A 56,074-nucleotide genomic window follows, 5' to 3' on the forward strand; every position below is an offset into this window, starting at 1 on the left:
TGCATCGGTATTGCCTTCCGCTGACAGGACCGCCCGCATGCGGGTGAATTCCGCGCCGCCGCCGTCGCCCTCCGAAGACGAAATGAAAGCGGGCAGGACATAGGCCCGGAGAATCGCCATCAGCCGCTCATCCGGATGGCTGATCCGTTGCGCCTCGCCCAGAAGCTCGCGCCGACGGGCATTCATCGGCTCGGTGTGGTGCTGGTAGATTTCACGCAGAAGATTGGCCTTCGAGCCGAAATGATAGGTGAGACTGCCGACATTGGCGCCGGCCGCCTTGGCGATCTCGCGCAGGGAAACAGCGTTGTAGCCGCTGGCCGCGAACAGCGTGACGGCATTTCGCAAGAGGACGTCGCGGATGCTGGGACGCATGCAATTGCTCGTTTGACCTTATAATTTGTACATTTGTACAAATTGGCGGCAAACGTCAACCGGATTCGCGATTGCGGCGTGCAAAGCCTTAATTTGGAATTTCGGACTAAAAATCGCTCGCCAGTGCAAGGCAGCTTCAAACCGTCACTTAAAAGCAGGATCGGGGGAATTTCGAAGTTTCCCCGAACAATCGCCGAGCGGCGGTTACTCTTCCTGGAACAGGTTGATCTGCTGCTGGACGAAATCCTTCGGCGCTTCGAGACCGAGATGCCGCCAGGCATTCGCGGTCAGCACACGGCCACGCGGCGTGCGCTGGATGAAGCCCTGCTGGATCAGATAGGGCTCGATGATGTCCTCGATGGCGTCGCGCGGCTCCGACAGCCCGGCCGCGATGGTCTCGATCCCGACTGGGCCTCCACCGAAATTCATCGCGATCATCGACAAATAGCGCCGGTCGAGCGCATCGAGGCCGAGCGCATCGACCTCCAGCCGCGACAGCGCCTCGTCGGCGATCTTGCGGGTGACGAGTTCGGCGCCGGCGACGGTGGCGAAATCGCGCACCCGCCTCAGCAGCCGGCCGGCGATGCGCGGCGTGCCGCGCGCCCGCCGCGCGATCTCCGAAGCCCCATCGTCGCTGAGCGGCAGGCTGAGGATGCGCGCGCCGCGCCGCACGATCAGTTCCAGCTCCTCGACCGTGTAGAAATTCAGCCGCACGGGAATGCCGAAGCGGTCGCGCAGCGGATTGGTGATCAGACCGAGCCGCGTTGTCGCCGCAACCAGCGTAAACCGGGCAAGGTCGATCTTGACCGAACGCGCCGCCGGTCCTTCGCCGATGATCAGGTCGAGCTGGTAGTCCTCCATCGCCGGATAGAGGATTTCCTCGACCGCCGGACTGAGCCGATGGATCTCGTCGATGAACAGCACATCGCGTTCTTCGAGATTGGTCAAAAGCGCCGCCAAGTCGCCGGCCTTGGCGATGACCGGGCCGGAGGTGGAGCGGAAGTTGACGCCCATCTCGCGCGCCATGATCTGCGCCAGCGTCGTCTTGCCCAAGCCGGGGGGACCGACGAACAGCACATGGTCCAGCGCCTCGCCTCGGCCCTTTGCCGCCTCGACGAAGACTTTCAGATTGGCCCGCGCCGCCGCCTGGCCGACGAATTCGTCAAGCGTCTGCGGCCGCAATGTCTGGTCGGCATCCTCGCCGCGCTGTTCGGGCGTGAGAAGGCGGGGGGAAAGGCTCATGCCTCCCTCCTTGCATGGGTGTCAGCCATGAGCAAGCACGGCGTCACCGCGCCAGCTCCTTCAAGCCGAAACGGATGAGCTTGGCCGAATCCGCACCCTCCCCGGCCGTCTTCATCGCGGCGGCGATGGCATTGGCGGCGATGTCGCGCGAATAGCCGAGGTTGACCAGCGCCGATACGGCGTCGGTGATCGGCGCCGGAGCCACCCCTTCGCCCAGTTCCTGCTTCAACCCGATGGTGCCGGACGCGGAACCGGCAAAAGCCGGCGCCTTGTTCTTCAGCTCGGTGACGATGCGTTCGGCCACCTTCTTGCCGACGCCCGGCGCCCTGGAGACCATGGCGATGTCGCGCAGTGCGATGGCGTTGGCGAGATCAGCGGGCGCCATGGTGGAGAGGATCGCCAGAGCCACCTTGGCCCCGACGCCCTGAACATTGTTCATCAGCAGCCGGAACCACTCTCGTTCCAGTCCCGACTGGAACCCGTAGAGCCGGATCATGTCCTCGCGCACATAGGTCTCGATGAACAGCACGACAGCCTCGCCGGGAGCCGGGAGCGTGGCGAGCGTCCGGGCCGAGCAATAGGCGACGTAACCAACGCCATGCACGTCGACGACGCAGTAATCCTCGTCGATCTCGTCCACCGTACCCTTGAGCTTGCCGATCATCGACGAATGTCCTGACAGATGGATTTCACTGCGCTATCCCGCCAGCGCCAGCCGGTAGGCAGCGCTTTGCCGATGGTGTGCGTGGCAGATGGCGATGGCAAGTGCGTCGGCGGCATCATCCGTGTCGAACGTGGCCTTCGGCATCAGCACCCGCACCATCATGTGGATCTGCTTCTTGTCGCCGTGGCCCACGCCGATCACCGCCTTCTTCACCGCGTTCGGCGCGTATTCTGCGACCAGCAGCCCGGCGCGCGCAGGCACCAGCATGGCAATACCGCGCGCCTGGCCGAGCTTGAGCGTGGCGGCGGCATCCTTGTTGACGAAAGTCTGTTCGACCGCGGCCTCATGCGGCATGGCCTGGTGCAACACCTCGGCCAGCCCGTCATGCAATTGGCAAAGCCGTGCCGCCAGCGATGCCTTGTCGTCGGAACGAACCGTGCCGGCCGCGACGAAGCGCAGGGAATTGCCGAGCGTCTCGACAACGCCCCATCCGGTCCGCCTCAGCCCCGGGTCGATACCGATGATGCGAATCGTTTCCGCCATTTTCACACTCTATCCGCCCGGCACAGCCATGCCAGTAAAATGTGAACAAAGCAGAAACGTATCGGCGATCAGCCCCGCCCGAAAGCAGTGTTGAGCAGCATGATCTGGTCCGAGACCGGATTGCCGCGGTGGCCGGCGCGCGGCGGCGTCGTCACCGCTCCCGAGCCGTAGACCTCCTCGTCCATGCGTCGCACCAGCGACTGCAGCCGCAGCGAGCGGTTGACCAGGTCGAGGAAGTCCTTTGGCAGTTCGTTCCAGCCGGCGGCTTCGTCATGCGCCGAGGCTGTATCGAGCCGGACCTTGGATTTTTCGGAGGCAACCTGATCGCGGGTCATTTCACCGGAATTGGCAGCTCGTTGCAGCAGCAGCCAGGATGCGATCTGCATCAGGCGGGTGGTAAGCCGCATGGATTCCGCTGCATAGAGCGTCGCCCCCAGCCGCGAAAGCTTCTTGGCCTCGACGCGGCCCTGCCCGTCGAGATATTCCGCCGCCTCTTCGACCAGCCCCATGCCCTCATTGTAGAGCGGCTTGAAGGATTGGGAAAAGACCCGGCGTTCTGCCAGCTTGACCGTCTTTCCGTTGTCCCTCGAGGCTTCGTTCATGTCTGCGTCCTGCGCCTTATAGAGCCGGCTGATTCGTTAGCCGCACCGTGAGGCCCGGCAAAATAGAAGATAGGCCGGGAAAATGCGCTCCGTTGTCCACGAAGGCAAGGACATGTTTAACAAAGGGTTAACGGCGCTTTTGCGGCAGGCGCAAAGCCTGTGGACCAGACAAAAAAAGAGCCGCGGATAAGGCGGCTCTCAGGAGTTAAACAGGGAGGCGTCAAACAAAGTGGCTCCAACCACTCGGTAAGAATCCAGATAACTGGATAGCCGTAGTAATCGGCTGTAAAGCTTAATGAGTGCTTAACACCCGGCGATTTTTTTGACCTAACGCCTGCTTCTGTGCCGTATCAGGACAGATCGAACCGCGGTCTAGCCGGCATTCCGGCTCGGCCGCCACAGCGCCGGCAAGGCGATGAAGGCGAAGAGAAGCATCGCCGCATAGAAGCCGAGCGAGGAGATCGCCACCAGCGGCTCGATCGCCTCGTTGCCGCCGAGCAGCAGGAACAGCCCGATCAGCAGGCCGATGCCGCTGACCGCCGTCAGCCAGAAATGCACCTTGGCGAGCAGCGTGGCGCTCATCGCCGGAAACAGATGATAGAAGAAGGCGAACACCGCCGACATCAGCCAGCCTGCCACCATGGTGTGGGCATGAACCGGCATTTGCGAATGGTCCTGCGAAATGGACATGTGCAGGCCGAGCGCCATGCCGCACAGCGCATAGACCACCGCCAGCGTGAAGAAGTTTCTTGCCACCCCTTGCATAATTTATCTCCCTTGCCTTTTCCCTTCGGGGAATGGGTTAGCCAGCCGCCAATGCGGCTGTGCCTCGAGCTTCGGGAGCGCCTGAGCGCAAATCATGGAAGAATGTGCCGCGCCAGCGCCCCCACGCTATCGGCAATGTAACTGATAGCAGGATTGCACGTCCAAAGCGCTAGGGCCGCGCCCAATTCCATGGATTTTTTTTGGCCTGCGCTGCCACGACGGGAGCCAGCCACGCACACCGCTACAGCAGCCCGAGAACACCGTCCCAAAGGAGCTTTCCGCCCGCCAGCGCGACCGTCGCATAGGTGAATGGATAGAACAGTTCCGGCCGCATGCGCCGCACCAGCCACGCGCCAGCCAATGTCGCCAGCGGCGCCAGCGGCATCAGCACCAGCGAAGCGGTGAGATTGGTGGAATCGAACTGGCCAAGCGCGAAATAGGGCAGCAGCTTGATCGCATTGGTGGCGGCGAAGAAGAGCGCCGTCGTGCCTGACAGGATTTTCGGATCGAGCCGCAACGGCAGCGTATAGATCTGGAAGGGTGGGCCGCCGACATGCGCCACGAACGAGGTGAAGCCGGAGACCGAACCCCAGAAAGCGGCGGCGAGCCGGTTCGGCGGCGCGGCATGGGTCGAGCCGTGACGAAATCGAAGATAGATCCAACGGAGCACGAAGATCATCGCCACCGTACCGACGATCAGCCTTATCGCCTCCTCCGTCACCATCGCGGCCGTCAGCCAGCCGAGGCCGATTCCCAGCAGCGAGCCCGGCAGCATGTCCATCAATGTTTTGCGGTCGTAGACGCCCCACCAGCTCCACACCGCCGCCACGTCCATCAGGCACAGGATCGGCAGCAGGATGGCGGCGGCCTGTACCGGCGGCATGGCGAGCGCCATCAGCGGCACGCCGACGAACCCGGCGGCGCCGCCGAAACCGCCCTTCGACAGCCCGACAAGGATCACTGAGGGGATGGCCGCGGCGTAGAACAGCGGATCGGCAAGCAGACCTGTCATGACACTATCGAAGGCTGGAAGGGACGCAGCACCGGGATAACCCAGAAAGCAGCGCGCCGCGATAGGAAATTGCGCCCGCTGATGCCATTCCTCCGCTGGCAGCGACAGCGGCTTGCCTACCGGGCCGGTCCTGTGGCCTCCAAAGGCGGAGGCCGCCGGTGGATAGGCTTCGCCTTGACGATGGCGGTGCTGGTCTCGGCCTTGTCGGCGATATGGTCAAGGATGCCGTCGAGCTGGCCGATCGAGCGGACATAAAGCCTTGCGACGAAACAGTCGTCGCCCGTCACCTTGTCGCATTCGCCGAATTCGGGCGTCTCTTCGATCAGCTTCTGGACAATATGCAGCTTTCCCGGCAGCGGGCGGATGCGAACGATTGCCTCGAGAGTATAGCCGAGCGCCTGCGGATCGACGTCTATCGTAAACGCGCGCACCACGCCGCGTTCCTCCAGCCGGCGCAGCCGCTCCGATACGCTTGGCGACGACAGGCCGACGCGTTGCGCCAGTTCCTTGAGCGAGGTTCGTGAATCCAAGATCAGGATTTCAACGAGGCGACGGTCGAGATCGTCAAGCATCTTTCATCCTTATGAAAAAATCTACGTTAGCCTTACTTTATTAAATGAAAAAGGGGTTCTGGCTTTTATAAAGCATATAAAACTCCTTCAGTGCATGGGAAAATCAGCCTGTTCTTCAGGGGAAGCGTCATGAACAGCACAGCGCGCGGCACAATCGAGATGACGGCTGCGATGGGCATTCTCGGCACCATCGGATGGTTCGTGGTCATGTCCGGCCAGCCAGCCATGGACGTGGTGTTCTGGCGTTGCGCATTCGGCGCGCTGACGCTGCTCGTCATCTGCGCCGCGCTCGGTCTTTTTCGCGGCACGTTGTCCGTACGCACATTGGCGATAGCGGCGCTCGGCGGCGTCGCCATCGTCGTGAACTGGCTGCTGCTGTTCAGCGCCTTCCCGCGCGCCTCGATCTCGATCGCCACGGCGGTCTACAACACCCAGCCCTTCATGCTGGTCGCATTCGGCGCGATCTTCTTCTCCGAACGGCTGACGCTGGCCAAGCTGACCTGGCTTGCCGTCTCCTTTGTCGGCATGCTGCTGATCGTGCGCACGGCGCCCGATGTCAGCTTCGTCGGCACCGATTACTTCATCGGCATCGCCATGGCGCTGGCCGCCGCCTTCTTCTGGGCCGTGGCGGCCGTCGTCACCAAGACGCTCAAGGGCACGCCGCCGCATCTGATCGCGCTGATCCAGGTCTGCGTCGGCGTCGTCATGCTGGCGCCCTTCGCCAATTTCTCCGCCCTTCCGACGGATGCATGGAGCTGGACCATGCTGGTGACGCTGGGCGTCGTCCACACCGGGCTGATGTACATATTGATGTACGGCGCCATCCAGAAGCTGCCGACCTCTCTGCAAGGGTCGCTTTCTTTCATCTATCCTGTGGTGGCCATCCTGGTCGACGTGCTGGCCTTCGGCCACCGGCTTCATCCGGCGCAGGTTGTCGGCGCGGCGGCCATATTGATCGCGGCGGCCGGAATGAACCTGGGCTGGTCGCCGTGGAAAACGCAAGCGCCAGCGGCCCGGACGGCGAAGTAACCGTCACCTCCACATTGATGTCGGCGCCCGCACGCTTTATTCGGAAGCCGCGCGCCAATGCGTCAATCCGGAGGCAAGATGACCGACATTCTTTTCCGACGTGCGACAGAAGCGGATGTCCCGGCAATCGTCGCCATGCTGGCCGACGATGCGCTGGGCAAAGCGCGCGAGGACTTGTCCGAGCCGCTTGCCGAAAGTTATCGCACGGCTTTCGCCACCATCGATAGCGACCCGCATCAGTTGCTCGCGGTCATGGAAGAAGGTGGCCGCATCGTCGGCACCTTGCAGATCAGTTTTCTTGCCGGCTTGTCCCGCAAGGGCGCCACGCGCGGCCAGATCGAGGCCGTGCGCGTGGCTGCCGACCGGCGCGGCGCGCGGCTCGGCGAGAAACTGATCGAATGGGCCGTGGACCAGTGCCGCGAGCGTGGCTGCCAGGTCGTTCAGCTGACCACTGACAAGAGCCGCATCGACGCGCATCGCTTCTATGACCGATTGGGCTTCACAGCCAGCCACATCGGCTACAAGCTCAATCTTTGAGCCCACGGTCGCGAGCGTGCCGACCGGCGAACCATGATCCGCCGCCTGTTCATCGCCGTCCCTTTCGTCTATGCCGCAATCCAACCATCTTCGCCTCGCATAGGCGGAACCCGGGATTGAATGCCGATGAATGACGCAACACCTCTGAACCGCTGCCGTATCGTCCTGATCGCGCCCCCCGGCGCGGCAGCCGAACAGGTTGTTGCCGCGCTCGGCGGCGGCGATGTCGCATCGCTTATCTTGCCGCAATACGAGGCCGACGAGGCTTCCTTCCAGGCGTTCGCCGAAACGGTGACCCCGGCCGCGCAGGCGGCGGGCGTGGCGGTGATCATCGCCGGCGACACGCGCATCGCCGGGCGCATCCACGCCGACGGCATCCATGTCGAGACAAGCAAGGCTGAGCTGGCCGAGACGATCGAAAAATTCCAGGACAAGATGATGGTTGGCGCCGGCGGCGCCAAAACCCGCGACGACGCACTGGAGCTGGGTGAAGAGCGGCCGGACTACATCTTCTTCGGCCGCTTCGGCTACGACAACAAGCCCGAGCCGCACAGCCGCAATCTGTCGCTCGGCCGGTGGTGGGCCGAGGTGATCGAAATCCCTTGCATCGTGTTGGCCGGCTCCGACCTCTCCTCCGTCGAGGCGGTCGCGGCGACCGGCGCCGAGTTCGTGGCGCTCTCCTCGGCGGTTTTCGCCGAGGGTGTAAACCCGGCTGAAGCAATTGCCCACGCCAATGCGCTGCTGGAAGAGCACGCGCCGCGCTTCGAGAACTGACCCGTGCCGGCACCACGCATCCTGCCGCTCGCGGCCATGATCGCCATGGCATGGTCGGCGCAGGCATTCGGTCAGGAAAAACCGGCGACGGCAAAGCCCGAGGCGGTGAAGGCAGCGCCGGCCCAGCCTCAAGCGTCCAAACCTGCGGCAGAAACCAAGACGGACAAGCCGATCGAAAAAACGCTGCCGCAGCCGGCGACTACCGTCGAACCGCCACCGCTGCCTTCCGCCGACGTCATCAATCCCGAGCGCTTCGGCGCCAAGCCTGCGGATGCCGCCTATGGCGCCTTCCAGCGCGGCCTCTACAGGACGGCGTACAATCTCGCTTTGCCGCGCGCCCAGAACGGCGATCCCGCAGCGGCGACGTTGCTGGCCGAAATCACCTCGCGCGGCCTCGGCGTGCCGCTCAACTTCCCCGAAGCGGCCAAGTGGTACGCGCAGGCGGCCGAGCGCGGCGTGCCGGAAGCGCAGTTCCAGTATGCGCTGATGCTGATCGAAGGCCGCTATGTGAAGAAGGACGAGAAAGGCGCCTTTGCGCTGATGCAGGCCGCCGCCGAAGCGGGCAACCGGCTTGCCCAGTTCAACTTCGCGCAGCTCCTCGTCCAGCAGGACGCCGGCGATGACGGGCTGGCGAAGGCCGTCCCATATTACGAGCGCGCTGCCGCCACCGGTCTTGCCGACGCGCAATATGCCATGGCGCAGATCTACGCCAACGGGGTCGGCGGCAAGAAGCAGGATGATGCCCGGGCACGCCGCTTGCTGGAACAGGCCGCACGGCAGAACTACGACACGGCTCAGCTCGACCTCGCCCAGTGGATGGTGGACGGACGCGGCGGCAAACGTGACCTGGCGGGCGGCTTCGGCTGGATGAAGCGGGCCGCCGACGGCGGCAATGTCGCCGCCCGCAATCGCCTGGCGAAATTCTACATGGCCGGCATCGGCGTCGAGCCTGACGCCAATCTGGCCGCCGCCTGGTACATCGTCGCCCGCAGGGCGGGGTTGATTGACCAGGACATGGAGGATTTCCTCCGCGGCCTGACCACGGAAGAAATCAAGAAGGCGCTGCAGCAGGCGAACCGCCTGCCCTGAAGCAGGCCACCTGCCCTTCACGCCGCCATCGCCCGCCGCCTTCTTGCCTCCCGAAGCGATTTGTGGTCTTGGGGGCCGAAGCCCCCTTGGGGGCACCAGCATCCGGACCCAGCGCAATCATGGCCAAGATCAACGGCAACGAAATCCGGCCCGGCAATGTCATCGAACATGATGGCGGCCTGTGGGTCGCGGTGAAGACCAATTCGGTCAAGCCGGGCAAGGGCGGCGCCTACAATCAGGTCGAGTTGAAGAACCTCATCAACGGCACCAAGCTCAACGAGCGTTTCCGCTCGGCCGAGACGGTCGAGCGCGTCCATCTCGACATGAAGGATTTCTCCTTCCTCTACGAACAGGGCGACTCCCTCGTCTTCATGGACACCGAGAGCTACGAGCAGCTCGAATTGCAGAAGGATTTCGTCGGCGACCGCGCCGCCTTCCTGCAGGACGGCATGATGGTGACGGTACAGCTCTACGAAGAAACGCCGATCGGCATATCGCTGCCGGATCAGGTCACGCTGACCATCACCGAGGCTGACCCTGTGGTAAAGGGCCAGACGGCCGCTTCGTCCTACAAGCCGGCCATCCTCGAAAACGGCATCCGCGTGCTGGTGCCGCCCTTCATCGAGGCTGGCGAACGCATCCTCGTCGACACCAACGAAATCATTTATCTGCGCCGCGCCGATTGAGCGGCGTAAAACCGGAAGATTGATCCCATGGCCCGCTCAGCTCTCCTCAACGTCATGGTTCAGGCCGCGATGAAAGCCGGCCGCTCGCTGTCGCGCGATTTCGGCGAGGTGCAGAACTTGCAGGTCTCGCTCAAGGGACCCGGCGACTATGTCAGCCAGGCCGACCGCAAGGCCGAGGAAATCATCTTCACCGAACTGTCCAAGGCGCGTCCCGGCTATGCCTTCCTGATGGAGGAACGCGGCACGGTCGACGGCGACGACGACCAGCACCGCTGGATCGTCGACCCGCTCGACGGCACCACCAATTTCCTGCACGGCATTCCGCTTTTCGCGGTTTCCATCGCCCTCGAGCGCCAGGGCCAGATCGTCGCCGGCGTCATCTACAATCCGGCCATGGACGAGCTTTACACCGCCGAGCGCGGCGGCGGCGCCTTCATGAACGATCGGCGGCTGCGCGTCGCCGCCCGCTCCAAGCTGACCGATTCGGTCATCGGCTGCGGCGTTCCGCATCTCGGCCGTGGCCATCACGGCAATTTCCTCGTCGAGCTGCGCAACGTCATGGCCGAAGTCTCCGGCGTCCGCCGCATGGGCGCGGCGTCGCTCGACCTCGCCTATGTGGCCGCGGGCCGCCTCGACGGCTTTTGGGAAAACAATCTCTCGGCCTGGGACATCGCAGCCGGCCTGCTGCTGATCCGCGAAGCCGGCGGCTTCGTCTCCGATCTTTCCGGCGGCCAGAACATGCTGGACGACGGCTCCGTCGCCGCCGGCAATGAAGTCATCCACCGGGCGCTGCTGAAGACGATCGCCAAGCCGCTCAAGGGATAGGTTGCCGTAAGCATCGCGTCATACCGTCGCAAATCCGAAACAAGGCTCTGGCATGTAGCCTGCATGTCCCCCAGATTATGGGCAGACAGGCCGCTTCGATGACCCGGACCGAAACACCGACCGAACTCCATATTCCCTTCAGGGGACGCTGGCACTATTCGCGCGCCGAGCTGATCGCCGATGGCATCGTCCATGCGGTCGGCATCGTGCTGGCCATCGCAGCCGGCTCGGCGCTGCTCGCGCTTGCCGCTTTCCACACCGGGCCGGGCGAATACATCGCAGCCGTATTCTACGTCGTCTCGCTGCTCACCGTGCTGTCGGTGTCGCTGGCCTACAATCTATGGCCCGTGCAGTCACCGGCGAAGTGGATCCTGCGCCGCTTCGACCATTCCGCCATTTATCTGCTGATCGCAGCGACCTACACGCCGTTCCTGGCGCAGCTGGACAATTCGCCCCTCGCCCGCTGGATGATCGGCGCGGTCTGGATCGCAGCCGCCTTCGGCATGGCGATCAAGATTTTCCTGCCCGGCCGCTTCGATCGGCTCGCCGTCGTTTTCTACCTCGCCATCGGCTGGAGCGGCGTCGTGCTCGCCGAGCCGCTGATCGCCACGCTGCCCAACACCTCGCTGGCGCTGATCGTTGCCGGCGGCATCGTCTATTCTTCCGGCGTGATCTTCTACGCCTGGAAAGGCCTGCGCTTCCACACCGCGCTGTGGCACGGCTTCGTCGTCGGTGCCGCCGGCCTGCATCTGGCGGCGCTCGCAGACTGTCTGGTGGTCAGCCGTCTTTAGACCTCTCTCTGGCTAGCAATGGGAACTAACGGCCGGCTGGCGGCGCCAAGCGCCTTCCAATTTGGTCACATTTCCGCTTACAGTCGCAGACAAGCGTGATCGATCATAGCTGGCAGCGCAGACGGGACACCGATGACTTTTCTCAAATCGTTCGCACTGGGCAAGCGTTCCGATGTGCTGAATTACGATCCCCACAAACTGTCCAGCCCGCAGGTCTTCCTGCTCACCATGGTCGTGTTCCTGGCGATTGTCGCCTTCATCGCCGCCATTCTGACCCGGCAGATTTCGGGTGCCTTCGTCACCAATCCGGGGCTGAACGGCCTGATCGTCGGCGTGCTTCTGGTTGGCATCCTGCTGGCCTTCGTCCAGGTGGGCAGGCTTTTCCGCGAGGTCCATTGGGTCAACTCTTTCCGTGCCGGCTCCGAGGTAACCGAACCCGTGCTGCTCGCGCCGATGAAGGCGATGCTCGGCCGGTCCTCCTCCATGGCCTTCTCCACCAGTTCGATGCGCACGATGCTGGATTCCATCGCCACTCGTCTCGACGAAAGCCGCGACACCTCGCGCTATTTGGTCGGCCTGCTCGTCTTTCTCGGCCTGCTCGGCACTTTCTGGGGACTGCTGACGACCATTGGTTCCATCGGTGAGACCATCCAGGCGCTCGACCCCGGCAGCGGCGACGCAGCCGCCGTGCTCGATGCCCTGAAGCAGGGCCTCGCCGCACCGCTTGCAGGCATGGGAACGGCCTTCTCGTCCTCGCTCTTTGGCCTCTCCGGATCGCTTGTGCTCGGCTTCCTCGACCTGCAGGCCGGGCGCGCGCAGACGCGCTTCTATACCGAGCTTGAAAACTGGCTGTCTTCCGTCACAGACTTGTCTTCCGACATCGTCGTCACCGACCCGGCCAAAGCCGATTCCGTTGATGAAATCCGCGTCCTTTCGGAGCGCTTGCGCAGCATCCAGGAAAATGGCGGCTCCAATCCGCGTGTCGCCACCGCCATGGCGAGCCTCGCCGACGGCATCTCCGGTCTGGTCAAGAACATGCGCTCCGAACAGCAGATCATGCGCGACTGGGTGGAGGCGCAGTCCGACGAGCAGAAGGCCATGCGCAACACGCTGGAAAAAATCGCCGACGCGCTGAAGAAGCCGGGAGTGCACTGACTTGGCCCTAGCCCGGGCGCGCCGCGCCGACCGCAGGATCGACTACTGGCCGGGCTTCGTCGACGCGCTGTCGACCCTGCTTCTGGCAATCATGTTCATGCTTTCGGTCTTCGTGCTGGCGCAGTTCCTGCTCAGCCGCGAGATTTCCGGCAAGGACGAGGTGCTGTCGCGGCTGAATTCCCAGATAAACGAGCTGACACAGCTCCTCGCGCTGGAAAAATCCAACAGCCAGGACGCCCAGGATTCGCTCGCCAATCTGCAGGCCTCCCTGTCGGCGACAGAAGCCGAGAAAAGCCGGCTGGAACAGTTGTTGTCGCAAGGCGCCGGCGCGGGCGATGCCGCCAATGCGCGTGCTACCGAGCTTTCCGGCGAACTCGACACGCAGCGTCAGGTCAGCCAGCGCGCATTGAGCCAGGTCGAACTCCTCAACCAGCAGATCGCCGCGCTGCGCAAGCAGATCGCCGCGCTCGAGGATGCGCTGGATGTCTCCGAAACGCGCGACCGCGAATCCAACACCAAGATCGCCGATCTCGGCCGCCGCCTGAATGTCGCGCTGGCGCAGCGCGTGCAGGAACTCAACCGCTACCGCTCGGATTTCTTTGGCCGCCTGCGCGAAATCCTCGCCGATCGCGAAAATATTCGCATCGTCGGCGATCGTTTCGTCTTCCAGTCGGAAGTGCTGTTCCCGGTCGGCTCCGAGGAGATCAACGACGCCGGCCAGGTCGAGATGAAGAAGCTCGCCGACGCCATCATCGAGCTGCAGAAGGAAATCCCGCCCGAGATCAATTGGGTGCTGCGCGTCGACGGCCATACCGACGACCGGCCGCTTTCGGGCAGCGGACGCTATCGCGACAATTGGGAGCTTTCGACCGCGCGTTCGACCTCGGTGGTGAAGTTCCTGATCGCCAACGGGGTGCCGGCGAACCGTCTGGTGGCAGCCGGCTTCGGCGAATTCCAGCCGCTCGACACCGCCGGCACCGACGAGGCCCGCACCAAGAACCGTCGCATCGAGCTCAAGCTGACGGAACGCTGACCTGTTCCGCCGCGTCGTCATCTGGCACAGGACGCCGGATGGCTTCTCAGACGCTGTCGGCTTCAACTTTCCTTGAGCTCCGCGTGAACTAAGCCGTTGATTCAGCACGCCCTAGAGCGCTCACGACGAACCGGCAAGAGCGCCAAGAATTATCTTTTTTTAATTACCCTTCGCGCGACGGCGCTCCTACTGTTTGCATGCGGGCCGAGAACCGCCGGCGGTACATGCCTCCGCGACTCGACGGAACCGGACGGTCCGCAATATCGGACTGTCGGCACAGCGATGCCGGCAGTCCCTAGATCAGGAGACGCAATCATGCGCTCTTTCACTCCCAGGATGTTTGCAATTTCGATCCTTGTCGCCGCCGTGCCCCTGACCGGAGCCTATGCCTCGTCCTACAATGTCGGCGAAACGCCGGCTGTGCAGTTGCAGGGACCACGGCTCCAGGCCGTTCTCGGCCAGCTTCAGAGTGCCGTCGACGGGGTCAAGGCGGAACGCAGCGACAGGACGCTATCGGCAGCGCAAGCCGGAATGATGGAAAAACAGGCGGCAGGCATTCGCATGACGGCCGAGCGTGACGCCGCGCAAAATCACGGCCGGGTTCCGACCGCGCAGTATCACGACATCCTGCGCAAGATCGGCAACATCGCGCCGACCGTCGAAAATCTCGACGAACACGGCTGACCGCTTCCGGCAGGAAGGGACGTCGATCCTCCGGGGCTTCGGCTCCGGGGGATTTTCACCATCCCAGCCACAGCGCAGCCAGCGCCAGGACGGCCGGAACAGCCTGCACATAAAGGATCTTGCGGCCCACGGTTGCGGCCCCATAGAGGCCGGCCACCAGTACGCACAGCAGAAAGAAAGTTTTCACCGGAAAGCCTGCTGCGCCGAGATAGAGACCCCAGATCAACCCGGCTGCCAGAAAGCCGTTGTAAAGCCCCTGATTGGCGGCCAGCACCTTCGACGCCGCCGCGAATTCGGGCGTCAGCCTGAAGGTTCGGTGCCCGGTGGGCGTGTCCCACAGCACCATCTCCAGATAGACGATGTAGATGTGGATGAGGGCCACCAGCCCGACCAGAATGTTGCCGATCATCGTTTCCCCCGCTCATTCCCGCGAAGCCGCGCCTTGCGACATCCGCGCAGGATACGCCGCCGCCGCGATGACGCATAGGCAGCAAAAGTGGTTGCCACTCCTGGCGGCTTGCTGTCTTTTCACGCGCGACGGCGGCACGATCGCCAAGTTTACAGCACAAGGAAAAACCATGTCGTTCCAGAAACTCGATGAACTCGGCCACAAGCTCGAAGCGCTGGAACACGCGATGGCGATCCTCGGCGCCGACGAGGCGACCCATATGGCGGTTGGCGGCGGCGAGAAGCGCGCCGAGGCTATGGCGACCCTTGCCGGCATGTATCACCGCCAGGCGACCGCGCCGGAAATCGGCGACTGGATCGGCGCCGCCGAAAGTGAAGCGCTGAACGAGATGCAGGCGGCGGCTGTGCGCGAATTCAGGCGCCAGTACACCAACATGACCTGCCTGCCCACGGAGTTCGTCGAGCGTCAAACCAATGCACGCCTGCGCTCGGAGCAGCTTTGGCGCGACCTGCGCGCCAAGAACGATTGGACGGGCTTCCTGCCGGCCCTTCAAGGCATCGTCACGCTGGTGCGCGAGGAGGCGGCGTTGCGCGCCCAGGCGCTTGACCTTGCCCCTTACGACGCACTGATGGAACAATACGACCCCGGCAACCGCACCGCGGATATCACCCCGGTCTTTGCCGAGTTGAAGACCTTCCTCAAGGACTTCGTGCCGGAAGCTTTGGCGGCCCAGGAGCAGCGGCTGGCCAAGCGGCCGCTCAAGCCGCTTTCGGGTATTTACCCGATCGACAGACAGCGCGAACTCGGCCTGGCGATGATGGCCGCCGTCGGCTTCGATTTCAGTCATGGCAGCCTGTCGGTCTCGCATCATCCCTTCTGCGGCGGCGTGCCGAGCGACGTCCGCATCACCACGCGCTACAAGACGACCGACTTCCTCTCCGCGCTGATGGGCGTGCTGCACGAGACCGGCCACGCGCTGTATGAGCAGAACCTGCCGCGGGACTGGTCGCACTGGCCGCTCAGCCGCGCTCGCGGCATGGCCGTACACGAAAGCCAGAGCCTGTTTGTGGAAAAGCAGCTCGGCCGCAACCCGGCCTTCTGGCGCTGGGCGCTGCCGGTGGTGGAAAAGCACCTGGGCGAAGACTGGTCGATGGACGACATCCTGCCGCATGTGCATCAGGTGGAACGCGGCCTGATCCGTGTCGATGCCGACGAGGTCACCTACCCGCTGCACGTCATCCTGCGCTTCGAACTGGAGCAGGATCTCGTTTCCGGCGCATTGGACGTGGCCGACCTGCCGGAAGCCTGGGACGCCAAGATGCGCGACTATCTCGGTCTCTCCACCATCGACAACCCCGCCGACGGCCCGATGCAGGACGTGCACTGGCCGGGCGGCGCGTTCGGCTATTTCCCCTCCTACACACTGGGCGCCATGATGGCGGCGCAGCAATGGGCTGCATTGACGAAAGCACACAGCTCCGCCGAGGCCGATCTCGAAAAAGGGGATTTCACCGCGGTCAACGACTGGCGTCGCGACCATATCTGGTCGCAGGCCTCACGCTGGTCCACTCCCGAATTGATGCAACGCGCCACCGGCGAAAAGCTCAACGCAGCCCATTTCATCGCGCATCTGCGGGAGCGCTATGGGCGGGAGTGATCACAGGCGCAAATATAGACGTCAACGAGACTCTACTTTGCCTTGCAAACTAAACGGCATTTTTCTAGCAATAAGTGAGACGTGAACAATAGGGAAACAGGTCAGGCGATGCGGCGCACAGTTGTTTGGCAGCTTATCGGATTGATCCTTGTTGTATCCGTTTCCTGGCCGGCCGCGGCTGGTCCCCAAATTCACAAGGGGACGGCGGCTGATTGGGTCGAATTTGTTCCTCTCCCCAGCGCCGATCCCGCTTTGGCAGGCCAAATCCGGAATGGTCAATCCAACCTTTTGTCTGATTTTCAGACGAGGGCGAAGCCCGATGGATATGAGGTGTTTGACCGGGTATGCCTATAAGATCGTCGACCGGACCGGCCTTGAACGCGGCGCCTCGATCAGTGTCGAGTTCGATCCGGCCACCCAGGACATCACTTTCAACGAGTTGAAAGTGATCCGCGACGGCGTTGTCATCGATCATCTGACGGACGTTACCTTCGATGTCTTCCGCCGGGAAAAGGACGCCGAAAAAGGTGTTTTTGACGGGTGGCTGACGGCCTACGCCAACATCGATGATGTTCGAATCGGCGATATTGTCGACTATTCCAAGACAACCGTCAGAAAGCCGTTGGTCGGACGCGACCTGATGTTCCGGGTTTTTGACTTGGCTTGGTATGAGCCGGTCGCCCTGATCCGCGAAAAAATTATCTGGCCAGAGGAAAAACCGCTTACCATTCGCCGGACTGGAACGGACATTCAGCCGGAAATCCAGACCCGAGACGGACTGACCTCTTACCTATGGCAGGCTGCCAATCCGAAGCCGGAGCGTCGGGAGGACAATGTTCCTCCTGATGCTCTCCCGTATCAGTTCGTTTCCGTCTCTTCCACCGCGCGATGGCAGGACATCGCTGATGCGGTACTGCCCTATTATCGCCTGGACCAGCCTTTGCCCGCGGAGTTCGCAGCGAAGTTGGATGCCATAGCCACCAGCAATCCCTCGTCCGAAGACAAGATGATCGAGGCGATGCGTTTGGTACAGGATTCAATTCGTTATGTGAGCCTGTCTATTGGCCAAGGATCCTACGTGCCGCGCAATCCGACCGCCGTGGTAACCAGCGGCTTTGGCGACTGTAAGGACAAGGCCCTGCTCCTGGCCACGAGCCTGCGCCGGCTAGGCATTGAAGCCGTGACCGCGCTTACGGATATCGACGAGGGGGTCGCTCTGCCAAGCACCCTTCCGTCGCTCCGAGCCTTTGATCATGTCATCGTCAAGGCCAGCGTAGGCGATCGCGTGTACTGGCTCGACGCCACCAACTATCTGCAGGGTGGCAAAGCGGAAAACCTTGTTGCTCCGGGCTATTATTATGCCTTGCCCATTCTTCCGGGGGGTACAGGCATCGAGAGGATCGAACAGGGTATTCTCATACAGCCCACGACTTTTGTGAGCGAACTGTTCCTTTTCCCTAAACTTCCCGATCAACCGCTGCGGCTCAAGGTGGAGACGGTCTATCATGACGCCGATGCCGACAAGATGCGCTACAAACTGATTTCGCAATCTCAAGCAAAGGTCGCTGACGATTATCTGCAATACTATAACCGCCAATATCCGGGGATGAAGGCCGTCGAACCTCTCGTGACCAAGGACGATCGAGATGGAAACGTCATCGTCACCAACGAGTCTTACGAACTTGCGCCGGACGATCTTCACAAAAACGCTCTTGCCGAAAATTTTCCGCTCAAGGCGGATATTGGTCTGGGTTTCTTACCGGAACCGAGCAGTGTCGACCGGCAAAGTCCGGTTTGGCTCGGATTGAAAAGGTTCAACCGGCATAAAATCACGGTCAAGAACCTGAAGGCCCGGTTCGCGCCTCCCGAAGACATGCACGACATCATCACGCCGTACATGGCTTTCCGTCTCAGTTGGTCCAGCACACCGACGGAATTTGAATTGGATTGGATCCTGAACACGCTCAGCGACCGCGCGCCGGTTGCCGATCTGAGCGCATATCTGAAAGCCTTGAAGGACATCTCCTACAACGCATCGTTGAGCTACAATTTCGCCTATGCGCAGGCCGAGGCCAATTAGGCGAAGCCGATCCCCGAAGAGCGAGCCCCTACTCCGCCGCCCCCATGAAGGCGTCCGCGCCGGTCTCGAACTGCAGCTTGGCCAGTCGCGCATAGATGCCGCCCTTGGCGACGAGGCTCTTGTGGGTGCCTTCCTCGACGATACGGCCGCCGTCCATCACCAGGATCCGGTCGGCCTTCAGCACCGTAGCGAGCCGATGCGCGATCACCAGCGTGGTGCGGCCGCGCATCAGATGTTCCAGCGCCGCCTGCACCAGCGTCTCGCTCTCGGCGTCGAGCGAGGACGTCGCCTCGTCCAGCAACAGGATCGGCGCGTCGCGCAAAATGGCGCGGGCAATGGCGATGCGCTGCCGCTGGCCGCCTGATAGCGTGACGCCGCGTTCGCCGAGTTGCGTGTCGTAGCCGTCCCTCAGCTTCGTGATGAATGGATCGGCAAGCGCCGCCGTCGCCGCTGCCTCGATCTCGGCACCGGAGGCGCCCGGCCTGCCGAAGCCTATATTGTCGCGCGCGCTGGCGGCGAACACGGTCACATCCTGCGGCACGATGGCGATCCGTTGCCTAAGCGCTGCCGGATCGGCCTCGCGCGCTTCGATACCGTCGATCGCTATCGACCCCGTTTCGGGGTCGTAGAAGCGCAGGATCAGCGAAAAGACCGTGCTCTTGCCGGCGCCCGAGGGACCGACGATCGCCACCGTCTCCCCGGGCTTGACCGCAAAGGTCAGCCCGTGAACAGCGGCGCGGTCCGGTCGCGCCGGATAGGAGAAGGACACGTTGTCGAAGGCAATGGCGCCCCGCGCCGTCGCCGGCAGCGGCTTGGGGTTCGGGGGCGCACCGATGGCCGGTCTTTCGGCGAGGATTTCAGTCAGGCGTTCAGCCGCGCCCGCGGCCTGCGAAAGTTCGCCCCACACTTCAGACAGCGCGCCCAGCGCCCCGGCGGCGAACACCGCATAGAGCAGGAACTGTCCGAGCGTGCCGGGCGACAGCGTGCCGGACAGCACGTCGCGCGAGCCGAACCACAGCACAGCCACGACGGACGAGAAAATCATGAAGATGGCAAAGAATGTCAGCAACGCGCGCGCAAGCACGGATGAGCGCGCCGCGTTGAAAGCCGCTTCCACCGCCGCCGCGAACCGCCCCGTCACGAGCTTTTCGTTGGTGAAGGCCTGCAGCGTGCGCACCGCGCCGATCTGCTCGCTGGCATAGGCGGTCGCCTCGGCCAGCGTATCCTGCGCCTGCCGGGATCTGCGCCGCACCGACCGGCCAAACGCGACCAACGGCAGCACGATGATCGGGATTGCCACAATGACAAGGCCGGACAGCTTGGCGCTCGTCACCACCATCATGGCGACGGCGCCAAGGCCGAGGATGATGTTGCGCAGCGCCACCGAGGCTGTCGCGCCGACTGCCGATTTCACCTGCGTCGTGTCCGCGGCCAGCCGCGAGACGATCTCGCCGGAATGCGCGGTATCAAAAAAGGCCGGCGACAGCGCCGTGACGTGGGAAAAGACGTCGCGGCGGATGTCGGCGACGACGCGCTCGCCGAGCGTGATGACGAAATAGTAGCGGCCGGCGGACGCCAGCGCCAGCACCGCGGCCATCACCACCAGCATGGTGAAGTAATTGGCGATGAAAGTGGAATCGGCGGAGGAAAACCCGTGGTCGATCATGCGCCGGACGGCAACCGGCAGCGCCAGCGTGGTCAGCGCGGCCAGGACGAGCGAGACGACGGCGCCGGCCACCAGGCCGCGATACCGGCCGATATAGGGAACCAGCCGCCGGAGCGGCGCCGGCGAAGGGCGCCGTCCATCCCCGCTCGCTTGTTCCGCCATGCCCGGTTTCCTGTTCGAATTGGCTTCGGCGCGGCCTTGTGATTCAATTTGGCCTGATGTATAGGCTCGCCGACCGTTTTGGAAGCTGCGGCTCCTGCATAGCTGCGGCTTCTCGTTTTAAAAAGGGGCGCATCGACGCAGGCCGTCAGCCGCACCCCTCAGCAGGACAAGAGCCATGAAGACCGAAATCCATCCCGACTACCATACGATCAAGGTCGTCATGACCGACGGCACCGAGTATATGACGCGCTCGACCTGGGGCAAGGAAGGCGACACGATGAACCTCGACATCGACCCGTCGACCCATCCGGCTTGGACCGGCGGCCAGCAGACGCTGCTCGACCGCGGCGGCCGTCTCTCCAAATTCAAGAACAAGTTCGCCAATCTCGGCATCTGAACGGTTCTTGCCGGCATTAAAAAACCCGCCTTCGAGGCGGGTTTTTTGTTGTTTGTGCGGCAAGGCCGGCAGGATCACTTCTTCTTGTTCTGCCGGTTCTCGATCAGGTCGTCGACCACCGCCGGATCGGCGAGCGTCGAGGTATCGCCCAGCGCGCCGAAATCGTCCTCGGCGATCTTGCGCAGGATGCGGCGCATGATCTTGCCCGAACGCGTCTTCGGCAGGCCCGGCGCGAACTGGATCTTGTCTGGCGCGGCGATGGCGCCGATCTCCTTGCGCACATGCGCGACCAGTTCCTTCCGCAGCTCCTCGGTCGGCTTTTCGCCGGCCATCAGCGTCACATAGCTGTAGATGCCCTGGCCCTTGATGTCGTGGGGATAGCCGACGACCGCGGCCTCCGACACCTTGTCGTGGCTGACCAGCGCCGACTCCACCTCGGCCGTGCCCATGCGGTGGCCGGACACGTTGATGACGTCATCGACGCGGCCGGTGATCCAGTAGTAGCCGTCCTCGTCGCGCCGGCAACCGTCGCCGGTGAAGTACTTGCCCTTGTAGGTAGCGAAATAGGTCTGCACGAAGCGGTCATGGTCGCCATAGACGGTGCGCATCTGGCCCGGCCATGAGTCGACGATGCAGAGATTGCCGTCGGTCGCCCCTTCCAGCACATTGTCCTCATTGTCGACCAGTTGCGGCTTGATGCCGAAGAACGGCCGCGTCGCCGAGCCCGGCTTCAAGTCGGTCGCGCCAGGCAGCGGCGTGATCAGGATGCCGCCGGTCTCCGTCTGCCACCAGGTGTCGACAATCGGCACCCTGGAGTTGCCGACCACCTTGTAATACCACTCCCAGGCTTCCGGGTTGATCGGTTCACCGACCGAGCCCAGCACGCGCAGGCTCTTGCGCGAGGTCTTCTTCACCGGCTCCTCGCCGGCGCCCATCAGCGCGCGGATAGCGGTCGGCGCGGTGTAGAAAATGTTGACCTTGTGCTTGTCGACCACTTCCCAGAACCGCGAGGTCGAGGGGTAATTCGGCACGCCTTCGAACATCAGCGTCGTCGCGCCATTGGCCAGCGGTCCGTAGACGATGTAGCTGTGCCCGGTCACCCAGCCGACATCGGCGGTGCACCAGTAGATATCGCCGTCATGGTAGTCGAAGACGTATTGATGCGTCATCGATGCATAGACGAGATAGCCGCCGGTCGTGTGCAGCACACCCTTCGGCTTGCCGGTCGAGCCTGACGTATAGAGGATGAACAGAGGGTCTTCCGCCTTCATCTTCTCCGGCTTGCAGTCCGGCTTCGCCGCCGCGACCTCATCGTGATACCAGACGTCGCGGCCATCGGCCCAGCCAACCTTGCCGCCGGTGCGGCGCACCACGACGACTGTTTTGACCTTGGTGCCGGCCTTGGCGGCGATCTCCACCGCCCTGTCGGTATTTTCCTTGAGCGGAATGGTCTTGCCGCCACGCAGTCCTTCGTCGGCGGTGATGACGAAGGTCGATTTGCAATCGTCGATGCGCCCGGCCAGCGCGTCGGGCGAAAAGCCGCCAAAGACGATCGAATGGATCGCGCCGATACGCGTGCAGGCGAGCATCGCATAGGCCGCCTCCGGGATCATCGGCATATAGATGGTGACGCGGTCGCCCTTCTTGACGCCGTGCGTCTTCATCACGTTGGCGAGGCGGCAGACATGCTCGTGAAGCTCGTTATAGGTGATTTTCTTGTCGTCGTAGGGGTTGTCGCCTTCCCAGATGATCGCCGTCTGGTTTCCGCGCTTCTTCAGATGACGGTCGATGCAGTTGTAGGAGACGTTGGTCAGCCCGTCCTCGAACCACTTGATCGACACCTTGCCTTTGAAGGACGTGTTCTGAACCTTGGTGTACGGCTTGAACCAGTCGATCCGCTTGCCGTGCTTGCCCCAGAACTTGTCCGGGTTCCTCACGCTTTCGGCATACCACTTCAGGTATGTGTCGTTGTCGATCAAGGCGTTCTTTTTCCACGCCGGCTGCACCCGGTGGACACGGACTTCGGACATTTCTGTGCATTCCTCCCGAATTTCGACGCCGGTTACGCACCGACGGCATCGCGGCCAGAAGCTGCGGATGCCCGGCATTATTATCAATTCTTACCCGGCGGCAACATTAGACGTTGGGGGAGCGTGGCGGGATGACGCACATTGTGGCGTCCAATCGAAGACGTCGGCCGGCCGGATGAAGACGTCGTTCAGAACCGGTTAACCATCCGGGCGCAGACTTCGGATGGGAGGATTGGCACCAGCGCCTGCGAGGCAGACATGCGCGACCATTCCGAACTGGAACTGCTGCTGAAAGGCTACGGCCTGACCACCGCCAGGATCCTATACCACTTCCCCGACCACCCGCATCTGCTGCAGACCTATGTCTGGCAGGACTACGATCTGGCCCCGAAATTCCCGGCTCTGTTCAGCTTCATCGAGTTCTGGAGGACCCGGCTCGAAGGACCGCTGCATTCCATTCAGTACACCCACAGCCGGCTGATCGCGCCGAACGAATGGCGCAAGGTGGACGGCGAACTGGTCCTCCACTGAGGCAGAATTGCCGGCGGCACGACATCTGGCCCACATGAAAGGGGCCGGGCGGGCCTTTCCGATCGCTTCCACAGGCGTGAATGTCTATGGCTAGGGCTTTCCGCCGGCCAGACAGGACCGGCCACACAAGGAGTCATGCCAATGAAGATGAAGCTGCTTGCCGGCGTCGCCATCGCCGCAACCCTGGCGTTCGCGAATTCCGCCTTGGCCGACATCACCATCGGTGTTGTCGCGCCGCTGACTGGGCCGGTCGCCGCCTATGGCGACCAGGTCAAGAATGGCGCCGAGGCCGCCGTCGAGACCATCAACAAGAACGGCGGCGTTCTGGGTGAAAAAATCGTGCTCAAGCTCGCCGACGACGCCGGCGATCCCAAGCAGGGTGTCTCGGCCGCCAACAATCTGGTCGGCGACGGCGTGCATTTCGTCGTCGGTCCGGTCACGTCCGGCGTCGCCATACCGGCCTCGGACGTGTTCGCCGAGAACGGGGTTCTGATGGTGACCCCGACGGCCACCGCGCCGGACCTCACCAGCCGCGGTCTCACCAACGTGCTGCGCACCTGCGGCCGCGACGACCAGCAGGCCGAGGTCGCCGCCAAATACGTGCTCGAGCACATGAAGGACAAGAAAATCGCCGTCGTTCACGACAAGGGCACCTATGGCATGGGTCTCGCCAATGCATTCAAGGCGGCGCTGAACAAGGGCGGTGTCACCGAGGTGCTCTATGAAGGCATCATGCCTGGCGAAAAGGACTATTCAGCCATCGTTGCGAGGCTGAAGAATGACGGCGCTGAAGTCATCTATTTCGGCGGGTACCACCCGGAGGGCGGCCTGATCGCCCGCCAGCTCGCGGATGGCGGCGTCAAGGCGCAGATCATCGGCGGCGAAGGCCTGTCCAACACCGAATACTGGGCGATCGGCAATGAGGCGGCGGCCGGCACGCTGTTCACCAACGCGTCGGATGCGCTGAAGAACCCCGACTCGGCCGAGGCCGTGCAGGTGCTGAAGGCGAAGAACATTCCGGCTGAGGCCTTCACGCTCAACGCCTATGCCGCCGTGCAGGTCATCAAGGCCGGAATCGAGAAGGCCGGCAAGGCCGACGACGCGACCGCCGTCGCCGCCGCGCTGAAAGACGGCCAGCCGGTCGAGACCGCCATCGGCAAATTGACCTACGGCGAGACCGGCGACCTGTCCTCGCCGAGCTTCTCCCTGTTCAAGTGGGAAGACGGCAAGATCGTCCCTGTGGAATGAGTTTTCGCCATGCTATTTGGAAGGCCGGGGCAACGCTCCGGCCTTTTTCGTGGTGCCTTTCCGGAAAGGCTGGCCGTAGCCGGCCTACGTCCGCTCAGGCGGGAACCGCCGCCGGCGCATAGGTGCGGCCGCCGAAAATCGCCGAGCCGACGCGCACACTCGTCGCGCCGAAGGCGATAGCCACCTGATAGTCGCTGGACATGCCCATCGAAAGCTTTTCGACGCCCGCTTCCTTGGCGAGCTTGCCGAGGAGCGCGAAATGCGGTCCAGGATTTTCCTCGGCCGGCGGAATGCACATCAGGCCCTCGATATGCAGGCCATGCTCGTTGCGGCATCGGGCCACGAAAGCCACCGCATCCTTCGGCTCGATGCCCGCTTTCTGCGGTTCGGACCCCGTATTGACCTGCACGTAAAGCCGCGGGGTCCTGCCCTGCTTGCGCGTTTCCTTGGCAATTTCGGCGGCGATCTTTTCACGATCGACCGACTGGATGACATCGAAAAGCTCGACGGCGTCCTTGGTCTTGTTCGACTGCAACGGCCCGAGCAGATGCAGCTCGATGCCCGGATATTGCGCTCTGAGCGCCGGCCACTTGCCCTGCGCCTCCTGCACCTTGTTCTCGCCGAAGATTCGCTGGCCCGCTTCGATGGCCGGCCGGATATCGTCGGGACCGAAGGTCTTGGAAACGGCTACGAGCGAGGCCGAACCGGCTTCGCGCTTTGCTTCGCGCTCGGCGGCTGCGATGTTTGCTTTGACCGCCTCAAGCTGCGAGACCGTATCACTCATCGTATGATCCTTCTGTTTTTGACCCGGCGCTGCGCCCGCATGGTTGACGGGTTCGGCAAAGCATGGTGAAGACCCGGACCGAGCTTTATGAACCGCTGCAGGCGTGTTCCCCAACGTTTTAAGTGAAAAACGTCTCATGGCAACAGAACGATATAATCCGCGCGCATCGGAACCGAAATGGCAAAAGGCCTGGGACGCCGCCAAGCTGTTTGAAACCCGCAACGACGATCCGCGTCCGAAATACTATGTGCTGGAGATGTTCCCCTATCCTTCGGGGCGCATCCATATGGGTCACGTGCGCAACTACACGATGGGCGACGTGGTGGCGCGCTATCGCCGCGCCATGGGCGACAATGTCTTGCACCCGATGGGCTGGGATGCCTTCGGGCTGCCAGCGGAAAACGCCGCGCGTGACAACAAGGTCAACCCGCGCGAATGGACCTACGCCAACATCGCCACCATGAGAGGCCAGTTGAAGACCATGGGTCTGTCGCTGGACTGGGCGCGCGAGTTCGCCACCTGCGATCCGGGCTACTACAAGCACCAGCAGAAAATGTTCCTGGATTTCTGGCGCGCCGGACTGGTGGAGCGCAAGTCGGCCAAGGTCAACTGGGACCCGGAAGACATGACCGTCCTCGCCAACGAGCAGGTCATCGACGGGCGCGGCTGGCGCTCCGGCGCTCCTGTCGAGCAGCGCGACCTGACGCAATGGTTCTTCAAGATCACCTCGATGAGCCAGGATTTGCTGGATGGGCTGGATACGCTCGACCGCTGGCCCGAGAAGGTCAAGCTGATGCAGGCCAACTGGATCGGCCGCTCGGAGGGGTTGCTGATCCGCTGGAAGCTGGACAATCCGCCCGCCGGCGAGAGCGAGCTGGAAGTCTACACGACACGCCCCGACACCATCTTCGGCGCGTCCTTCATGGCCATTGCCGCCGATCATCCGCTGGCGAGGAAGGCGGCTGAGGGAAATCCCGAGCTGGCTTCTTTCATCGAGGACGTGCGCCGGCGCGGCACCTCGGCGGCCGAACTGGAAACCGCCGAGAAACGCGGCTTCGACACCGGCCTGCGCGTCGTGCATCCCTTCGACCCGAGCTGGACGCTGCCCGTCTATGTCGCCAATTTCGTGCTGATGGACTATGGCACCGGCGCCATCTTCGGCTGCCCGTCCGGCGACCAGCGCGACCTCGACTTCGCCAACAAATACGGCTTGCCGGTCGTTCCGGTCGTCATGCCGGAAGGCGCGGACGCCGCGACCTTCCAGGTCACCGACGAGGCCTATACCGACGACGGCGTGATGTTCAATTCGCGCTTCCTCGACGGCATGAAGCCGAAGGCCGCGTTCGAGGAGGTCGCCACGCGGCTGTCCGGCATCAGCATCGGCAACCGCCCGCAGGCCGAGCGCAAGGTGCAGTTTCGCCTGCGCGACTGGCTGATCTCGCGCCAGCGCTACTGGGGCTGTCCGATCCCGGTGATTCACTGCGACGATTGCGGCGCGGTCCCCGTGCCGGATGCCGACCTGCCGGTCCGGCTGCCCGACGACGTGACCTTCGACAAGCCGGGCAACCCGCTGGACCATCATCCGACCTGGAAACACGCCGACTGCCCGAAATGCGGCAAGGCGGCGCGGCGCGACACCGATACGATGGACACCTTCGTCGATTCGTCGTGGTATTTCGCCCGCTTCACCGACCCGTGGAACGAGGCCGCGCCAACGACGCTGTCCTGCGTCGATGGCAAGGGTGGCTGGCTGCCGGTCAACCAGTATATCGGCGGTATCGAGCACGCGATCCTGCACCTGCTCTATTCGCGTTTCTTCACCCGCGCCATGACCGCCACCGGCCATCTGAACGAAGTGAAGGAGCCGTTCCAGGGCCTGTTCACGCAAGGCATGGTGGTGCATGAGACCTACAAGGGACCGAGCGGGTGGGTAAATCCGCGAGAGCTGAAAATCGAGGATATCAACGGAGAGCGTCGCGCGACCCTGCTCGAAACCGGAGCACCGGTCGAGATTGGTCCCATCGAGAAGATGTCGAAGGCTAAAAAAAATGTCGTCGATCCCGACGACATCATGACCAGCTACGGCGCCGACACGGCGCGCTGGTTTATGCTGTCGGATTCGCCGCCCGAGCGGGACGTCTTGTGGACCGAGGCCGGCGTCGAGGGCGCGCACCGTTTCGTCCAGCGCGTCTGGCGTCTTGTGTCGGAAGCCGCCCCTGCTCTGGCCGGGGTGAAGCCCGCTGCCGCGGCTGAAGGCGATGCGGCCGCGGTTTCCAGGCAGGCGCACCGGATTCTCAAAGCCGTCGGTGAAGACATCGGCCGCCTGCACTTCAACAAGGCGGTCGCCCGCATCTACGAACTGACCAACGCGCTGTCGCCCCATGCAGCCAACCTCGGCAAGGCCGATGCCGGCCAAAAGGGCGCCGTCAGGCAGGCTCTGGAGTTCCTCGTCCAGCTGATCGCGCCGATGATGCCGCACCTTGCCGAGGAATGCTGGGCAGAGCTCGGCGGCCGCGGATTGGCCGGCGAGCAGGCATGGCCGGCCTTCGATCCCGCGCTGACGGTGGACGACGAGATCGTGCTGCCTGTACAGATCAACGGCAAGAAGCGCGGCGATTTGACAATTGCCCGCGACGCAGACCAAGGTGCGGTCGAAAAAGCGGTCCTGGCCCTGGATTTCGTCGAGAAGGCGCTGGAGGGCAGGACACCGCGCAAGGTGGTGATCGTCCCGCAAAGGATCGTCAATGTCGTCGTCTGAACCGAGCCGCCCGAAGACCGCGCGGCATTTGCGCAATGCGACCCTGGCCGGAATGTTGGGCCTGCTGGCGCTGGCTTCGGCCTGCACCGTGCGGCCACTCTATTCGAACGCGCCGCTGTTAGCCGGTTCCACCGTCGGCGCCCGCGCCGAACTGGCGTCGATTGCCGTCAAGCCGGTCGATTCCCGCTACGCGCAGCAGGTCCGCAACAATCTCATCTATGGTCTGACTGGCGGCGGCGGCGAACCTGCCAATCCGGTCTATTCGCTTGATCTGGATGTTGTCGAGACCGTCGAATCGGCAGCCGTCATCCAGGTGACCAAGGAGATCGACGAGCCGACCGCCGGCACCGTCACTCTCAAGGCGAACTACAGGCTGGTGGAAATCTCTACCGGCAAGGTCATCGGATCGGGAAGCCGCTCGTTGACGTCCTCCTTCGACAAGTCGAAGCAGGAATTCGCGACGATGCGGGCGCAGATCGACGCCGAGAACCGCGCCGCGCGGGAACTGGCCAGCCTGCTGCAACTGAAGATCGCGCAGGATCTGGCGAAGCGCTCCTAACGCTTCGCCACTCCGTCCGTCTGATCCGAAAACCGTTACCCGATCTTCTGGCCGGTCTTCGCCCAATCCGCGAGGAACTGTTCGAGGCCCTTGTCGGTCAGCGGGTGCTTGACCAGCGCCTTGAGCGTCGCTGGCGGGGCCGTGACGACATCGGCGCCTATCATGGCAGCCTGTTTGACATGATTGACCGTGCGGACCGACGCGACGAGGATTTCGGTGGCGAAATCGTAGTTGTCGTAGATCTGGCGAATTTCCTGGATCAGTTCCATGCCGTCCGCACCGGTGTCATCGACACGGCCGACAAAGGGCGAAATGAACGAAGCACCGGCCTTGGCGGCGAGTAGCGCCTGGTTGGCCGAGAAACACAAGGTCACATTGACCAGGCGATTCATGTCGTTGCGGATCGACTTGCAGGCCTTGAGCCCATCGAGCGTCAGCGGCACCTTGATGCAGACATTGTCAGCGATCTTGGCCAGCACCTCGGCCTCACGCATCATCTGCTTGTATTCCGTTGCCACCACTTCTGCCGAAACCGGACCCTCGACGACCGAGCAGATTTCCTTCGTCACCTCGGTGATCGAGCCGCCCGACTTCAAAATCAGCGACGGATTGGTGGTGACGCCATCGAGCAGGCCGAGATCGTTGAGTTCCTTGATTTCCTTGATGTCGGCGGTATCGGCGAAGAATTTCATGATGGTCTCCTTGGATATTCGCAAGTGCCGGCAGGGCACGCTGCTGGTCGGCCTTTGCTCTAGACCAAAGTCGGGGCAAGGTCACGCGCAATGACGACGCGAGATTCGCCCTTTTCTTCGGCCGCGCCCGTGTTGGTGCCGATGCCGGCGGAACGTCCTTACACCTATGCGGTTCCGGCCGGAATGCGGGTGGTGCCGGGTTCGATCGTGCGCGTGCCGCTCGGACCGCGCCTCGTCGCGGGCATCGTCTGGGATGGCAAGGTCGAGGAACTCGATTCGAAAAGGCTGCGGCCGATCGATCACGTTTTCGACTGCCCTCCCATTTCGGCGTCGATGCGCCGTTTCGTCGACTGGGTGGCGCAATACACGCTTTCCGCCCCCGGTATGGTCGCCCGCATGTTGCTGCGTGCACCGGAGGCCTTCGACCCGGAACCCTGGATCGAAGGCATCCAGCGTACCTTGGCCGAACCCGACAGGATGACGGCGGCGCGGCAGCGCGTGCTCGAGGTGGCGGAAGGCGGCATGGCCTGGACCCGCTCCGGACTGGCGCACGCCGCAGGCGTCTCGTCCACGGTGATCGACGGCCTGCGCGGACAGGGCGTGTTCGAAACGGTGATGATCCCGCCGCGGCCAGTCGTCGCCGCACCCGATCCCGGCTATGCGTTGCCGGATTTGACGCCGGACCAAAGTGAAGCGGCCGAGATCCTTCGAACCGGTGTGGAAGCGGCGGAATTCGGCGTCACCCTGCTCGATGGCGTCACCGGCTCCGGCAAGACCGAAGTCTATTTCGAAGCCATCGCCGCCGCGCTGGAAAAGAGCGGACAGGTTCTGATCCTGCTGCCGGAAATCTCGCTGACCCATGCCTTCCTGGAGCGTTTCCAGGACCGCTTCGGGGCCAAGCCCGCCGAATGGCACTCCGACCTGCCGCCGAGAATGCGTGAAAAGGTCTGGAGGCAAGTGGCGGAAGGCAACGTGCGCGTCGTCGCCGGTGCCCGGTCCGCGCTGTTCCTGCCGTTCCGCGATCTTCGCCTGATCGTCGTCGACGAGGAACACGACCCCGCCTATAAGCAGGAAGACCGCGTCTTCTACAATGCCCGCGACATGGCCGTGGTCCGCGCCCGTATCGGCGGCTTTCCAGCCGTGCTCTCGTCGGCCACGCCATCCGTCGAAAGCCGCGTCAACGCCGAGCGGGGGCGCTACGCGCGCGCCGTCCTTTCCGGCCGCTTCGCCGAGGCGGCGCTTCCCGCGCTCAAGACCATCGACATGCGCCGCGCGCCGCCGGCAAAGGGCGGCTTCCTCTCGCCTCTGCTGCTGGCGCAAATGCGCCAGACGCTGGAAAGAGGCGAGCAGTCACTGCTGTTCCTCAACCGGCGCGGCTATGCGCCGCTGACGCTGTGCCGGGTCTGCGGCCACCGTTTCGGCTGCCCCGTCTGCTCTGCCTGGCTGGTCGAGCACCGCTTTCGCGGACAACTGATTTGCCATCATTGCGGCCATTCGGAAAAGCGCCCGGAAGCCTGCCCCGAGTGCGGCACGTTCGATCATCTGGTCGCCTGCGGTCCAGGCGTCGAGCGCATCGCCGAAGAGGTCGTCGAGCATTTTCCGGAGGCTCGCACCATCGTGTTGTCGTCCGACCTGATGGGCGGCGTGCGCCGCCTGCGGCTGGAACTGGAAGCCATCGCCCAGGGTGAGGCCGATATCGTCATCGGCACCCAGCTTGTCGCCAAGGGCCACAATTTTCCCAACATGACGCTGGTCGGCGTGGTCGACGCCGATCTCGGTCTTGCCAATGGCGATCCGCGCGCCGCCGAACGAACCTTCCAGCTTCTATCGCAGGTGACAGGACGCGCCGGCCGCACCGGCAAGAAAAGCGTCGGCCTGCTGCAGACCTTCCAGCCTGATCATCCGGTCATGCGGGCGATCGTATCGGGCGATGCCGAGAGTTTCTACGAGCGCGAGATCGCCGAACGCGAACGCGCCGCCCTGCCGCCCTTCGGCCGCCTTGCCGGCGTCATCGTCAGCGCCGCGACGAGGGCGGAGGCGGAAGGTCATGCCCGCGGCCTGCGCCGCGCAGCGCCCGAGGCTCCGGATATTTTCGTGCTGGGACCAGCCGAGGCGCCTCTGTCGCTGCTTGGGGGCCGTCATCGCTTCCGCCTGCTTGTGCAGGGCGAGCGCCGCGCCGATATGCAAGGCTTCCTGCGCGCCATGCTGGCGCAGGGACCGAAGATGCGCGGCTCCGTGCGCGTGCAGGTGGATATCGATCCGCAAAGCTTTCTGTGAGAAGTTCGGCCATGAGGAATTCGCGATGAAAACGATTGGCCTGCTTGGCGGCATGAGCTGGGAATCGACTGCCATCTATTACCGCCTGCTCAACGAGATTGTCCGCGACCGCTTGGGCGGGCTGCATTCAGCACAGTTGCTGCTGCATTCCTTTGACTTCGCCGAGATCGCCGAACGCCAGCACGAGGGCGACTGGAAGGGCGCTGCCGCCCTTCTGGTCGAAGCGGCGCGCAAACTGGAGATGGCAGGCGCTGAAGGCCTCATCATCTGCACCAACACCATGCACAAGCTGGCAGACGAGGTACAGGCAGCGATCTCGATTCCCATCGTCCATATCGCCGACGCCACCGGCGAGGCGGTGAAGAAGGCCGGCGTCAAGCGCCCGGCCCTGCTGGCCACCCGCTTCACCATGGAGCAGGATTTCTACAAGGGCCGCCTGGCCGAGCGCTACGGTTTGGAGCCGGTCGTGCCGGACGAAGCCGGGCGCGAGATCGTCCACAAGATCATCTATGACGAGCTTTGCCAGGGTCTGGTCATCGAGGCCTCGAAGGAGGCCTATATCGCCGAAATCAAGCGCATGTGGCTGAACGACAACATCGACGGCGTCATCATGGGCTGCACCGAGATCACCATGCTGATCGGCCAGCGCGATTTCGATATGCCGGTTTTCGATACCACCCGCATCCACGCCGAAGCGGCGGTGGCGTTTATGTTAGGCTGATCCCGGTCATGCGGATACGCCGCGTGGGAAAAGGCTACCCGCGAAGATCGGCAGCTGTGAGCATGTAGGCAGGGCTTTGACGGCCATTTGCATAGGCTTTCATCGCTGCCTTGTGGATAGAGCCTCGCGCGGCATCGAAAGCGGAAAGACAGCGCGCTTCGGCCATGTCGGCATCGCCTCGCGCCCCGCTAAACCCAAGCGCGGCAGCCTCGACGAGGAAACGCACCTCGAACATACCGTCATGACCCGTAAAGCGCACCGCGTTTCTGGTCTCGTCGAAACTGCGGCTGGGATTGGGAAAGCTGAGTGTCATGGCCGTGCCCGTTCTGTGTCCTGGTTGCGTCAGATTGATGTCGGCAGCATGTTGACGCTCGCTGCGCCCGTGGATCGCCAAGACGCTCTGATGGGCGCTCCGCAGTCTCAAAGGCAAATGTCAGGTCTTGCTCTTCCCACGCGGCGCGGTAGCTCCCGAGGTCAGTTTGACTTGACTGCCGAATGCAGTTTCAGCTTTCGGCGGCGCTTTTTCCTGCTTCGGCTTGCGAATTTCCCGATTGCTGTGTTTCTGTCCCTTGGCCATTGCCGAACGTCCTTTCGATGAGGGTTGAATCTTCACCGGCAAGTGGCATCGCCACCAGCTCGAGATTGTCTTGCGTCGTCACCCGCTCGTGACGTTCTTCGTCGCTGCGGATTCGATATTGAAGCGAACCGCCACGCGGCGGCAGTGTGCCCGTAATGTGGAAGATGTCCGCGCCCGCACTGGGCATTCCAAGACCGCCACGCAGCCGCACGACTTGGCCGATGGCGAAAAGATGCACGGCGGCTTCGCGCCGGACAGGACGGAGATTGCTTAGCATGGTGGTCGTGGCGATCATGGTTGTTCCTGGTCCTTTTGCAGGGCGTTTTCGAGAACAGCCGGATCGACGGGCGCTATGTGCCGGGTCAGGCTGTTCGCGGCAATCGCCGGCAGATGAATGAATGTGGCAACGCGTCGCCAGGCAAGATGCGACGCGCCTTCCAGAAGCTCCTCGTCCTGGTTGACAACGTAGTCTCCCGCTGGCTGCAGCGCGTCGAAGCCGTCCAGCGCGAAGGGCGAGGAAAAATGGACGATCTTTTGCGTGGAACGGCTTGTCATGGTTGCGGTCTCCGCGGGATCCCACTCAGCGCTCCCGTGCCGTCCTGTCCGAACACCGCGTCATCCCCGCGCTGGCAGTACATCCGTGCTCAGCGCCGATGATGATGCAAGGTTCGAACGGAGCGGCATGCCGCTCCGGAAAGGCGCAGCATGTGCTTCGAGAATTTGGTGGTGATGGCGGGTCGTAGGTCTCTGACACCGCGAAGCCAATTCGGCCAAATCAACAGACTTACAAATAGATTACAATCGAATTCTTTTCAAGAGAAAATGTCACTCGCGGCAATAAAAACATCAAAATACTTGCCGATGTGAAAATGAAAGGAAAATTTTCGTTCTATTTATTTTAATCGTAATTGACGGCTTCCGGTCGGATTCTCATGAGAAATTTGAACGATATTGTATGTTCCTGCGACCCCGCCGGTTGCTGGGCGTGCCGTGGGAACCGGCTTGCTTGCGCCCGAAAAAGCCCCGGCAGGCAAGGGCAAAGCGGGTCCGAAAAGCTGGTCAGGCGAATTCCAGGCAAAGTCTCGATTGCATCGCCGCCGCGCTTGACTTCCGCGCTCGCGGTCCTTCAATTCCGCAAGCGCAGTTGAGGGGACCGCGATGGAATTTTCCTTTCCGTGGCCGATGAGCCAGGGCGAATGGCTGGCCTGGTCAAGCGCTGTGTTCACGCTGGCGTTGGGACTGCTGCTTTTTCTCGCACCCGGCATCGGCTTTAGGCTGCTCCGGCTGCAGCCCAAAGAAGGAAAGCCGCAAGCGATTGCCGAAGGCCGGGCAAGGATGTCCGGCTTCTATCTCGGCGTCAGCCTCTGCTGCATCCTGCTTGCCCAGCCCTGGCTCTATATGGCGCTGGGTTTCTCATGGGCCTTCACCGCCTTCGGCCGCCTGCTGTCCATGATGTCCGACGGCGCCAACACGCCTTACAATTGGACCGCCCTTGTTCTGGAACTGGTGCTGGCCGCCCTGCCCCTCGCATTCGTCTTCGGCTTTTTGCCCTGAATCGCCGCGGATCGGTCGACCTCCGCACGCGGCATGCGACAATAGTGCCTGAAAACCATTCCCGCCGATGCATTGCGGTCCTAAAAGGGCTGTGCTAGACGGCAATCGACTTTCGGCCGGGGTAGCGGAAGCCGCTCTCCCGTGCTTGGAAAAAAGCAGCAAGGTCAAAGATTTAGCCAGAGTTCGTACTCGCGCCAACAATCTGCGGCCTGTCAGACAAGAGAAAAGACGGTCCGTGGCCCAGTCCTCCTCACCAGTTTCCGGTGTCGCAGAACGCTATGCCAGCTCGCTGTTCGAGCTTGCCCGGCAGGAAAATTCGATCGCCAGGGTCGAGGCCGATCTCGGCCGATTCGAGGCGCTGCTCGATGGCAGCGAAGATCTCCAGCGCCTGATCAAGAGCCCGGTGTTTGCCGCCGAGGATCAGGCCAGGGCAATCGCCGCCATCGTCACCAGGGCAAAGATCGCCGGGCTGGCCGGTAACTTCCTCAAAGTGGTCGCCGCCAACCGCCGCCTTTTCGCCGTGCCTGCCATGATCCGGGCTTTCCGCAGGATCGCCGCCGAGCATCGCGGCGAGGCCGCCGCCGAGGTGACTTCCGCCCACGCGCTGACGCCGGCGCAGGAAACCGAGCTGAAGGCCACACTCAAGAAAGTGGCCGGCAAGGATGTGGCGATTGCTGTCACCGTCGATCCATCCCTGTTGGGTGGCCTGGTGGTGAAGATGGGCTCGCGCCAGATCGATACGTCGCTCAAAACCAAACTCAATTCGCTCAAGCTTGCACTGAAAGAGGTCGGCTGATGGACATCCGCGCCGCGGAAATTTCCGCAATTCTCAAGGACCAGATCAAGAATTTCGGCAAGGAGGCTGAAGTCTCCGAAGTCGGCCAGGTGCTGTCCGTCGGTGACGGCATCGCCCGTGTCTACGGCCTCGACAACGTCCAGGCCGGCGAGATGGTCGAGTTCCCCGGCGGCATCCGCGGCATGGCGCTGAACCTTGAAAGCGACAATGTCGGCGTCGTCATCTTCGGCAACGACCGCGACATCAAGGAAGGCGACACCGTCAAGCGCACCGGCGCTATCGTCGATGCCCCCGTCGGCATGGGCCTGCTCGGCCGCGTCGTCGACGCGCTCGGCAATCCGATCGACGGCAAGGGCCCTATCAAGGCCGAGAAGCGCATGCGCGTCGACGTCAAGGCGCCCGGCATCATTCCGCGCAAGTCGGTCAACGAGCCGATGTCGACCGGCCTCAAGGCCATTGATGCGCTGATCCCGGTCGGCCGCGGCCAGCGCGAGCTGGTCATCGGCGATCGTCAGACCGGCAAGACCGCCATCATCCTCGACACCATGCTCAACCAGAAGTCGGTCCACGACAACGGTCCCGAGAAGGAAAAGCTTTACTGCGTCTACGTCGCCGTCGGCCAGAAGCGCTCGACCGTCGCGCAGTTCGTCAAGGTGCTGGAAGAGCGCGGCGCCCTGGAATATTCGATCATCATCGCCGCCACCGCTTCCGATCCTGCGCCGATGCAGTTCCTGGCGCCGTTCACCGCCTGCACCATGGGCGAATATTTCCGCGACAACGGCATGCACGCGCTGATCAGCTATGACGATCTGTCGAAGCAGGCCGTCGCCTATCGCCAGATGTCGCTGCTGCTGCGCCGCCCGCCGGGCCGCGAAGCCTATCCGGGCGACGTGTTCTACCTGCACTCCCGCCTGCTGGAGCGCGCCGCCAAGCTGAACGACGATTTGGGCGGCGGCTCGCTGACTGCCCTGCCGATCATCGAGACGCAGGCCAACGACGTGTCGGCCTATATCCCGACCAACGTGATTTCGATCACCGACGGGCAGATCTTCCTCGAGACCAACCTGTTCTTCCAGGGCATCCGCCCGGCCGTGAACGTCGGTCTCTCGGTTTCCCGCGTCGGCTCGGCCGCTCAGGTCAAGGCGATGAAGCAGGTTGCCGGCTCGATCAAGGGCGAGCTCGCCCAGTACCGCGAGATGGCCGCCTTCGCGCAGTTCGGTTCCGATCTGGACGCCGCGACGCAGCGCCTGCTGAACCGTGGCGCCCGCCTGACGGAGCTGCTCAAGCAGCCGCAGTTCTCGCCGCTCAAGACCGAGGAACAGGTTGCCGTCATCTTCGCCGGCGTCAATGGCTACCTCGACAAGCTGCCGGTTGCGCAGGTCGGCAAGTTCGAACAGGGCCTGCTGTCGCATATGCGCTCCGCCGGCAAGGAAATCCTCGACGCCATCCGCAAGGAAAAGGCGCTGTCGGACGATCTGCGCGGCAAGCTCAAGGCCGAGATCGACGCCTACGCCAGGACCTTCGCCTGATTTGACGGCGAAACGGACGAAAGACGCAATCGGGTTTGAAGCATGCCTTCGTTAAAAGACCTTCGTAACCGTATCGCCTCGGTCAAGGCGACGCAGAAAATCACCAAGGCGATGCAGATGGTCGCCGCGGCGAAGCTGCGCCGCGCGCAGGAAGCGGCGGAAGCGGCAAGGCCTTATTCCCAACGCATGGGCGCGGTTCTCGCCAACATCACCCAGGCGGTTGGCGGCGGCGGCGATGCGCCGGCGCTGATGACCGGCACCGGCAAGGACGACACCCATCTGCTCGTCGTCTGCACGGCCGAACGAGGTCTGTGCGGCGGTTTCAATTCGCAGATCGCCCGCCTAGCCCGCGAGCAGGCCCGCCGGCTTCTGGCGGACGGCAAGCAGGTGAAAATCCTCTGCGTCGGCAAGAAGGGCTATGACATCCTTAGGCGCGACTATGCCTCGCTGATCATCGACCGCGTCGATCTGCGTGAAGTGAAGACGCTCGGCTTCGTCAACGCCGACGCCATCGCGCGCAAGGTGATCCACCTCTTCAACGAAGGCGCTTTCGACGTCTGCACACTGATCTACTCGCAGTTCAAATCGGTGATCAGCCAGATCCCGACCGCGCAGCAGATCATCCCGGCGGCAGTGCCGGCTGCGAATGGCGAAGTCGCCAGCGACAGCGCCGTCTATGAATATGAGCCGGAGCCGGGCGAAATCCTCTCCGATCTCATCCCGCGCAACATCTCGGTGCAGATCTTCCGCGCCTTGCTGGAAAACGCGGCGGGCGAAATGGGCGCCAAGATGAGCGCCATGGACAATGCGACGCGCAACGCCGGCGACATGATCAACAAGCTGTCGATCACCTACAACCGCCAGCGGCAGGCGCAGATCACCAAGGAACTGATCGAAATCATTTCGGGCGCCGAAGCGCTCTAGCATGATGAAGCGGCGCCGCTTGGCCCGCGCCTCATGTGAGAAACAAAGGACGAGAAAAGGGTAAGGACGATGGCGAAAGCAGCGACCCCAAAAGCGGCAGCACCGGCCAAGGCGGCAGCACCTGTGAAGATGGCCGTCAAGGCCCCCGCCAAGGCAGCCGCGCCGGCTAAGGCCGCGCCGGCCAAGAAGGCCGCGGCTCCGGCCAAGGCCGTGGCGGCAAAGAGCGGTTCGGCGACGCGCGTAAAGGCGACGGGAGCCGCCGGCAAGGTCCGCCAGGTCATCGGCGCCGTTGTCGACGTGCAGTTCGACGGCCATCTGCCGGCCATTTTGAACGCGATCGAAACCGAGAACGTCGGCAACCGGCTGGTTCTGGAAGTCGCCCAGCATCTCGGTGAAAACACCGTGCGCTGCATCGCCATGGATTCCACCGAAGGCCTCGTGCGCGGTCAGGCCGTCTATGACACCGGCGCTCCCATCACCGTTCCGGTCGGCCCTGGCATGCTCGGCCGCATCATCAACGTCATCGGCGAGCCGGTCGATGAGGAAGGCCCGGTCGATGCGACCGAGAGCCGTTCCATCCACCAGCCGGCCCCGACCTATGTCGAGCAGTCGACGGAAGCGCAGATCCTGATCACCGGCATCAAGGTCCTCGACCTGCTGGCTCCTTACGCCAAGGGCGGCAAGATCGGCCTGTTCGGCGGCGCCGGCGTCGGCAAGACCGTGCTGATCCAGGAACTGATCAACAACATCGCCAAGGCGCATGGTGGTTACTCGGTATTCGCTGGCGTCGGCGAGCGCACCCGCGAGGGCAACGACCTTTATCACGAGTTCATCGAATCCGGCGTCAACAAGAAGGGCGGCGGCGAAGGTTCCAAGGCCGCGCTCGTCTATGGCCAGATGAACGAGCCTCCGGGCGCCCGCGCCCGCGTCGGCCTCACCGGCCTGACGGTCGCCGAATACTTCCGCGATCAGGGCCAGGACGTGCTGTTCTTCGTCGACAACATCTTCCGCTTCACCCAGGCGGGTTCGGAAGTGTCGGCGCTGCTCGGCCGCATTCCTTCGGCTGTGGGCTATCAGCCGACACTGGCCACCGACATGGGCCAGTTGCAGGAGCGCATCACCACCACCACCAAGGGTTCGATCACCTCGGTGCAGGCCATCTACGTGCCCGCCGACGACTTGACTGACCCGGCGCCGGCGACGTCCTTCGCCCATTTGGACGCGACGACGACGCTCAACCGCGCCATCGCCGAAAAGGGCATCTACCCGGCAGTCGATCCGCTCGACTCCACCTCGCGCATGCTCGACCCGATGGTCGTCGGCGAAGAGCACTACCAGGTCGCCCGCCAGGTGCAGCAGACCCTTCAGCGCTACAAGTCGCTGCAGGACATCATCGCCATCCTCGGCATGGACGAGCTTTCGGAAGAGGACAAGCTGACGGTCGCACGCGCCCGCAAGGTCGAGCGCTTCCTGTCGCAGCCCTTCTTCGTCGCCGAAGTCTTTACCGGCGCGCCGGGCAAGCTCGTCGACCTCGCCGACACCATCAAGGGCTTCAAGGGCCTTGTCGCCGGCGAATACGACCACCTCCCCGAGGCCGCCTTCTACATGGTCGGCACCATTGAGGAAGCGGTCGAAAAGGCGCAGAAGCTGGCCGCGGAAGCGGCGTAACAACGGCAATCGGCAATAGGGAGTAGGCAGTCGGGTAGAAACGGGGTTCGGAGATGCATTGTGCGATTGCCGACTGCCCACTGCCGACTGCCTGAAAAACATGGCTGAAGCTTTCCAATTCGAACTCGTCTCCCCCGAACGCCTGCTCGTCTCCGAGCAGGTCGAGTCGGTCGTCATTCCGGGCGCCGAGGGCGAGATGACCGTCATGGCCAACCATGCGCCGGTGATGACCACGATCAAGCCCGGCGTCGTGACCGTGAAGGCCGTCGGCGGCCAGGAAGAACGCTATGTCGTGTTCGGCGGCTTCGCCGACATCCTGCCTTCGGGCTGCACGCTGCTGGCTGAATCCGCCGTCGCGGTGAAGGACATCGACCGCGCCGACATCGCCCGCCGCATCCAGGAGGCGCGGGAAGACGCAGCCGACGCCAAGTCCGACGAACACCGCACCAAGGCCGAGCAATTCCTCGACCAGCTCACCACGCTGGAAGGCGCGATCCTGCCGGCGTAAGCATTTCCGGCAAGCTCCCTATCGAATGCAAAAAGCCGGGCATCTGCCCGGCTCTTTTGTAAGCGACGCCCACAATGGACGCGTTGTCACCGTGTGCAGGGGACGTCGCCCAACTCGTTCAACTCAACGCCTCCACCGCCCGCATCACGCCGCGCAGTTCCGCCAGACCTTTGAGCCGGCCGATCCAGGTATAGCCTGGGCTTCGGCCGCCGCCGACATCGTCGGTCAGCGCGTGGCCGTGGTCGGGCCGCATCGGCAGCTCCCAGTCGGTGCGGCCCGCCGCCTTGCGCCGCCGCTCCTCGGCAATCAGCACCGAGACCACCGCAACCATGTCGGTATCGCCGTCGAGATGTTCGGCTTCGTGGAAAGAGCCGTCCGGTTCCTTGGTGACGTTGCGCAGGTGAACGAAATGGATGTCGCTGGCGAACTCCTTCGCCATGGCGACCAGATCGTTGCCGCGCCCCGCCCCGTAGGAGCCGGTGCAGAAGGTCAGCCCATTGGATGGTGACGGACAGGCAGCCAGCAGCCGTCGCGCGCCGTCCGCGCCGGAGACGATGCGCGGCAGGCCGAACAGCGAAAAGGGAGGATCGTCGGCATGGATCGCCATCTTGACGCCCGCCTCCTCCGCCACCGGCACGATTTCGCGCAGGAAAGCGGCGAGATTTTCGTGCAAGCCGTCGGCCGTGATGTCGCGATACTGGTCGAGCGTCCTGCGGAAGCTGGCGCGGTCGAAGACAAATTCCCGCGCCGGCACCCAGCCTATGAGGTTCTGTTCCAGCTTCGCCTTGTCGCTCTCGCTCATCGCGGCAAGCCGCTTTCGCGCCGCTTCGATGCGCTCAGCCGGATGGTCGGCCTCGGCGCCCGGTCTTTCGAGGATCAGCACATCATAGGCGCAGAAATCGATCATGTCGAAACGCAGCGCCGTGCCGCCATGGGCCATCGGATAGAAAAGGTCCGTCCGCGTCCAGTCGGTGATCGGCATGAAATTATAGCAGACAATGCGGATACCGGCCGCCCCCACCGCGCGGATCGAGGCTTTGTACTTGTCGATCAGCTCGCGGAAATTGCCCGTACGGGACTTGACATTCTCATGCACGACGATGCTTTCGACCACATCCCAGGTCAGCCCCGCCGCTTCGATCTCCCCCTTGCGCCGGGCGAGTTCATCCGCCGGCCAGGCGCGCCCGTCATTGAGGTGATGCAGCGCGCTGACGACGCCGACAGCGCCGGCCTGCCGCACATGCGCCAGCGTTACCGGATCGTCCGGCCCGAACCAGCGCCAGGTCTGTCTCATGCAACCCTCCCCTTTTCAGCCAGGACGGCCAGGACGGCCGTTGGTCCGTCGCGCCGCAGCCTGTCGAGATGCGCCGCGGTCAATTCGATGAGTCTGTCCCGCCCGGCCCGGTCCCTGGCAAAACCTGCAAGGTCGAAAACGGCCCGAGCCATCTCTGTCGCAGGCAGATGCCGTCCGGCAAGGGCTGAAAGCGGTTCGTCGAGAGGGTCGGTGAATTGGCCGCGCAGTGTCCCTCCGCGCATCTCGCAGGCGGTGATCCAGGCGGCGACGGCGAGCATGAGGTGATCCGGCGATGCGCCTGCCTCAAGCGTGTCCAGCGCCGAGCCTAGAATACGCTGCGGCAGCTTCTGGCTGCCGTCATTGGCAATCTGCGCCGTGCGGTGGGCGAGCGCCGGATTGGCATAGCGGCGCGCCAGCTGCCGCGTATAGCCCTCCGTATCGAGCCCGGCCGGCAGCGTCGGAATGGCTTCCGCCCAAAGCCCATCGACGAAGGCCCTGATATGCGGATCGGCGAAGGCGCGGTCGACCGTTTCATGCCCGCTGAGCAGGCCGAGATAGGCGATGGCCGAATGCGACCCGTTGAGCAGCCTGAGTTTCATATCCTCGTAGGCGCGCACATCCGCGACCATGGTGGCGCCGAACCGTTCCCAGGCCGGCCGGCCCTGCGGGAACCGATCCTCGACCACCCATTGGCAGAAGGGCTCGGTCATCACCGGCCATGCGTCTTCCACGCCAAGCAGCGAAGAAAGCCGCGCCCTGTCCGTTTCGGTCGTCGCCGGCACGATGCGGTCGATCATGCTGGATGGAAACGCGACATCTTCTGCAATATGGCGCGCCAGACCGGCGTCCCTCAGGCTGGCGAACTCGCTCAGCAGTGCGTGCAACGTCTCACCATTGGCAGGAAGATTGTCGCAACTCAGCACAGTAAGGGGCGGTATGCCCGCTTTCCGCCGCCGCGCCAGCGCCTCGGCGAGAAATCCGTGCGCAGTTCTCGGCGCACCAGGATTGGCAAGGTCGTGGACGATATCGGGATGTGTCATGTCCAGCCCGCCACCGGCCGCCCGCAGATAGGCTTTTTCGGTGATCGTCAGCGTGACGATGCGAACGCCGGGATCGGTAAGGACGGCCAGCAATGCCTCGGGGTTCTCAGGCGCCACAAGCAAGGACAGGATCGATCCGACGACCCGCAGCCGCTCCCCCTCTCCGTCGCGAACCGCCAGTGTGTAAAGCCCGTCCTGCGGGCCGAGCGCATCGCGTGTGTCAGCGCTGCGCAGCGACGCGCCGACAATGCCCCAGTCCGTTTCGCCGGCGGCCAGGCAATCGTCGACATAGACGGCCTGATGCGCACGGTGAAAGGCGCCGACGCCGAGATGGACGATGCCCGGCCGAATAAGCGCGCGCTCGTAAGCCGGCTTTGCCACGTCGGCTGGCAGCGTGGAAAGCGTTCGGCTCGACAGGCGTTCAGGAGACATCGGCAATCCAGAAAATCGACATTGACATGGCACTGGACGCTCTGGAGCCGCGAATGCGTGGTGATCCCGACAGGAATCGACCTGTGACCTACAGATTAGGAATCTGCGGCTAACCCGCGCAAAACATGGAAATTTACATCCAATGTCGCGCCCATGTCGCACTATTGGAAAAACATCGCTTCGGCAATAGCCATCTCGCCGGCATCATCCGCAACTCGCGGCAGATATCCTTGATCCCTGGACAAGCGAAAGCCGACGCATCTTCGCAATCGTCTCCACAACATCCAAAACAAATGCCTCCGATAAAACCGAAGGCAGTGTGACAACCCTGCGTTTACAGGGGTCCTTTCTGGACGCGGGTCACCCCTGAAACGGGGTCCTTGTTCCAAGCCGAAACACAGTTAAGCGAATGGAGCAATGCTGCCCACTACTCAGCCGCCGCGCGATTTATGGATGTCAAAAGATCGCCGAACCGCTCACCTTGTACGGCAACATGTGCATAGGCTCGAGATGCAGAGAGATTGCCATCACCGTTGAGCAACGCGTCGACAATGGCCTCATGCTCACCGAGCGACGTCTTCATGCGATTGCGAACCCGCAATTGCAGGCGTCGGAAAGGCGCCAACCGTCGGTGCAGCGCCATTGCCTGGTCGGCGATGAACGCATTGCCCCCGGCGATGTAGATCGCACGATGAAACCGTTCATTTTCGTAATAATATGCGTCCGTATCGCCAGCGTCGGCAGCGCGCCGACAGGCTTCGAGCGTCGTCTTCAGCTCGGCCTCGTCCGAAACCAGCATCCGGCGTGCGGCGGAGCGGGCGCAGATCGCTTCGAACTCGGCCATCAATTCGAACATTTCAAGCAATTGTTTTGGATCGGGGGCGCTGACCACCGCACCGCGATGACGACGATGCTCGATCAGGCCGGCGATCGACAACTGCTGCAAAGCTTCACGGATCGGCGTTCGAGACACACCAAAGCGTGCAGCAAGTGAGGCCTCATCGAGACGCTCCCCAGGTTGCAGGGCGCCGGTGGCGATTTCCTCTTCGATTTGGGCCTTCAGGCGATTCGACTGATTGATCTTCATTCAACGACAATGGCTTGTTTGCGCGCTTCTCGCAAGTAACGTTGAGCAATACAGCATAAATTGCATACAATCCAATTGACAATGCGTACAGAAGGCTCTCAACTGCCGGCTTGTCGGCTGGAGGGCCGAAACCCAGGGAGGAAATATTGCGACACTTCATTCAAGCGCTTTGCCTATCCACGGCGATGATCGTCGGCGGTTTTGCAGTTACGGACGCTTCAGCAACGACCATTCTCAAGGCTTCGCATCAGTTTCCGGGGGGCAAGGGCGATATCCGCGACGAAATGGTGCAGATCATTGCCCGCGAGGTCGCGGCCGCGAATGTCGATCTGGAAATTCAGGTGTTCCCCGGATCGTCGCTTTACAAGCCGAACGACCAATGGAACGCGGTCACGCGCGGACTGCTCGACATGACATCCTTCCCGCTGGACTACGCCTCCGGGCGGCATCCGGAATTCTCCGCGACGCTGATGCCGGGTCTCGTTGGCAACGCCGACCGTGCCCTGCGGCTTAATGATTCCGATTTCATGAAGGACATCAAGAAGATCGTCGACGACGCCGGCGCGATGGTGATCGCCGATGCCTGGCTTTCCGGCGCATTCGCATCCAAAAAGGGCTGCATTACTTCGCCCGATACGATCAAGGGCCAGGTGATCCGCGCGGCTGGTCCGGCCTTCGAGGAGATGCTGGTCGCAGCGGGCGCATCGATTTCGTCGATGCCTTCATCCGAAATCTACACTGGAATGCAGACCGGCGTTCTCGATGCGGCGAACACCTCGTCGGCGAGTTTCGTCTCCTACCGGCTGTTCGAGCAGGCCAAGTGCCTGACGGCTCCCGGCGAAAACGCGCTCTGGTTCATGTACGAACCGGTGCTGGTTTCGAAGAAGGTCTTCGAAGGGCTGACCGGGGAACAGCAAAAGGCGATCCTTGCGGCGGCCGACAAGGCAGAGGCCTTTTTCAATGAGGAAGTGCGCAAGGGCGACCAGATGATGATCGACGCCTACAAGAAGGCGGGCGTCGAAGTCGTCGAGATGTCGAAGGCCGATTATGATGCCTGGCTCGAAATCGCCAAGCAGTCCTCCTACAAGAAGTTCGCCGAGAAGGTCCCGGGCGGCGACAAGCTGATCGAGAAGGCTCTTGCCGTGCAATGAGCGCACCAGGGACGGCGGCGGCGCCAAGATCCGCCGTCACCCGGTCTCATCTGCGAGGACGTCTGGATGATGAACATATATATCAAGGCGGTCGGCGCGCTGTCGCGCGCGCTCGCGGTCCTCTCAACGCTCCTGATCGTCGCCGCGATGCTCGTGGTGTGCCAGATGATCCTGATGCGCTATATATTCCGTCTTCCGACGATCTGGCAGACGGATTTCGTCATCTTCTCCGCGACCGCCGCGATGTTTCTCGGGGCGCCTTACGTGCTGTTGAAGGGCGGCCATGTCGGCGTGGACGTGGTCGAAATGCTGGTCGGAGACCGAGCCCGGCTGCGCCTCAAGCTCCTCGGCAGCGTGCTGGGCCTCGCGTTCTGCGTGATCATGCTCGCGGCGACCTGGGTGCAGTTCCATGATGCATGGGCTGGCAACTGGAAGCATTCCAGCGTCTGGGCTCCGCCGCTCTGGGTGCCGCTGGCAGCCCTGCCGATCGGCTTTGCCGCGCTCTGCCTCCAATATGTCGCTCAGATCCTGGTTCTCGTGACGACCGGCGTCGTGCCGGATGAAAGTCATGCACCGGTTGCCGAAATCCCCGTGATCGACGGTCCCGATCCGAGAACCCTTCTCAAGGAGGCCAAGCGATGAGCCCGACACTCGCCGGACTGATGATCATCGCCAGTCTTTTCGTGCTTCTTGGAACAGGCATGCCGATTGCCTTTGCGCTGGGCCTCGCGGCTTTCGGCGCACTCTACCTGCAGAGTGGGGCGGCGATCTTCTACATACTCGGCGACACCGTGTTCTCGGGCATCGCTAATCTGGCCTACGTGTCGATCCCGATGTTCGTGCTGATGGGTGCAGCGGTCGCGTCCTCGCCTGCGGGATCGGACCTCTACACCGCGCTCGACCGCTGGCTGAACCGTGTTCCTGGCGGGCTTGTTCTGTCCAATATCGGCGCCTGCGCCATCTTTTCCGGCATGACCGGATCATCCCCGGCGACATGCGCTGCGATCGGCAAGATGGGCATCCCGGAGATGCTGAAACGTGGATATCCAACGACTGTCGCCACCGGCTCGATCGCCGCGGGCGGCACCCTCGGCATTCTCATCCCGCCGTCCGTCACGCTGATCGTCTACGGCATTGCGACGGAAACCTCGATCGGACGCCTGTTCATGGCCGGCGTTGTTCCCGGTATCATGCTGACGATCATGTTCATGATCTGGGCGGTGATCGACTGCAGGCGCAAGGGCTTTGAGCTAGACGCCCGTGCGGTCCGTTACACGCTGCGGGAGAAGCTCTCCGCTTTGCCACGCGTGCTGCCGTTCCTGCTCATCATCGCCGGCACGCTCTATGTCCTTTACGGCGGCATCGCCACCCCTTCGGAGGCGGCCGGTGCGGGCGCGTTCCTCACGCTGGCCGTGGTGGTTATCGCCTACCGTCTGTTCCGGGCGCGACCGATCGCCAAAATCTTTGGCTCAGCCATGCGCGAGAGCGTCATGATCATGATGATCATGGCCGCCGCCGAACTCTTCGCCTTCGCACTGTCATCGCTGTTCATCACTCAGACGGTTGCCGGCGCGATTGGTGGCATGGATGTGAACCCGTGGGTCCTGATGCTGGTCATCAACGTGTTCCTGTTGATCTGCGGCATGTTCCTGCCGCCGGTCGCCGTCATTGTGATGACGGCGCCGATGCTGTTTCCAATCGTCACACAAGCCGGCTTCGACCCATACTGGTTCGCGATCATCCTGACGATCAACATGGAAGTCGGACTGATCACGCCGCCCATCGGCCTCAATCTCTTTGTCATCAACGCCATCGCCCCGACAATACCGACGAAGGACATTCTGTGGGGGGCGCTGCCCTATGTGCTGGTCATGTTCCTGGCAATCCTCATTCTATGCATCTTCCCCGACATCGCCACCTGGCTGCCCAACCAAATGCTGGGGGACGTCCAATGAATACGACCTCCTTCTTCGGCGACATGCTGCTGACGATTGCCGATCGGGGCAGGCGATTTCTGTCGTTCGGCCCTGCGCGCGAGACTCGCGGCAATCCGCTCGGCTCTATCGAGGTCCAATGCGAGGCGCTGCTGACCAGCCGTGGCGAGGCGTCTGGCATGGCGCTGGCCAAGGACATTCTCGACCGGTGGCAGGCTTTCGACACGGACAAGCAGCGTGACTTCATGCGCATGCTGGTCGCGCGGTTCGGGCCGAGGAGCGAGCGTCTGGAAGCTGCGATCGATGCTTACCGCGCAAGCCGGAGCCCGAAGGCGCTGCTCGAACTGCATCACGCCGCCGAGCCTCGTCGCCAGGAGCTGATCCGACGGCTGAACCTCGCGCCGAACGGCATCGCCACGCTGGTCAGAATGCGCGAGGTCCTGCTGGGGCTGAAGGCGAAGGACCCGGACCTCGCCGCGGTCGATGCGGATTTCGCCCATCTCTTCGGCTCGTGGTTCAACCGCGGTTTCCTGGTGCTGCGGCCGATCAGCTGGTCGACGCCAGCCGATATCCTTGAAAAGATCATTCGCTACGAAGCGGTGCACCACATTGGCGGCTGGGACGAGTTGCGCAGACGCCTCGCCCCGGAGGACCGCCGCTGCTTCGCCTTTTTTCACCCGCAACTCATCGACGAGCCGCTGATCTTCGTCGAGGTGGCGCTGACCCGCGACATACCCGCGGGCATCGGCGACCTGCTGAGCGAGGATCGCGCGCCGATCCGCGCCACCGAGGCGACGACGGCGGTTTTCTATTCTATCTCCAACTGCCGGGAAGGTCTTCGCGGCATCTCCTTCGGCAACTTTCTCATCAAGCAAGTCGTCGAGGACCTGCGACGGGAATTGCCCGGGCTCGATACCTTCGTGACGCTCTCGCCGGTGTCCGGCTTTGCCGAATGGCTTGAACGCGAGCGGCGGACGGAGGCATCCGATGCACTGTCGCAGGCCGACAATGCCGCTCTGGCAAGGCTGAACGAGCCTGGGTGGGCGGACAACCACGAAGCCGTGGCGGCGATACAGCCGGTGATCACAGCCGCCGCCGCCCGGTATTTTCTGAGGTCGAGGCTGACCGACGGTCGTCTGCCGGACCCTGTCGCCCGGTTCCATCTCGGCAACGGGGCCCGCCTGGAGCGCATCAATTTTCTGGGCGACCGCTCGACACGGGCCATGAAGCAGGCTCATGGCCTCATGGTGAACTACCTCTACAAACTCGATGACATCGAGGTCAATCACGAGGCCTTCGCCGATAAGGGCGAGGTGGTTACCACCGCGGCGATCCGGCGCATGGTTCCGCCGGCGAAACCCTCGCGCAGCCTATCCCTTCCTGCGAAGGCCTCGGCCGATCCGCAAGACGACGCGCCGGCAAAGACGAAAGGTGCTACGGAGTTTACAGCATGAGCAATCATCTTTTCGACGCGATCCGCGCGGCGGCGGTCGCCGATGCATCTTTCATTGAAACGCCCGCGGGCAGGACATGGACCTATGCAGACATGCTGGCTGTCTCCGGCCAGTTTGCGGCGGCGCTCAAAACGCTGGGTGTGCGACCGGGAGACCGCGTTGCCGTCCAGGTCGAGAAGAGCCCCGAGGCACTGATGCTCTATCTCGCCTGCATTCGCGCCGGAGCGATCTACCTGCCGCTGAACACTGCCTACACGCTTGCCGAGCTCGACTATTTCATCGGCGATGCCGAGCCGCGGCTGGTGGTCGTCGCGCCGGAGGCGCGGGCTGGCATCCTGTCCGTCGCCGGCCGTCACGGCGCCCATGTCGAGACCCTAAGCGAGGCCGGAGACGGCTCTCTGCGCGAACTGGCCCGGAATGAGAATGCCGACTTTGTCGATGCCGATCGCGGTCCTGACGATCTGGCGGCCATCCTTTATACATCGGGGACCACGGGACGCTCCAAGGGTGCGATGCTGACCCATGATAACCTGCTGTCCAACGCCGTGACGCTGCGGGATCATTGGCGCTTCACCGGCGCGGATCGTCTTATCCACGCGCTTCCGATATTCCATACGCATGGACTGTTCGTGGCTTCGAACGTCGTCCTGCTCTCCGGAGCGTCGATGTATTTTCTCCCCAGGTTCGATGCGGATGAAGCCCTGCGCCTGATGAAGTCGGCGACGGCGATGATGGGCGTGCCGACCTTCTACGTGCGTCTTCTTCAGAATCCCGGGCTCACCCGGGAGACCGCCTCTGGCATGCGTCTCTTCATCTCGGGTTCCGCGCCTCTGCTTGCCGAAACGCACCGAGCCTTCGCGGAAAAGACCGGACACGCCATCCTCGAGCGCTACGGCATGACCGAAACCAACATGAACACGTCCAATCCTTATGCCGGCGACCGCGTTGCCGGCACTGTCGGCTTCCCTTTGCCCGGCGTCTTGCTGCGGGTGGTCGACCCGGACAGCGGCGATCAACTCCCCGACGGCGAGACCGGCATGATCGAGGTGCGCGGACCGAACGTGTTCAAGGGCTATTGGCGCATGCCCGAAAAGACCAGGAGCGAATTCCGCGAAGACGGCTTCTTCATCACAGGTGATCTCGGCAAGATCGATGAGCGCGGCTACGTCCACATTGTCGGCCGCGGCAAGGACCTCGTCATTTCCGGCGGTTACAACATTTATCCGAAGGAAGTGGAGAACGAGATCGACCAGATGCCGGGAGTTGTCGAAAGCGCCGTCATCGGCGTGCCTCATCCCGACTTCGGCGAAGGCGTCACCGCGCTCGTTGTATGTAAACCCGGCGCAACGCTGGACGAGAGGACCGTTCTCGAAGGGCTGAAGGATCGGCTTGCCCGCTACAAGCAACCCAAGCGTGTGATCTTGGTCGATGAACTGCCGAGAAACACGATGGGCAAGGTGCAGAAAAATGTCCTGCGCGAAAGCTACGCCACCCTTTATAACGCGGTAAATGCCTGAAAATGCCGAGGCGGGCCCTGCAATTGAAAGATGAGGCGGACCGCAGATCGCATATATAGGCGCCGTCGCGTTGTTCCCCCTGGCGAGATACCAGCGCAGCAGCCTGTTCATCGAGCCTGCTTCGTCGATCTTCACCGACCGGCCCTAGTGGTTTATCCGTTCAGAGCCGGATCAATTGTGTACAAGCAAGCCCCTGACAGCGGTTACTCGCCGCCACTTGCCTGATCGGTTGCGGTCTGAGGCAATGGATCGGCTCTGCGGTTTGTAGACAGTTTCCGGTATCTTGATGGCGTCATGTTGTGATGGCGCAAGAACACCCGGTTGAAATTCGACAGATTGCGATAGCCCGCCTCAAAGCAGATGTCCGTTATCGGCAGATCCGTTTCGGCCAGCAGCTGGCTGGCCTTCCAGATGCGCAGCTTGTTGACGTGGTCGGTGAAGCTGTGACCGCTGTTCTTTTTGAAGAAGCGCGAGAACGCGCTGTCGCTCATGCCTGCCATTTTCGCCATGTCAGGCAACCGGATATCTTCCGAAAGATTGGCGAAGATCTGCGCGAAGACCTTTTGCAAGGCTTCCAGCGAACCATACCTCAGGTCCGGTATATAGGCTTCCGACGACAGGACATCATAGTCCTCGGTCCCTCGCATCAACGACAGCAGCGACAGGAAGGTAGAAAGCCGCAACGGGCCCGTCTGAAACTCCATGTCGAGTATCAGCGCTTCCGCCTCAGCGCGCGCTTGGCCTTTCAAGGCCAGTCCTCGCTGAGCATGGGTCAGGAACTCGCGAAACCCAGCCAGTTCCGGCAGGAAGACCGATGCCTGCTCAAGCTTGGCTGGCAAAAACTGGATGACGATGTCGCGTCCGGGGATGCGCTCATCCGGTCCGAGAGGCGTGACCCAGTCGTGTGGCAGATTGCTGCCGATGATCGAAATATGGCCCGGGCCGAACGCGCCGACATGATCACCGGCAAGCAAGATACCACTGGCATTGGCGATATAGTGGATTTCTACCTCCGGGTGGAAATTCCAGACGTTGCGCTCCCACGGATAGTCGTCCCGGCGCCATAGAAACGTCTCGTCGGCGCCGGTCAGAACATATTCAAATCGCGCAGCGGTCGGCGAAATCACGGACAAGGCGGGCGCTCTCCCGTATTGGTTAACGGCATGATGCCGCGCCAACGATCGACAATTTATTGTGCAATGCACACAAAATTCATGCGCAAACGCGGCCTCTCACGCATAATAGTATCAGTATGATGCAACGCCCGCGCTTGTGTCTACGCTTTGTTTCCACAAATCTTAGGGACCGCTCGGCGTCTCGGAGGAGAATTAAGAGCCGCCTGGCCGGACCAATTCTTGCGATCAGATGGAGGAGAACAGTGAACAGTTTCGTCAAAGCCGCGGGCGCCGGCTTCATCGCGCTTGGCCTATTGAACTCGACCGCGCTTGCCCAGGATTCCTGGTGGAAGACGGCCGCGCAGCCGCTTCAGGGCGCAACCATCCGCGGCATTTCGGAATCGACGCCCGCGTCGAAATATGTCGAGCAGGTCCTCGGCCCGAAGTTCACGGCGGAGACCGGCATCAAGGTCGAGTTCGAGGCGACGTCCTGGGACCAGATGTACGACAAGGCGATCAAGGACATGGAAGCCAACACCGGCATCTATGACTTCGTCTATATCGAACAGGATATCGTCTACACCTATCTCGCCCGCAACTTCCTTGTCGATATCACGAAGTCGCTGGCCGACAATCCGAAGATCGCTTCGCCGGACTTCAAGCCGGACAATTTCACCACCTTCTTGAACTACTTCAAGGATCCGAAATCGGGCGACGTCATGGGCGTCCCGATGGAAGCATTCATCAAGCCATACCTCTACCGCAAGGATCTGTTTGACGATCCGGCGATCCAGAAGGCGTACAAGGATGCCACCGGCGCGGATTTGAAGCCGGCGACGACCCATGAGGAATACACCCAGATCGCCAAGTTCTTCACCGAATACGGCAAGGACAAGGAACTGTGGGGTTCGACCGTCCAGGCGGCGTCGAGCCATCCGGCCTCCTTCTACGAGTTCTTTGAATCGATCGCTCCGACCTTCGGCGTCTACAATTGGGGCATTGACGGCACGACCTTCGCCGCCTCGGTTGCCAATGGCGGCCAGATGAACTCCGATGCAGCCAAGAAGGCATTGAACTACTGGGTCGGCCTGCTGCAATACGCGCCGCCGGAATCGACCTCATCGACATGGGACGAAGTGGCCGGTTCGTTTGCCGCCGGCCGTGCAGCCCAAGGCCTGGTCTACGGCGAGAACGCGGCCTGGATCGCAACCGACGCCAACAAGTCGACCGTCGTCGGCAAGGTCGGCGTGGCGCTGCCTCCGGTCGAGCCGGGCGTGATGGAGGCAGCCGAAGCCGGCAAGGGCTATATCGGCTACTACGATGGCGGCGCGTTCGGCATCCCGCACTCGTCCAAGAACAAGGACGCGGCACTGCTGTTCCTGCAGTATATCGGGCAGCCTTCGGTGCAGACCGACTGGGCGCTGGCCGGTTCGCGCATCGTCATGAACTCGACCTACGACGATCCCAAGATCGTCGAGCAGGACAAGGCGATGAACGGCTACTATTCGCTGATGCGTGAAGACGGCAAGCTCTTTGCCGGTGCACCGCCCTACCCGTTCCACGCTCAGGTCCTGCAGGTCGCAGCACCCTTCATCTACAAGGCGATCGTCGGCGAGATCAAGCCGGACGAGGCACTCGACCAGGCCGCCGCCGCTGCCGAAGCCGAACTTCAAAAGCTCGGCTACCGCAAGTAAAGACCGCACCTCCCGGCGGTTGGCGGTCGCCTCCAGCGAGGCGGCCGCCCCTCTCACCGATCGCGGCCCGCAGCCCGCGAATTTCACTGGTCCGCGACGACGCCTCAGAACGACCTGCAAGAACGACCTGACGGAGCGCCCCATGAGACAATCCAATGTTGGATGGCTGTTTCTCGCACCAGCCTCGCTGATCCTGTTCGTGGTCGGGTTCGTTCCCTTCCTCTACATTCTCTATGTCGGTTTCTTCGACTGGAATACCAACGCCGTCGATCCAGGTTTGCGCTGGGCCGGGCTGCAGAACTATCGCAGCCTGGTTTTCGACCCGACGTTCCTGAACTCCCTGACGCGCACGCTGGTCTTCGCATTCATCGTCGTCGTCAGTGAGCTGTTATTGGGCTACGTGCTCGCCCGTGCACTGATGGCTGACCGGCTGCCCGGCCGGCAGTTCTTCCGCACCATCCACACGCTGCCGATCGTTGTCGCGCCGATCGCCGTCGGCGCCACCTGGCGGCTGCTTTGCGTCCCAGGCCTCGGCATCCTTCCCCACTACATGAAGCTTTGGTTCGGGATCGACTACAACATCTCGACCAACGCCTATCACGCATTCGGCACGGCAATCCTGATGGACATCTGGCACTGGACCCCGTTCGTCACCTTGTCTTTGATGGCCGGCTTGACGGCCCTGCCGAAGGAGCCGCTCGAGCAGGCGCAGATCGACGGCGGCAACAAGCTGCAGATCTTCTGGTACGTCATCGTGCCGATGCTGAAGCCGGTCTTGCTGACCACGGTCTTCATACGCCTGATGGATGCGCTGCGCTCGGTCGACGAAATCTGGATGCTGACCAAGGGCGGCCCCGCCGAGGCGACGCGCTTCATCGGCCTGCATATCTGGATCAACGTCTTTCCCAAGACCGACTACGGCTATGGCGCGGCCATGTCGCTTTTGACGCTTTACGTAACGATCGTGCTGAGTTGGCTGCTGTTCGTCGCCATGACGGGTCGCAAGGGAGGCGCACAATGAGACGGCTCGGGTTAGGTTCAACGCTGCTATGGATCGGCCTCAGCATTCTGACGCTGCTTCCGGTCTGGTGGATGCTGGTCGTCTCCATGCGTCCGCGCGTAAAACTCTATTCGAAGTCGTTCGTCATCGACGATTTCTACTGGGACAATTTCCGCGCGGTTCTCGGCAACTCGACCTTCCTGCACTACCTGTGGAACTCAATGATCGTCGCGACATCGAACGCCGCGCTGGTCTGTACGCTCGGCCTGCTCGCCGCCTTCGGACTGTCGCGTTACAAGATCGCCGGCGGCGACAATGTCTTCTTCTGGCTGATCACCAACCGCATGGCTCCGCCCGCGGTGTTCCTGCTGCCGCTCTTTTTGCTGTTCACCAAATGGTTCGTCTTCGGCGACTTCATGCTGTTCGACACCAAGATCGGCCTGATCCTGCTCTACTGCGTCTTCAATCTGCCCTTTGCCATCTGGCTGCTGAAGGGAATGCTCGACGGCATTCCGCCCGAGCTTGACGAGGCAGCACGCGTGGATGGTGCGACGACGAGCCAGATCCTGTTCCAGCTGATCCTGCCGCTGGCGCGGCCGGGCCTGGCCGTGACGTTTATCCTGACCTGGATATTCGCGTGGAACGAATATCTGTTCGCGGCCACCCTGACGTCATCATCCTCGGCCCGCACGGTGACCACCGCGCTGGCGGAATATGTCTCGGTCACCGGAACGAACTGGGGTGAAATGGCCGCGATGGCGTTCCTGACAACGCTCCCGGCTCTGATCGTACTGGGCTTTGTCCAGAAGCACATTGTCACCGGCCTGACATTCGGCGCCTTGAAAGGATAAGATGATGGCTGGCGTTCAACCGCAAAAGCCCGAACGCGATGGTTTCCTGCCGATCAGGACCAACGGATTCGACCGCGGCTTCATCTCCGTCGTCATCCTGATCCTGGTGCATCTCCTGTGGATGCGTTTCGTCGAAGGCGTGTTGCCCCTGTGGGTCGCGACAATCCTTTGTCTCGCGCTGGCCGCGTTCATTATCCGCAAGGGCTGAAGACATGAGATCGCTCGTTCTCGAACGCAAAGGCGAACTGACCATTCGCGACCTCGACCCGAAGGAGACACTGCGGCCAACTGACGTGCGGATCGCCATCAAGACGGTCGGCGTCTGTGGATCCGACGTCCACTACTACACCCACGGAGCGATTGGACCGTTCGTCGTGCGTGAGCCGATGATCCTGGGGCATGAAGCCGCCGGCGTCGTCGAAGAGGTCGGCAGCGCGGTCCAGAACCTGAAGGTCGGCGACCGGGTCTGCATGGAGCCTGGCATTCCCGACCCACAAAGCCGGGCATCGCGGCTTGGCCTCTACAATCTCGATCCCGCTGTCCGCTTCTGGGCGACCCCGCCGATCCATGGCGTGCTGCGGCCAAGCGTCATTCATCCGGCAGCCTTCACCTTCAAGCTGCCGGACAATGTCTCCTATGCCGCCGGCGCCATGGTCGAGCCGCTGGCCGTCGGTTTTCAGGCGATCTCCAAGGCAAGGCTGACGCCGGGTGCGATCGCGCTGGTTACCGGGGCTGGACCGATCGGCATGGTGACCGCGATAGCGGCGCTGTCGGCCGGTTGCGCCAAGGTGATCGTGACCGATGTCGTCGATGACAAGCTGGCCGTGGCGCGCAAGCTCGGCCCAGCCATCTCGACCGTCAATGTCCGGTCGCAGGATCTTAAGTCGGTCATCGCCCGCGAGACCGACGGATGGGGCGTCGATGTCGTCCTGGAATGCTCGGGCGCCGCGGAGGTCATTGCCGACACGGTCAATCACGCATCGCCGGGTGGCGCCATCGTCTTCGTCGGCATGCCATTGAAGCCGGTGCCGCTCGACATCGTCGTCGCGCAGACCAAGGAACTGCGCCTCGAGAACGTGTTCCGCTACGCCCATGTCTACCCGCGCATCGTCGCGCTGCTGGGCTCGAACCAGATCAACGTGGATGCACTGATTACCGACACCTACGCCTTCGAGGATTCGGTCGCAGCGTTCGACTACGCCGTGCGGCCCAAGCCGTCCTCCGTGAAAATCCAGATCGAGCTCGAGAGGTAGCATGTACCTGCGGAAATTCGATTTGAGCGGAAGGGTCGCAGTTGTCACCGGCGCCGGCCGCAACATCGGCTACGCCTGCGCCGACGCACTGTCGGAAGCCGGCGCTCATGTCGTGCTGACCGACCTCGATGAGAAGCTCGGCCAAGCGGCGGTTTCGAACCTCGCCGCGATGGGCCGCAAGGTCGAATTTCGTCGTCTCGACGTCACTGACCCCGACGAAACAGACCAGGTGGCGGCCAGCATCGCAGCCAGGCTGGGTCGCGTCGATATCCTGGTCGCCAATGCCGGCATTTCTTCGCACAGCCCGGCCGAGGAGATGTCGGATGCGGACTGGCTGAAGGTCACAAACG

General features: G+C 62.6%; 56 protein-coding genes (2 of these 56 only partly in view). 36 read left to right on the plus strand and 20 right to left on the minus strand.

What is annotated here, in order from left to right:
* From ASD44_RS11855 to ASD44_RS11890, 8 genes are all read right to left on the minus strand, one after another.
* Positions 1–372: the 5' portion of a TetR/AcrR family transcriptional regulator gene (locus tag ASD44_RS11855; protein ID WP_056112060.1), read on the minus strand. 306 nt of this gene lie to the left of the window's left edge; the window shows 372 of its 678 coding nt (coding positions 1–372); its start codon is at positions 370–372; its stop codon lies off the left edge, out of view.
* Positions 373–576: 204 nt separating this feature from the next.
* Positions 577–1,614 (minus strand): Holliday junction branch migration DNA helicase RuvB, encoded by a 1,038-nt coding sequence (ruvB, locus tag ASD44_RS11860; RefSeq protein ID WP_056112062.1) that lies wholly within the window; start codon positions 1,612–1,614, stop codon positions 577–579.
* A 43-nt stretch (positions 1,615–1,657) separates the two neighbouring features.
* Complete coding sequence (gene ruvA / locus ASD44_RS11865; RefSeq protein WP_056112064.1) at positions 1,658–2,278, minus strand: Holliday junction branch migration protein RuvA; 621 nt, start codon at positions 2,276–2,278, stop codon at positions 1,658–1,660.
* A 33-nt stretch (positions 2,279–2,311) separates the two neighbouring features.
* Positions 2,312–2,821, minus strand: coding sequence for a crossover junction endodeoxyribonuclease RuvC (ruvC, locus tag ASD44_RS11870; RefSeq protein WP_056112066.1), 510 nt, complete (start codon positions 2,819–2,821; stop codon positions 2,312–2,314).
* Between the two features lie 68 nt (positions 2,822–2,889).
* Positions 2,890–3,423 carry a DUF1465 family protein gene (locus ASD44_RS11875; RefSeq protein WP_056112069.1) on the minus strand — a complete coding sequence of 178 codons (534 nt, stop codon included), beginning with the start codon at positions 3,421–3,423 and terminating at the stop codon, positions 2,890–2,892.
* A gap of 372 nt (positions 3,424–3,795) precedes the next feature.
* Positions 3,796–4,188 carry a hypothetical protein gene (locus ASD44_RS11880; protein ID WP_056112072.1) on the minus strand — a complete coding sequence of 131 codons (393 nt, stop codon included), beginning with the start codon at positions 4,186–4,188 and terminating at the stop codon, positions 3,796–3,798.
* Positions 4,189–4,429: 241 nt separating this feature from the next.
* A complete protein-coding gene (locus ASD44_RS11885) occupies positions 4,430–5,200 on the minus strand; it encodes a sulfite exporter TauE/SafE family protein (RefSeq protein WP_056112075.1) in 771 nt (256 codons plus the stop codon).
* A gap of 116 nt (positions 5,201–5,316) precedes the next feature.
* Positions 5,317–5,772, minus strand: a complete 456-nt coding sequence (locus ASD44_RS11890) for an Lrp/AsnC family transcriptional regulator (RefSeq protein ID WP_056112078.1) — start codon at positions 5,770–5,772, stop codon at positions 5,317–5,319.
* 129 nt (positions 5,773–5,901) lie between these two features.
* On the opposite strand from ASD44_RS11890, the gene ASD44_RS11895 reads away from it, so the two are divergent.
* The 10 genes from ASD44_RS11895 to ASD44_RS11940 all read left to right on the plus strand — a co-directional run bounded on the left by ASD44_RS11895 (position 5,902) and on the right by ASD44_RS11940 (position 14,375).
* Complete coding sequence (locus tag ASD44_RS11895) at positions 5,902–6,801, plus strand: DMT family transporter (protein WP_056112082.1); 900 nt, start codon at positions 5,902–5,904, stop codon at positions 6,799–6,801.
* Between the two features lie 78 nt (positions 6,802–6,879).
* On the plus strand, positions 6,880–7,338 hold the full coding sequence (locus tag ASD44_RS11900; RefSeq protein ID WP_056115995.1) for a GNAT family N-acetyltransferase: 459 nt from the start codon (positions 6,880–6,882) through the stop codon (positions 7,336–7,338).
* 126 nt (positions 7,339–7,464) lie between these two features.
* Entirely contained in the window at positions 7,465–8,112 is a 648-nt protein-coding gene (locus ASD44_RS11905) for a thiamine phosphate synthase (protein ID WP_056115998.1), read from the plus strand.
* Positions 8,113–8,115: 3 nt separating this feature from the next.
* The gene (locus tag ASD44_RS11910) at positions 8,116–9,201 is read left to right on the plus strand and encodes a tetratricopeptide repeat protein (protein ID WP_244478766.1); all 1,086 of its coding nucleotides are present in this window, start codon (positions 8,116–8,118) and stop codon (positions 9,199–9,201) included.
* Positions 9,202–9,320: 119 nt separating this feature from the next.
* The gene (gene efp / locus ASD44_RS11915) at positions 9,321–9,887 is read left to right on the plus strand and encodes an elongation factor P (RefSeq protein ID WP_056112085.1); all 567 of its coding nucleotides are present in this window, start codon (positions 9,321–9,323) and stop codon (positions 9,885–9,887) included.
* Positions 9,888–9,914: 27 nt separating this feature from the next.
* Entirely contained in the window at positions 9,915–10,712 is a 798-nt protein-coding gene (locus ASD44_RS11920) for an inositol monophosphatase family protein (RefSeq protein WP_056112088.1), read from the plus strand.
* A gap of 98 nt (positions 10,713–10,810) precedes the next feature.
* On the plus strand, positions 10,811–11,503 hold the full coding sequence (locus ASD44_RS11925; protein ID WP_056112091.1) for a hemolysin III family protein: 693 nt from the start codon (positions 10,811–10,813) through the stop codon (positions 11,501–11,503).
* Positions 11,504–11,635: 132 nt separating this feature from the next.
* Positions 11,636–12,658 (plus strand): MotA/TolQ/ExbB proton channel family protein, encoded by a 1,023-nt coding sequence (locus ASD44_RS11930; protein ID WP_056112094.1) that lies wholly within the window; start codon positions 11,636–11,638, stop codon positions 12,656–12,658.
* Position 12,659: 1 nt separating this feature from the next.
* Positions 12,660–13,691: a peptidoglycan -binding protein gene (locus ASD44_RS11935; RefSeq protein WP_056112096.1), complete on the plus strand. Its 1,032-nt coding sequence runs from the start codon at positions 12,660–12,662 to the stop codon at positions 13,689–13,691.
* 315 nt (positions 13,692–14,006) lie between these two features.
* Complete coding sequence (locus ASD44_RS11940; protein ID WP_156459837.1) at positions 14,007–14,375, plus strand: hypothetical protein; 369 nt, start codon at positions 14,007–14,009, stop codon at positions 14,373–14,375.
* Positions 14,376–14,430: 55 nt separating this feature from the next.
* Here the strand turns inward: ASD44_RS11940 and ASD44_RS11945 are convergent, their stop codons facing one another.
* Positions 14,431–14,784 (minus strand): DUF1304 domain-containing protein, encoded by a 354-nt coding sequence (locus ASD44_RS11945; protein ID WP_056112102.1) that lies wholly within the window; start codon positions 14,782–14,784, stop codon positions 14,431–14,433.
* Positions 14,785–14,953: 169 nt separating this feature from the next.
* Between ASD44_RS11945 and ASD44_RS11950 the strand changes: the two genes are divergently transcribed.
* Both ASD44_RS11950 and ASD44_RS11955 read left to right on the plus strand, forming a co-directional pair.
* On the plus strand, positions 14,954–16,441 hold the full coding sequence (locus ASD44_RS11950; protein ID WP_056112105.1) for a carboxypeptidase M32: 1,488 nt from the start codon (positions 14,954–14,956) through the stop codon (positions 16,439–16,441).
* A 334-nt stretch (positions 16,442–16,775) separates the two neighbouring features.
* The gene (locus tag ASD44_RS11955) at positions 16,776–18,521 is read left to right on the plus strand and encodes a DUF3857 domain-containing transglutaminase family protein (protein WP_056112108.1); all 1,746 of its coding nucleotides are present in this window, start codon (positions 16,776–16,778) and stop codon (positions 18,519–18,521) included.
* 28 nt (positions 18,522–18,549) lie between these two features.
* Here the strand turns inward: ASD44_RS11955 and ASD44_RS11960 are convergent, their stop codons facing one another.
* Positions 18,550–20,349, minus strand: coding sequence for an ABC transporter transmembrane domain-containing protein (locus ASD44_RS11960; protein WP_056112111.1), 1,800 nt, complete (start codon positions 20,347–20,349; stop codon positions 18,550–18,552).
* A 175-nt stretch (positions 20,350–20,524) separates the two neighbouring features.
* Between ASD44_RS11960 and rpmE the strand changes: the two genes are divergently transcribed.
* Complete coding sequence (gene rpmE / locus ASD44_RS11965; RefSeq protein ID WP_056112114.1) at positions 20,525–20,746, plus strand: 50S ribosomal protein L31; 222 nt, start codon at positions 20,525–20,527, stop codon at positions 20,744–20,746.
* 74 nt (positions 20,747–20,820) lie between these two features.
* Here rpmE and acs read toward each other — a convergent pair whose 3' ends face one another.
* On the minus strand, positions 20,821–22,776 hold the full coding sequence (acs, locus tag ASD44_RS11970; RefSeq protein ID WP_056112117.1) for an acetate--CoA ligase: 1,956 nt from the start codon (positions 22,774–22,776) through the stop codon (positions 20,821–20,823).
* A 258-nt stretch (positions 22,777–23,034) separates the two neighbouring features.
* Here acs and ASD44_RS11975 point away from each other — a divergent pair, with 258 nt between their 5' ends.
* Both ASD44_RS11975 and ASD44_RS11980 read left to right on the plus strand, forming a co-directional pair.
* A complete protein-coding gene (locus ASD44_RS11975; RefSeq protein ID WP_056116005.1) occupies positions 23,035–23,307 on the plus strand; it encodes an aspartate-semialdehyde dehydrogenase in 273 nt (90 codons plus the stop codon).
* Positions 23,308–23,448: 141 nt separating this feature from the next.
* A complete protein-coding gene (locus ASD44_RS11980; RefSeq protein ID WP_056116008.1) occupies positions 23,449–24,555 on the plus strand; it encodes an ABC transporter substrate-binding protein in 1,107 nt (368 codons plus the stop codon).
* Positions 24,556–24,649: 94 nt separating this feature from the next.
* Here ASD44_RS11980 and ASD44_RS11985 read toward each other — a convergent pair whose 3' ends face one another.
* Complete coding sequence (locus tag ASD44_RS11985) at positions 24,650–25,339, minus strand: YggS family pyridoxal phosphate-dependent enzyme (RefSeq protein WP_056112119.1); 690 nt, start codon at positions 25,337–25,339, stop codon at positions 24,650–24,652.
* A 136-nt stretch (positions 25,340–25,475) separates the two neighbouring features.
* Between ASD44_RS11985 and leuS the strand changes: the two genes are divergently transcribed.
* Positions 25,476–28,097: a leucine--tRNA ligase gene (gene leuS / locus ASD44_RS11990; RefSeq protein WP_056112121.1), complete on the plus strand. Its 2,622-nt coding sequence runs from the start codon at positions 25,476–25,478 to the stop codon at positions 28,095–28,097.
* Entirely contained in the window at positions 28,084–28,656 is a 573-nt protein-coding gene (gene lptE, locus ASD44_RS11995) for an LPS assembly lipoprotein LptE (RefSeq protein ID WP_056112124.1), read from the plus strand. Before leuS ends, lptE begins: the two co-directional genes overlap by 14 nt.
* A gap of 35 nt (positions 28,657–28,691) precedes the next feature.
* Here the strand turns inward: lptE and fsa are convergent, their stop codons facing one another.
* On the minus strand, positions 28,692–29,348 hold the full coding sequence (gene fsa / locus ASD44_RS12000; protein WP_056112126.1) for a fructose-6-phosphate aldolase: 657 nt from the start codon (positions 29,346–29,348) through the stop codon (positions 28,692–28,694).
* A 90-nt stretch (positions 29,349–29,438) separates the two neighbouring features.
* Here fsa and ASD44_RS12005 point away from each other — a divergent pair, with 90 nt between their 5' ends.
* Both ASD44_RS12005 and ASD44_RS12010 read left to right on the plus strand, forming a co-directional pair.
* The gene (locus ASD44_RS12005) at positions 29,439–31,625 is read left to right on the plus strand and encodes a primosomal protein N' (RefSeq protein WP_056112128.1); all 2,187 of its coding nucleotides are present in this window, start codon (positions 29,439–29,441) and stop codon (positions 31,623–31,625) included.
* A 25-nt stretch (positions 31,626–31,650) separates the two neighbouring features.
* Entirely contained in the window at positions 31,651–32,346 is a 696-nt protein-coding gene (locus tag ASD44_RS12010; protein ID WP_056112131.1) for an aspartate/glutamate racemase family protein, read from the plus strand.
* A gap of 34 nt (positions 32,347–32,380) precedes the next feature.
* Here the strand turns inward: ASD44_RS12010 and ASD44_RS12015 are convergent, their stop codons facing one another.
* The 3 genes from ASD44_RS12015 to ASD44_RS12025 all read right to left on the minus strand — a co-directional run bounded on the left by ASD44_RS12015 (position 32,381) and on the right by ASD44_RS12025 (position 33,478).
* Positions 32,381–32,659 carry a DUF1488 domain-containing protein gene (locus tag ASD44_RS12015; protein ID WP_056116015.1) on the minus strand — a complete coding sequence of 93 codons (279 nt, stop codon included), beginning with the start codon at positions 32,657–32,659 and terminating at the stop codon, positions 32,381–32,383.
* 190 nt (positions 32,660–32,849) lie between these two features.
* Positions 32,850–33,218, minus strand: a complete 369-nt coding sequence (locus tag ASD44_RS12020) for a hypothetical protein (RefSeq protein ID WP_056112134.1) — start codon at positions 33,216–33,218, stop codon at positions 32,850–32,852.
* Complete coding sequence (locus ASD44_RS12025) at positions 33,215–33,478, minus strand: hypothetical protein (protein ID WP_056112138.1); 264 nt, start codon at positions 33,476–33,478, stop codon at positions 33,215–33,217. Before ASD44_RS12025 ends, ASD44_RS12020 begins: the two co-directional genes overlap by 4 nt.
* 603 nt (positions 33,479–34,081) lie before the next feature.
* On the opposite strand from ASD44_RS12025, the gene ASD44_RS12030 reads away from it, so the two are divergent.
* The 6 genes from ASD44_RS12030 (at position 34,082) to ASD44_RS12055 (ending at position 39,902) form a co-directional block, all read left to right on the plus strand.
* The gene (locus ASD44_RS12030; RefSeq protein WP_056112139.1) at positions 34,082–34,477 is read left to right on the plus strand and encodes a DUF4345 family protein; all 396 of its coding nucleotides are present in this window, start codon (positions 34,082–34,084) and stop codon (positions 34,475–34,477) included.
* 235 nt (positions 34,478–34,712) lie between these two features.
* Positions 34,713–35,273, plus strand: a complete 561-nt coding sequence (locus ASD44_RS12035) for a F0F1 ATP synthase subunit delta (protein ID WP_056112141.1) — start codon at positions 34,713–34,715, stop codon at positions 35,271–35,273.
* Positions 35,273–36,802, plus strand: a complete 1,530-nt coding sequence (atpA, locus tag ASD44_RS12040) for a F0F1 ATP synthase subunit alpha (RefSeq protein ID WP_056112145.1) — start codon at positions 35,273–35,275, stop codon at positions 36,800–36,802. Before ASD44_RS12035 ends, atpA begins: the two co-directional genes overlap by 1 nt.
* A 42-nt stretch (positions 36,803–36,844) precedes the next feature.
* A complete protein-coding gene (locus ASD44_RS12045; protein WP_056112147.1) occupies positions 36,845–37,726 on the plus strand; it encodes a F0F1 ATP synthase subunit gamma in 882 nt (293 codons plus the stop codon).
* Positions 37,727–37,795: 69 nt separating this feature from the next.
* Complete coding sequence (atpD, locus tag ASD44_RS12050) at positions 37,796–39,394, plus strand: F0F1 ATP synthase subunit beta (RefSeq protein ID WP_056112149.1); 1,599 nt, start codon at positions 37,796–37,798, stop codon at positions 39,392–39,394.
* 100 nt (positions 39,395–39,494) lie between these two features.
* A complete protein-coding gene (locus ASD44_RS12055; protein ID WP_056112152.1) occupies positions 39,495–39,902 on the plus strand; it encodes a F0F1 ATP synthase subunit epsilon in 408 nt (135 codons plus the stop codon).
* A 118-nt stretch (positions 39,903–40,020) separates the two neighbouring features.
* Here ASD44_RS12055 and uxuA read toward each other — a convergent pair whose 3' ends face one another.
* From uxuA to ASD44_RS12070, 3 genes are all read right to left on the minus strand, one after another.
* Positions 40,021–41,196, minus strand: coding sequence for a mannonate dehydratase (gene uxuA / locus ASD44_RS12060; protein ID WP_056112154.1), 1,176 nt, complete (start codon positions 41,194–41,196; stop codon positions 40,021–40,023).
* On the minus strand, positions 41,193–42,668 hold the full coding sequence (locus ASD44_RS12065) for a mannitol dehydrogenase family protein (RefSeq protein ID WP_156459839.1): 1,476 nt from the start codon (positions 42,666–42,668) through the stop codon (positions 41,193–41,195). The genes uxuA and ASD44_RS12065 overlap by 4 nt, the downstream gene beginning before the upstream one ends.
* 427 nt (positions 42,669–43,095) lie before the next feature.
* Positions 43,096–43,755 (minus strand): GntR family transcriptional regulator, encoded by a 660-nt coding sequence (locus ASD44_RS12070; protein ID WP_320409836.1) that lies wholly within the window; start codon positions 43,753–43,755, stop codon positions 43,096–43,098.
* Between the two features lie 185 nt (positions 43,756–43,940).
* Between ASD44_RS12070 and dctP the strand changes: the two genes are divergently transcribed.
* The 5 genes from dctP to ASD44_RS12095 all read left to right on the plus strand — a co-directional run bounded on the left by dctP (position 43,941) and on the right by ASD44_RS12095 (position 49,811).
* Positions 43,941–44,906 carry a TRAP transporter substrate-binding protein DctP gene (gene dctP, locus ASD44_RS12075; protein WP_056112159.1) on the plus strand — a complete coding sequence of 322 codons (966 nt, stop codon included), beginning with the start codon at positions 43,941–43,943 and terminating at the stop codon, positions 44,904–44,906.
* A gap of 66 nt (positions 44,907–44,972) precedes the next feature.
* Positions 44,973–45,548 (plus strand): TRAP transporter small permease, encoded by a 576-nt coding sequence (locus ASD44_RS12080; RefSeq protein ID WP_056112163.1) that lies wholly within the window; start codon positions 44,973–44,975, stop codon positions 45,546–45,548.
* Positions 45,545–46,861: a TRAP transporter large permease gene (locus ASD44_RS12085; RefSeq protein ID WP_056112165.1), complete on the plus strand. Its 1,317-nt coding sequence runs from the start codon at positions 45,545–45,547 to the stop codon at positions 46,859–46,861. Before ASD44_RS12080 ends, ASD44_RS12085 begins: the two co-directional genes overlap by 4 nt.
* On the plus strand, positions 46,858–48,294 hold the full coding sequence (locus ASD44_RS12090) for a malonyl-CoA decarboxylase (protein ID WP_056112168.1): 1,437 nt from the start codon (positions 46,858–46,860) through the stop codon (positions 48,292–48,294). Before ASD44_RS12085 ends, ASD44_RS12090 begins: the two co-directional genes overlap by 4 nt.
* Positions 48,291–49,811, plus strand: coding sequence for a malonyl-CoA synthase (locus tag ASD44_RS12095; RefSeq protein WP_056112172.1), 1,521 nt, complete (start codon positions 48,291–48,293; stop codon positions 49,809–49,811). Before ASD44_RS12090 ends, ASD44_RS12095 begins: the two co-directional genes overlap by 4 nt.
* Positions 49,812–50,014: 203 nt before the next feature.
* Here ASD44_RS12095 and ASD44_RS12100 read toward each other — a convergent pair whose 3' ends face one another.
* The gene (locus tag ASD44_RS12100; protein ID WP_056112175.1) at positions 50,015–50,944 is read right to left on the minus strand and encodes an AraC family transcriptional regulator; all 930 of its coding nucleotides are present in this window, start codon (positions 50,942–50,944) and stop codon (positions 50,015–50,017) included.
* Between the two features lie 296 nt (positions 50,945–51,240).
* On the opposite strand from ASD44_RS12100, the gene ASD44_RS12105 reads away from it, so the two are divergent.
* From ASD44_RS12105 to ASD44_RS12130, 6 genes are all read left to right on the plus strand, one after another.
* Positions 51,241–52,620 (plus strand): extracellular solute-binding protein, encoded by a 1,380-nt coding sequence (locus ASD44_RS12105; protein WP_244478834.1) that lies wholly within the window; start codon positions 51,241–51,243, stop codon positions 52,618–52,620.
* 142 nt (positions 52,621–52,762) lie between these two features.
* Positions 52,763–53,641: a sugar ABC transporter permease gene (locus tag ASD44_RS12110; RefSeq protein ID WP_056112180.1), complete on the plus strand. Its 879-nt coding sequence runs from the start codon at positions 52,763–52,765 to the stop codon at positions 53,639–53,641.
* Complete coding sequence (locus ASD44_RS12115) at positions 53,638–54,471, plus strand: carbohydrate ABC transporter permease (RefSeq protein ID WP_056112183.1); 834 nt, start codon at positions 53,638–53,640, stop codon at positions 54,469–54,471. Before ASD44_RS12110 ends, ASD44_RS12115 begins: the two co-directional genes overlap by 4 nt.
* A gap of 1 nt (position 54,472) precedes the next feature.
* Positions 54,473–54,679, plus strand: a complete 207-nt coding sequence (locus ASD44_RS12120) for a DUF2160 family membrane protein (RefSeq protein ID WP_056112186.1) — start codon at positions 54,473–54,475, stop codon at positions 54,677–54,679.
* Positions 54,680–54,683: 4 nt separating this feature from the next.
* Positions 54,684–55,724 (plus strand): NAD(P)-dependent alcohol dehydrogenase, encoded by a 1,041-nt coding sequence (locus ASD44_RS12125; protein WP_056112189.1) that lies wholly within the window; start codon positions 54,684–54,686, stop codon positions 55,722–55,724.
* A gap of 1 nt (position 55,725) precedes the next feature.
* Positions 55,726–56,074: the start of an SDR family oxidoreductase gene (locus ASD44_RS12130; protein ID WP_056112192.1), read on the plus strand. 422 nt of this gene lie beyond the right edge of the window; the window shows 349 of its 771 coding nt (coding positions 1–349); its start codon is at positions 55,726–55,728; its stop codon lies off the right edge, out of view.

Source organism: Mesorhizobium sp. Root554 (genome assembly GCF_001427025.1).
GTDB lineage: Bacteria > Pseudomonadota > Alphaproteobacteria > Rhizobiales > Rhizobiaceae > Mesorhizobium.

What these genes read in the sequence shown, in the direction of transcription:
- ASD44_RS12090 (WP_056112168.1), top strand. Translation starts at nt 46,858, where the DNA reads ATGAATACGACCTCCTTCTTCGGCGACATGCTGCTGACGATTGCCGAT.
- ASD44_RS12010 (WP_056112131.1), top strand. Translation starts at nt 31,651, where the DNA reads ATGAAAACGATTGGCCTGCTTGGCGGCATGAGCTGGGAATCGACTGCC.
- leuS (WP_056112121.1), top strand. Translation starts at nt 25,476, where the DNA reads ATGGCAACAGAACGATATAATCCGCGCGCATCGGAACCGAAATGGCAA.
- ASD44_RS12055 (WP_056112152.1), top strand. Translation starts at nt 39,495, where the DNA reads ATGGCTGAAGCTTTCCAATTCGAACTCGTCTCCCCCGAACGCCTGCTC.
- ASD44_RS12030 (WP_056112139.1), top strand. Translation starts at nt 34,082, where the DNA reads ATGGAATTTTCCTTTCCGTGGCCGATGAGCCAGGGCGAATGGCTGGCC.
- ASD44_RS12045 (WP_056112147.1), top strand. Translation starts at nt 36,845, where the DNA reads ATGCCTTCGTTAAAAGACCTTCGTAACCGTATCGCCTCGGTCAAGGCG.
- ASD44_RS12070 (WP_320409836.1), bottom strand. Translation starts at nt 43,755, where the DNA reads ATGAAGATCAATCAGTCGAATCGCCTGAAGGCCCAAATCGAAGAGGAA.
- ruvB (WP_056112062.1), bottom strand. Translation starts at nt 1,614, where the DNA reads ATGAGCCTTTCCCCCCGCCTTCTCACGCCCGAACAGCGCGGCGAGGAT.
- ASD44_RS11960 (WP_056112111.1), bottom strand. Translation starts at nt 20,349, where the DNA reads ATGGCGGAACAAGCGAGCGGGGATGGACGGCGCCCTTCGCCGGCGCCG.
- ASD44_RS11985 (WP_056112119.1), bottom strand. Translation starts at nt 25,339, where the DNA reads ATGAGTGATACGGTCTCGCAGCTTGAGGCGGTCAAAGCAAACATCGCA.
- ASD44_RS12005 (WP_056112128.1), top strand. Translation starts at nt 29,439, where the DNA reads ATGACGACGCGAGATTCGCCCTTTTCTTCGGCCGCGCCCGTGTTGGTG.
- ASD44_RS11940 (WP_156459837.1), top strand. Translation starts at nt 14,007, where the DNA reads ATGCGCTCTTTCACTCCCAGGATGTTTGCAATTTCGATCCTTGTCGCC.
- ASD44_RS11980 (WP_056116008.1), top strand. Translation starts at nt 23,449, where the DNA reads ATGAAGATGAAGCTGCTTGCCGGCGTCGCCATCGCCGCAACCCTGGCG.
- ASD44_RS12125 (WP_056112189.1), top strand. Translation starts at nt 54,684, where the DNA reads ATGAGATCGCTCGTTCTCGAACGCAAAGGCGAACTGACCATTCGCGAC.
- ruvA (WP_056112064.1), bottom strand. Translation starts at nt 2,278, where the DNA reads ATGATCGGCAAGCTCAAGGGTACGGTGGACGAGATCGACGAGGATTAC.
- ASD44_RS11895 (WP_056112082.1), top strand. Translation starts at nt 5,902, where the DNA reads ATGAACAGCACAGCGCGCGGCACAATCGAGATGACGGCTGCGATGGGC.
- ASD44_RS11885 (WP_056112075.1), bottom strand. Translation starts at nt 5,200, where the DNA reads ATGACAGGTCTGCTTGCCGATCCGCTGTTCTACGCCGCGGCCATCCCC.
- fsa (WP_056112126.1), bottom strand. Translation starts at nt 29,348, where the DNA reads ATGAAATTCTTCGCCGATACCGCCGACATCAAGGAAATCAAGGAACTC.
- dctP (WP_056112159.1), top strand. Translation starts at nt 43,941, where the DNA reads ATGATCGTCGGCGGTTTTGCAGTTACGGACGCTTCAGCAACGACCATT.
- ASD44_RS12020 (WP_056112134.1), bottom strand. Translation starts at nt 33,218, where the DNA reads ATGATCGCCACGACCACCATGCTAAGCAATCTCCGTCCTGTCCGGCGC.
- ASD44_RS12115 (WP_056112183.1), top strand. Translation starts at nt 53,638, where the DNA reads ATGAGACGGCTCGGGTTAGGTTCAACGCTGCTATGGATCGGCCTCAGC.
- ASD44_RS11890 (WP_056112078.1), bottom strand. Translation starts at nt 5,772, where the DNA reads ATGCTTGACGATCTCGACCGTCGCCTCGTTGAAATCCTGATCTTGGAT.
- ASD44_RS11945 (WP_056112102.1), bottom strand. Translation starts at nt 14,784, where the DNA reads ATGATCGGCAACATTCTGGTCGGGCTGGTGGCCCTCATCCACATCTAC.
- uxuA (WP_056112154.1), bottom strand. Translation starts at nt 41,196, where the DNA reads ATGAGACAGACCTGGCGCTGGTTCGGGCCGGACGATCCGGTAACGCTG.
- ruvC (WP_056112066.1), bottom strand. Translation starts at nt 2,821, where the DNA reads ATGGCGGAAACGATTCGCATCATCGGTATCGACCCGGGGCTGAGGCGG.
- ASD44_RS11950 (WP_056112105.1), top strand. Translation starts at nt 14,954, where the DNA reads ATGTCGTTCCAGAAACTCGATGAACTCGGCCACAAGCTCGAAGCGCTG.
- ASD44_RS11975 (WP_056116005.1), top strand. Translation starts at nt 23,035, where the DNA reads ATGCGCGACCATTCCGAACTGGAACTGCTGCTGAAAGGCTACGGCCTG.
- ASD44_RS12085 (WP_056112165.1), top strand. Translation starts at nt 45,545, where the DNA reads ATGAGCCCGACACTCGCCGGACTGATGATCATCGCCAGTCTTTTCGTG.
- ASD44_RS12080 (WP_056112163.1), top strand. Translation starts at nt 44,973, where the DNA reads ATGATGAACATATATATCAAGGCGGTCGGCGCGCTGTCGCGCGCGCTC.
- ASD44_RS11930 (WP_056112094.1), top strand. Translation starts at nt 11,636, where the DNA reads ATGACTTTTCTCAAATCGTTCGCACTGGGCAAGCGTTCCGATGTGCTG.
- rpmE (WP_056112114.1), top strand. Translation starts at nt 20,525, where the DNA reads ATGAAGACCGAAATCCATCCCGACTACCATACGATCAAGGTCGTCATG.
- ASD44_RS11900 (WP_056115995.1), top strand. Translation starts at nt 6,880, where the DNA reads ATGACCGACATTCTTTTCCGACGTGCGACAGAAGCGGATGTCCCGGCA.
- ASD44_RS11875 (WP_056112069.1), bottom strand. Translation starts at nt 3,423, where the DNA reads ATGAACGAAGCCTCGAGGGACAACGGAAAGACGGTCAAGCTGGCAGAA.
- ASD44_RS11925 (WP_056112091.1), top strand. Translation starts at nt 10,811, where the DNA reads ATGACCCGGACCGAAACACCGACCGAACTCCATATTCCCTTCAGGGGA.
- ASD44_RS12110 (WP_056112180.1), top strand. Translation starts at nt 52,763, where the DNA reads ATGAGACAATCCAATGTTGGATGGCTGTTTCTCGCACCAGCCTCGCTG.
- acs (WP_056112117.1), bottom strand. Translation starts at nt 22,776, where the DNA reads ATGTCCGAAGTCCGTGTCCACCGGGTGCAGCCGGCGTGGAAAAAGAAC.
- ASD44_RS12015 (WP_056116015.1), bottom strand. Translation starts at nt 32,659, where the DNA reads ATGACACTCAGCTTTCCCAATCCCAGCCGCAGTTTCGACGAGACCAGA.
- efp (WP_056112085.1), top strand. Translation starts at nt 9,321, where the DNA reads ATGGCCAAGATCAACGGCAACGAAATCCGGCCCGGCAATGTCATCGAA.
- ASD44_RS11905 (WP_056115998.1), top strand. Translation starts at nt 7,465, where the DNA reads ATGAATGACGCAACACCTCTGAACCGCTGCCGTATCGTCCTGATCGCG.
- ASD44_RS11880 (WP_056112072.1), bottom strand. Translation starts at nt 4,188, where the DNA reads ATGCAAGGGGTGGCAAGAAACTTCTTCACGCTGGCGGTGGTCTATGCG.
- ASD44_RS11920 (WP_056112088.1), top strand. Translation starts at nt 9,915, where the DNA reads ATGGCCCGCTCAGCTCTCCTCAACGTCATGGTTCAGGCCGCGATGAAA.
- atpA (WP_056112145.1), top strand. Translation starts at nt 35,273, where the DNA reads ATGGACATCCGCGCCGCGGAAATTTCCGCAATTCTCAAGGACCAGATC.
- atpD (WP_056112149.1), top strand. Translation starts at nt 37,796, where the DNA reads ATGGCGAAAGCAGCGACCCCAAAAGCGGCAGCACCGGCCAAGGCGGCA.
- lptE (WP_056112124.1), top strand. Translation starts at nt 28,084, where the DNA reads ATGTCGTCGTCTGAACCGAGCCGCCCGAAGACCGCGCGGCATTTGCGC.
- ASD44_RS12095 (WP_056112172.1), top strand. Translation starts at nt 48,291, where the DNA reads ATGAGCAATCATCTTTTCGACGCGATCCGCGCGGCGGCGGTCGCCGAT.
- ASD44_RS12025 (WP_056112138.1), bottom strand. Translation starts at nt 33,478, where the DNA reads ATGACAAGCCGTTCCACGCAAAAGATCGTCCATTTTTCCTCGCCCTTC.
- ASD44_RS12120 (WP_056112186.1), top strand. Translation starts at nt 54,473, where the DNA reads ATGATGGCTGGCGTTCAACCGCAAAAGCCCGAACGCGATGGTTTCCTG.
- ASD44_RS12065 (WP_156459839.1), bottom strand. Translation starts at nt 42,668, where the DNA reads ATGTCTCCTGAACGCCTGTCGAGCCGAACGCTTTCCACGCTGCCAGCC.